The following is a 57,671-nucleotide window of genomic DNA, read 5'->3' as shown; positions in this document are numbered from 1 at the left end:
GGCCGACCGACGTGTTCGCCGCCAGCGCGCCGATCTCGATCTCCGGGTGGGCGAGCAGCAGGCGGAGAAGCTCCCCGCCGCCGTACCCGCTCGCCCCTGCCACTGCTGCGGTCACTCCCATGTGCAAGGTTATACACACGAGCTTATGGGCATGCAACGACATTCGGCGAACGCGGGCGGCGCGGCGGGCAGCGCGGCCGCGTCGGTCGCGGGCGCAGACGTCGGTCCGCGCCCCCTCCGCGCCGGGCGTCGACCGCCTGACCTGGCGGTTGACCTCACGTTGACGCTGAAGGTACCGCGCCCTCCCATCCTGGGCCGCACATATCACGCACTGTCCTCGGACGATGCACGGCAGTGAGGAGCGGCGGATGGTGATCGCGATCGGCTATGTCGCGTTGGTGATCGTCCTGTGGATCGGCACGTGGGCCGCGTGGCGGGCGGCCCAGCGCGGCGCACCCGCGCCCGCCCCCGACCGGGTCGGCATGGGAGCGGGCGACGCCGGGCGAGACGGCACCGACGGGGACGGCACGAGAAGGGGGCGCGCCGCGACTCGCCTGACCGCACCCAGATCGGTCGTCGACCGCTTCGGACTCGACGCCGACGGCCTGGGACCGCGGCCGGAGCAGGCCGAGGAGCTGGCCCTGCTCGACGGCGGCCCGGATCTGGCGGCGCTGGTCGCGGTGGTCGCGCTCAACGAATCGGAAGCCGTGGGGCCGGGCGCCACCCCGGGGACCGTGATCTCCCGTCGCCCCGCGGTCTGCGCGGATCAGGATCTGCGCTGCGCCATCCACCAGGAGATCGACGCGCACGGCGGGCGCCGCATCGCCGAGCTCGGTCGGTGGCTCGCCGGCACCCCCGCGCTGGCCGCGACGCGCCAGCGGCTGTGCGAGGAGGGGCTCCTGCCCACCGTCCGGCAGAAGCGGGTGCTGCGCTGGTGCCGGGCCGCCGCGCTGGCCCTGTTCGTCGGCGGGATCATCCTGCTGGTGGCGGACGTCGGCTCGCCCGACGGCAGCGCCGTCTTCGTGCTGTCGCTCGGCGAGGTCGGCGCCCTCGTTCTCGGCGTCCGCCTCCAGACGCCGCAGACCACCGCGGCCGGGTGGGCGGTGGCGGTCGAGGCCCGGCGGCGCCTGCCCGGACTGGCCGGCGGCGGTCTGCCGGGGCAGCATGCGCTCGCGGTCGCGCTGTTCGGACCGGAGGCGCTCGGCGGCGCCGACCGGAAACTGGCCACCGAGCTCGGGCTGCTCGCGCCCGCCGTTCGGCCGCGACCCCGAGGCACCGCCCGATCGAGAAGAAGCCTCGACACCACCTCGAGTGGCGGCTGCGGCGGCGGGGGTAGTTGCGGCGGAGGGGGTAGCTGCGGCGGGGGATGCGGCGGCGGAGGGTGCGGCGGCGGGGGTTGTGGAGGCGGGGGGTGATGGCCCGGCTCCGACCGTCCCGACCGACTTCGCCGCTGCCACCCGGGTTGGGGGTGGGCTGGCGCCCGCCCCTCGCCGCCGCGATCGCCGAGCGTGGCGACCTGGCGTTCGTCGAACTGATCGCGGAGAGCGTCGACCCCGACCGGCCGTTGCCGGTCGCCCTGACCGAGCTGGACGTGCCGATGGTGCCGCACGGCGTCCGGCTGTCGCTGGGGGGCAGCGAGCCGCTGGACCGCGCCCGCGTCGACCGGTTCGTCCGTGTCGCGCAGCGTCTGGACGCCCCACTGGTCAGCGAGCACGCCGCGTTCGTCCGGGCCGGCGGGGTCGAGGCCGGGCACCTGCTGCCGGTGCCGCGTACCCGCGCGGCGCTGCGGGTGCTGGCGCGCAACATCCGGTCGCTGAGCGCGGAGCTGTCCGTTCCGCTCGCGGTGGAGAACCCGGCGGCGCTGCTGCGCTGGCCCGACGACGAGCTGGACTCCGCGGCGTTCCTCACCGAGCTGGCCGAGCAGACCGGGGTGATGCTGCTGCTCGACGTCGCCAACCTGTACGGCGACGTGGTCAACCACGGCACCGATCCCGACCGGTTCCTGGCCGCCATCCCCTGGGAACGGGTCGCCTACCTGCACGTCGCCGGCGGCGTCACCGCCGGCGGCCTGTACCACGACTCGCACGCCCACCCGGTTCGCCCACAGGTCCTCGAGCTGCTGCGCACCGCCGTCGACCACTGGCCGGGCCCGCTGCCCTGCCTGCTGGAACGGGACACCCACCTGCCGCCGGTGGCCGAGTTCCATGCCGAGCTCGACGCGGTCACCCGCGCCGCGGGCCTGACCCGCGCGACGATCAGCACAGCGATCAGCACAGCGATCAGCACGACGACCGGCGCGGCGGCGAGCGGGGCGGGATCGGTGCCGGGATCCGGGACGGGGGCCGGGAGGGGATCCGAGACGGGGGCCGCCCGCGCGGGTCTGGAGCCGGCCGACGCGCGGGCCGACGGGGAGCTACTTGCCGGGCAGATCGCACTGGTCCGGGCGCTCACGGCGGGAGACGGCCCACCGCCCGGTTTCGCCACGGACCGGATCGAGGCGACCCGCGCGGCATTGATCGACAAGCGCCGGTCGGTAGTGGTCGAGCACTGGCCCGCGTTGGCGCGGACCCCCGGCTTCCGCGCCGGGTTCGCGGCCGTCGCCGCGTGGCTCCCACCGACGACGACCTGGGCAGACGCCCACGCGTACGCCCGGGAGCACTACGACATGCTCGATGTCGACGCCCGCGCGGAGCTGCTCGTGGCGTGCACGGCCGGCCGGCGCTTCGCCCTGGCGTGCAGCCGACCGGGCCGCCTTCCGGCGTGCCTGCGCGGCCCCGGCACGGACCGATTCCTCGGTGGAGGTGGTTCCGGGGCCGATACCCCTCCCGCGGCGGACCGCGACGAACCGGTCCCGGCCGGGGCGGGAAAACGCGGCGGGCTGCTCGTCTTGATCCGGCTGCCCCTGGTGGGGCTGCTCGTCCTCGGCCGGCGCGGGCACGGCTAGACCCGGCGGCCGCCAGGACCAGGACCAGTGATCATGATGTTCCCTGCGGAACCGTCGCGTCCTTCTGCTACCAGTTGCGTGCGGAACCGTGATCGTGCCGAGGCTTGGTCGCGATTGCGGGCGCAGAACCGTGAGTATGCCTCGGCACGATCTGGCCGCCATCCGGCCGAAAACCTGCCTGCCTATGCGCGTAGGGCGGCGCCGGTGCGCTGCGCGGCGAGTTCGACGGCCGCGTCGCGCACCGCGTTCGCCTCGGCGGCGGTCAGCGTCCGGTCCCCCGCCCGCAGGCGCAGACCGAAGGCGAGTGAGCGCTGCCCGGCGCCGACCTGGGCGCCCTCGAACACGTCGAAGAGGGTCAGCGACTCCAGCAGGTCGCCGGCGCCCTCGCGCAGGGCCTCGGTCACCTCGGCGACCGGCACCCGGCTCGGGACGACGAGCGCCACGTCCCGGTCCGCCGGCGGGTAGGTGGAGATCACCGGCGCGACGACCGGCGGCGCCGCCGTCGCGGCCTCGACGAGGACGTCGAGGCTGAGCTCCATCGCGACGGTGCGCGGCGGCAGGCCGGCGTCGCCGAGCACCCGCGGGTGCAGTTCCCCGGCGAAGCCGACGAGGCGGCCGCCGACGGTCAGCTCCGCGCAGCGGCCGGGATGCCACGGCATGGTGTCACCGGCCGTGACGGTCAGCGTGAGCCCGACCGCCTCGGCGACGACATGCGCGGCGTCGACGGCGTCCGCCCAGTCCGCCTCGCGGCCCGGCGTCGACCAGCCGGTCGGCTCGCGGCGACCGGTGAGCAGCGCCGCGACGTGACGGTCCTGCCCGGGCAGGACCGAGTCCAGCGCGGCGATCTCCTCCGCGGACGGACGGCGGTCCACCGGCGGCGTCGGCACCCGCACCGGCGCGCCGGGCTGCTCCCGGAAGACCCGACCGACCTCGAACAGGGCCAGGTCCTGCTGGCCCCGGCCGATGTTGCGCACCGCGGCGGCGATCAGCCCGGACAGCAGGGTCGTGCGCAGGTAGGCGGCGTCCTCGGCGATCGGGTTGGCGACCCGGACCGCCAGGCGCCGCTTGTCGTCCGCGACCAGGCTGAGCGCGTCGGCGGCGTCCGCGGCCACGAACGGCAGGGTCAGCACCTCGGCCAGGCCGGCGTACGCCAGCGCCCGGCCCACCGCCCGGTGCATCCGCTGCGCCGGGGTCAGGCCGCGGCCGGCGGGCAGCAGCGGCAGGGTCACCGGGATCGTGTCGTACCCCTCCAACCGCATGATCTCCTCGACGAGATCCGCGGGCCGGGTCAGGTCGGGCCGCCACGACGGCGGCGTGACGACGAGGACATCACCACCGACGACGGTGGTGGTGACCCCACCGACGGTGGTGGCGCCGGTGACATCCGTGGTGAAGTCGGTGATGTCCGAGGTGGCACTGGCGGCGACCACGCAGCCGACGTCGGCGAGGCGGCGGCGGACGACCTCGGCGGAGTACGGCCGGCCGGCGAGCCGCTCGGGCTCGTGCAGGGACAGCAGCACGGGCGCCGCAGTCGGTCGGTGGTCGAGGTCGGTCACCCCCGGAGCGGGGCGGGCGCCGGCGAGCTCGACGAGCAGGTCGACGGCCGTCGCCGCCGCGACCGGGGCGAGCGCCGGGTCCACGCCGCGCTCGAAGCGCCGCGCGGCCTCCGAGGACAGCCGGTGGCGCCGCGCGGTGCGGGCGACGCTGATCGGGTCGAAGTGCGCGGCCTCCAGCACGATGTCGGTCGTCTGCGCGGAGATCTCCGTGTTCGCGCCGCCCATCACCCCGGCCAGCGCGATCGGGCCGGTGTCGTCCGCGATGACCAGGTCCTCGGGGTCGAGGATGCGCTCGACCCCGTCGAGGGTGCGCAGCGTCTCCCCCGCCTCGGCCCGGCGCACGATGATGGCGCCGGTGAGCTTCGCCCGGTCGAAGGCGTGCAGCGGCTGGCCGAGCCCGAGCAGCACGGCGTTGGTGACGTCGACGGGCACGGAGATCGGCCGCATCCCGGCCAACGACAGCCGCCGGGACCAGCCCAGCGGCGTGCGGGCCGCAGGGTCGACGCCGGTGACCACCCGGGCGACGTACCGGTCGCAGCCCGCGGTGTCCTCGACGACGACCGGATACGCCTCCCCGGCCGCACTCTCCCCGGCCGCGACCTGCCCGGCCTCGACCTGCCCGGCCTCGACCTGCCCGGACCGTGGGACGCCCGGGTCGGTGAAGGGCAGCGCGAAGGCGGTCGCCGCCTCCCGGGCGATGCCCCGCACCGACAGCGCGTAGCCGCGGTCGGGGGTGACGGCGATGTCGAGGATCTCGTCGACGAGATCGAGCAGCTCGGTGACGTCGGCGCCGATCGGGGCCGACGGCGGGAGCACGAGGATGCCGTCGTGATCCTCGCCGAGGCCCAGCTCCCGGGCGGAGCAGATCATCCCGTCGCTGACATGGCCGTAGGTCTTGCGGGCGGTGATGGCGAACCCGCCGGGCAGCACCGCGCCGGGCAGCGCGACGGCCACCCGGTCGCCGACGGCGAAGTTGTGCGCGCCGCAGATGACCCCCCGCACACCGAGACCCGACGACTCGCCGGCCGGCTGCGGGGCCACGCGGACCTGACACCAGCGGACGTCCTTCTTCTTCGTCTCCACGATCTCGAAGTCGACGATCTCCCCGACGACGACGCCGGAGACATCGCCCCCGACGCCGCGCAGCCCCTCGACCTCGAAACCGGCGCGGATCAGCGCGTCGGCGACCGCCCGGGTGGGCGGCAGCCCCTCGACGTACTCCCGCAGCCAGGACATCACGATCAGCATCTGCTCAGACCTCGATTCCGAACGGGAGGCTGAACCGGACGTCACCGTCGACGAAGTCGCGGATCTCCCGGACGTCATGCCTGATCATCGCGGCCCGTTCCAGGCCCATGCCGAAGGCGAAGCCGCTGTAGCGGGTCGGGTCGACCCCGGTGGCCCGCAGCACGTTCGGATCGACCATGCCGCAGCCGCCGATCTCGATCCAGCCCTCGTCCGAGCAGACCCGGCAGGGTTGGCGGGCCGCCTCGCCGCGGCAGGCGAAGCACTGCACGTCCAGCTCGGCGGACGGCTCGGTGAACGGGAAGAACGACGGGCGCAGCCGCGTCGACAACCCGGAGCCGAACAGCGCCTGCGCGAAGACCTCCAGCGTGCCGCGCAGGTCGGCCATGGTGATGCCCTCGTCGACGGCGAGCCCTTCGAGCTGGCCGAACACCGGCGAGTGGGTGGCGTCGATGGTGTCGTTGCGGTACGTCCGCCCCGGGCACACGACGTACACCGGCAGCGGCCGGTCGAGCAGGGCCCGGACCTGCACCGGCGAGGTGTGGGTACGCAGCACCCGGCCGGAGGCGGTGGGCTCGACGTAGAGGGTGTCGTGCTCGCTGCGGGCCGGATGGTCGGGGGCCATGTTCAGGGCCTCGAAGTTGAACCAGTCGTGTTCGATCTCGGGTCCCTCGGCGACCTCGTAGCCCATGGCGACGAACACGTCGACGAGCCGGTCGGACAGCGAGGACAGCGGGTGGCGGGCGCCGCGGCGACGGCGCGCCACGGGCAGGGTGACGTCGACGCGCTCCTCGCGCAGCACCCGGGCGTCGCGTTCGGCGGTCAGCTCGGCCAGGCGCGTGTCGTAGGCGGCCTGGACCTCGGCGCGGGCGGCGTTGTGCCGACGGCCGGCGTCGGCACGCTCCTCGCGCGGCAGCGCACCGAGCTCCCGGCGGGCCAGCACCAACGGGGCGGCGGCGCCGTGGACGTGGGCGGTGCGGGCGGCGGCCAGCGCGTCGAGGTCGGTGGCGGCGCGGATCGACTCCCGGGCCGCGGCGACGGCCGCGGCGAGCTGGTCGGGGTCGAGGGCGTGGACCCGGGACGGGTCGACAGTCTCTCCAGGGGCGGGCACGGTGCTCATCCTCGTATCGTTTCGCTGGGCATGAGGTCGCCCGGCCGGAGTGATCGCCCGGCCCGGAAGGGGCCCGGCGGGCGATGGAGGCCGGGAGGCAGCCGCGGCGGCGGCGCGGTCCGCGCTCGATGCCGCCCGTCGGCTGCCCGGGGCGCCCGCCGGTCGATCGTGACGCTCGGCCTCAGCCGAACACCGGACCGCCGGCGGGCACGAAAAATCGGAATTCGGCGCCGCCGCCCGCGGCCCGGCCGACCGAGATGGTGCCCCCATGCGCCTCGATCAGTGCCTTGGCGATGTAGAGCCCGAGACCGGTGCCGTTGCCGCGGCTGGCACCGCGCCAGAACTTCGTGAACACGCGCGCGGCGTTCGATTCGGACACGCCTTCGCCCTCGTCGGCCACGCTCACCTCCGTGCCGGTGTCGCTGCCGCGCAGCAGCACCGTCACAGTACCCGCGCCGTGGCGCAGCGCGTTGTCGACCAGGTTGTGGAGCACCTGCTCCATCTTGTCCGGATCGACCCACATCTCGGGCAGCTCGCCCTCCTCGCGGACGTTGAACCGCTCGGCGCCCGCCGCCCCGGCGGCGATCTTGCCGTCGACCACCGAGCGCACCCGGCTGGGCAGGTCGACGATCTGCTTGCGGACCTGGATGCGGCCCGAGTCGATGCGGGAGACGTCGAGCACCTCGGCGAGCAGGCGGGTGACCCGGTCGGCGTCGGTGTTGACCGTGTTCAGCATGAGCTTCTTCTGCTCGTCGGTGAACCGGTCCCACTTGGCCAGCAGCGTCGCCGTGAAGCCCTTCACGCTGGTCAGCGGCGAGCGCAGCTCGTGGGCGACGGTGGCGACCAGGTCCGCCCGGTTGCGCTCCAGCCGCTCCCGACTCAGCGTGTCGCGCAGCGACAGCGAGACCCGGGCCAGCCGACCCGCGACCCGAGTGAAGCGGACGGTGACGTGAAAGTCGCGATCGTGCACCGGACCGGCATAGGTCAGCCGTCGCTCGGGCTGCCCGATGACCCTCGGCAGCTCCCGGCTGAGCGCGGAGCACTCCCACCAGTCGTTGCCGCGCTCGTCCAGCAGCGGGAGCACCTCGGTGAGGTGCCGGCCGACCGCGGCCGGCACGGGCACGCCGATCAGGCGGACCGCGGCCCGGTTGAAGACCTCGACCGTGCCGGCGGCGTCGGTGACGACGACCGCATCGGGCAGCAGATCGAACGCGGCCGCGGGCAGTGGCCCGTCCAGCGCGGCCGAGCCGGCGCCGTCGCCGCCGTCGGCCTCGGCGGGGTCCGCCGGTACGCCGTGATCCTGCACGGGCTCGTCGTCAGCAGTCATGGCCTCGCCTGATGCCGGGGCGGCGGTGGTGGGCAAGCCGGCCGAGCCGCCCGCCGGGGGAACGGTTGCACCGGCGGGAGCCGGCGGCTGCTGCGTGGTCGGCGCCTGTTCGGATGTCGATGCGACGGTGTTCACCACCGCCGACCACCTCCTCCGGTGCCGTCAGTACCGGACCTACCCGTTCTCTGCGCCCGCGCCGATGCGTATAGGCACAGGGCGGACGCAACCGCAAGATTCAGGGACTCGGCCTGACCGTACACCGGTACCCGCAACGCCGCGTCCGCGGCGGCCAGACCGGCGGGATCGAGACCGTGCGCCTCGTTGCCGAACAACCAGGCAGTGGGCCCGTCGAGCTCGCCGGCGTCCACCGCGGTGTCGAGATCACGCCGCGCGGAACCCGAGGTCGCGACGATCCGGCACCCCCGTGCGCGCAACCCCGCCACCACGTCGGCGAGCGTCGGTTCGACGATCACCGGGAGGTGGAAGTGGCTACCGGCCGACGACCGCACGCACTTCCCGCCGAACGGGTCGACGCCGCCGCCGGTGAACACCACCGCGTCCGCCCCGGCCGCGTCCGCGCTGCGAATCACGGTGCCGGCGTTGCCCGGATCGTTCGCGCCCACGCACACCGCCACCAGTCGGGGTGCGGCCAGGTCGACGAGCCGGTGACCCGGCAGGGCGGCGACGGCGACGAGCCCCTGGGGGGTGACCGTCTCGGACAGCGCCGCCGCGGCCTCGTCCGTCACGAGCCGGACGGGCACCGCGGCGGCGCGCAGCAGATCGTCGTGACGGCCCGCCGCCGACACGCCCACGAACACCTCGAGCAGGCCGCCCGCGGCGACGGCCGCGCCGACGGCCTGCGCCCCCTCGACGAGGAAGCGGCCCTGCTCCCGGCGCTCCGCCGGGCGCCGCAGGCGCCGGGCGGCACCGACCCGAGCCGACCGCAGCCCGGCGACCGGCCCACGATCGGGCGGCGGGAGCACGCGGGCGGCGGGCACGGGTCGGCGTCGCGACGGGCTCAGGCGGCGGTCGGCTCCGGCGCCGCCGCCAGGGCCGCCCGGGCCACCTCGACCAGAGCGGTGAAGGCCGCGGCGTCGTTGACCGCCAGATCGGCGAGGATCTTGCGGTCCACCTCCACGCCGGACAGCTTCAGACCCTGCACGAAGCGGTTGTACGTCATGCCGTTGGCGCGCGCCGCAGCGTTGATCCGAGTGATCCACAACTGCCGGAAGTCGCCCTTGCGCGCGCGACGGTCCCGGTAGGAGTAGGTCATCGAGTGGAGCATCTGCTCCTTGGCCTTGCGGTAGAGCCGCGAGCGCTGGCCCCGGTAGCCGCTGGCCTGTTCGAGGACCGTACGGCGCTTCTTCTGGGCGTTGACCGCCCGCTTCACGCGTGCCATGAGGGCACCTGTCTCCTTCGTTCGGGTGCATCCGGCCGGCCGGACCGGGATCGATCACCGCGCAGGGCGCGCCGGTGTCACCGGGGCCGGATTCGTCAGCGGGGCGCGCTCAGCGGGCGAGAAGGCGCTTGATTCGGCCTGCGTCCGCCTTCGTCAGCGGCTCCACGCCGGCCAGCCGGCGGGTGCGGCGGCTGGACTTGTGCTCCAGCAGGTGGCGGCGGTTGGCCTTCTGGCGCACCACCTTGCCGGAGCCGGTGATCCGGAACCGCTTGCTCGCGCCGCTGTGGGACTTCTGTTTGGGCATGTCGACATCCTGACGGTTTACGGGGGGTGGTCGAGCGGTCGGCGCGGTGAGGTCCGGACGGTGGGGACACCACCGCGCGGACCCACCGACGTCGGGTCAGACGTGGCCAGCCGGTTCCGGCAGCCGCTGCGGCTTGGAACCCTTGTGCGGGGCCATCACCATCGTCATGTTCCGGCCGTCCTGCTTGGGCTGGGCCTCCACGTAGCCGAGGTCGGCCACGTCGGCGGACAGCCGCTGGAGCAGGCGGATGCCAAGCTCCGGCCGGGACTGCTCCCGACCGCGGAACATGATGGTGATCTTTACCTTGTCACCGGCTCGCAGGAACCGCACGACGTGACCCTTCTTGGTCTCGTAGTCGTGCGGATCGATCTTCGGCCGCAGCTTCATTTCCTTGATGACGGTCTGGACCTGGTTCTTCCGAGCTTCCCGACGCTTCTGGTCGGACTCGTACTTGAACTTTCCAAAGTCCATCAGCTTGCAGACCGGAGGGCGAGCGGTCGGCGCGACCTCCACGAGGTCGAGATCGGCCTCCTGCGCCATGCGCATAGCCTCGCCGATCGCAACGATGCCGATCTGCTCGCCTTCCGCGCCGACGAGGCGTACCTCGGGGACGCGGATCCGGTCATTGATACGGGACTCTGTGCTGATGTGTTCCTCCGTTGCTCGACGCGCGGGCGTGACCTCACCGCAGCGGAGCACCGAGCCTGGCCGCACCAGGCTCCCGGCCGACAACCGCGGGAACGGCTCGGCCGACCGGCGACCCGGCTGCCGTGGCCACGGCCCGGAACTCGGGCCGGTCGACACTCTGACACCCCGTGGAGGCGGCGCCAGTCGGCAACATCGGGTGGAGGGCGAACCCCCGCTTGGTCCTGCCGGACAGGCTCCGTGCCCTCGCCAGGGCCGTCACGAACGACGGCACCATCGGATGGGTGGAACCAACCGGCAATCGGTCTGAGGCCAAGAGTAGCACCACACCGCCGGGCAGGACGATCACGGCGGCGACCGGCCGCCCCGAACGGGCGCGGCGACCGCGATCCGCGAGCCGACAGACAGGGACGATCCGGGCGACGGCCGGCCCGCGGGGAGCGATCCGCCCCGCGACCCGGACCCGCGCGGCCGCGGGGTGGCTCAGCGGGGCGGCCGCCACCCCCAGCGCCGCTCGGAGCGCAGGCCACGGCCCAGGAGCCGACGCACCGCCCGAGCCTGTCCCGACCCGACCAGCAGCACCGCCACCGCGCGCGCGGCCGCGGGTTCGGGGGCGCCGAGCTGGCCAGCCCCACCCGCCGGGCTCGTCGAGGCCGTCGAGGCCGTCGGAGCCGTCGAGGCCGAGCCGCTGGTTGCGGAAGCCGTCGCCAGGAGCTGGGACAGTCGACGGGCGATCGACTCCCCCGTCGCGGGCGTGTCCCCCACCGAGCCGTGGACCGCGACGGCGAGCACGGGTCGCGGCGCCGTCGCGCCGGGCTCCACCAGTTCGGCCGGCCAGGCCTCGACCCGTTCCGTGATCGCCCGCAGGGCCACCCGCACTCGGGGACGGGCCAGCGGTCCGTCGGGGGCTGCCGGCCGCCGCAGCGCCGTCAGGGCGATGTCGACGGACGGATCCGTCCGCCCCACGCCCACCGGCGCATCCCCACCACCGGCGACATCCGCACGATCGGCCCCACCCGCACGATCGACCGCACCCGCACGATCGACGGCGACCGCGCGGTCGGCTCGATCGGCATCGGCGGCGGCATCCGGACCGACCGGGATGTCCGCGCCGCCGGGACCGACCTCCAGGCTGGTCGGGTACGGACCGGCGACGTCGATCACCACCGAGTCGAGGCCGAGGCGGACCGCCTCCGCCCAGGCGTCCGGGGCGGCCACCGGCACGGGGCGGGCGGCCCCACGCCAGGCGGCGAGCGTCGCCACGCTCGAGAAGATCGGCAGCGCGGTGGCACCGGACGGGGTGCGCAGAGTGGCCAGCGCCATCTCACTGGTCTTGTCGGCGCCGGTGGTGGCGTCGGCCGAGGTGAGCATGGCCTCGATCGCGACGAAGACCCGGGCGCGGCGCAGGGCGGCGGTCAGGGCGGCAGGATCGACGCGACCGGTCGAGCCGCCGGCGGCGAGCACCCGGACGAGGGCCTCGTCGGCCGCCCCGTCGTCTCCCTGCCCGGCCGGAGTCAGCAGATGGCGTGCCATTCCCCGCAGCCTAAACGCCGCAGCGCCGGGCGGCCCCGCGGCCGCCGGTGCCGGACCGGCCTGCAGCCGCCCCCCATCACCGCCCCGCCGCCGGGACCACCCGGGGCCGGCGGTGGGTGCGTCAGGCCCCCGAGGGCCAGGCAGCGATGCGAGCCTGTGGATCGGCGGCGGCGAGAGCGGGGCGGGCGAGGGCCGCCGCCGGCTGGGAACCGGGCAGCGGGGCGGTGGCGACCGCACCGGCGAGACGCTGGAAGGCGAACCGGGTCCGCCTGCGCAGGCGGAACCAGTTGATCGGCCGGCTGTCGGCCAGCGCCGCGTCGAACGGCACCGGCACCGTCATGTACGCCCGATCCTCGAGATGGTCCAGGCGCATCCGGGCGCCGCGGCTGAGCCGGGACGGGTAGGTCTCCACGATGGCGACGATGACGGTGGCGACGAGGTCACCGCGGCCGGCCGCGGTGAGCGCGGTCAGCGCGTCGTCCGCACCCGCGATCTCCGCCTCCCCGGCGCGGACGGTCAGCACGAGCAGGTCCGCGCGGGCGAGCAGGGTGGCGGGGACCGGCTGGTTCCAGCCCGGCGGCGCGTCCGCGACGACGGCCGGGTACCAGTGGCCGAGCAGGTCCAACGCCCAGGCCAGCTCCTCGGGCAGCAGGCCGGGGCCGGCAAGGTCGCGCATCCCGGCCAGCACCTCCAGCCCCCCCGACCCGTCGGAGGCCAGGAAACGGCGGACGTCCTCGAGGGAGGAGACCGGCGGGCGGGCGCCGGCCAGTTCCCGCAGGCCGACCCCCGGGGGCATGAGGCCGACCCGGTGCGCGAGCAGCCCGCACTGGTCCGGGGAGGCGTCGACGGCGACGACCCGGTGGCCATGGTGCGCAGCCATCGCCAGGCCCAGCCCGGCGGCCACGGTCGTCCGTCCGCCGCCGCCGCCGAACCCGCCGATCAGTACACGCCGGCCCCCGGCCCGCGGACGCTGGTAGACCAGGCCGTCGGCGCCCACCGGCGCCGCGCTCGCCGCCGTGGCGGGCGCGGGCTGCGGGACGGCTCCAGCTGCCCGAGGCGCGATGACCGCACCCGCCGGTCGGACCGGCGCCGCGGGAACCCGCCGGACCGGCATGTTCGGCGGGGGTGGGGGAAGCGCGGGCGCTGTGGAGATCGGCTCCGCCCACGGGCCGGCGGCGGCGGACGCCTCGGCGGCCCGCCAGGAGGCGCCGGCGGCCGGATCGGCCGCGGCGCCGTCACCGAACCCGGCGATGTCATCACTTCGAGTCGCATCGCGAGTCGGGGTGGCACCGCCGGTCGGGGGGAACAGACCGGTCCGGGTCGGGTCCGGGGTGTGGCCCTGGGACGTCTGGCCCTGGGACGTCTGGGCCTGAGGCGGCTGGACCTGAGGCGGCTGGACCTGAGGCGGCTGGGCTGGCATGAGGGCCGCGCCCGGGCGGGTGACGTCGAAACGGCTCATCTCGCCCCGGTGCAGGGGCGCGGACTCCGCGGTCGCGGTCGCGGGCGGGGGCGGGTCGGGCACGCCCGGCGCCGATGGGCTTTCCTCCGGCACCTGCCAGGGCGCGGCGGGGTTGGTGGACGAGGGCAGCGGCGGAAGCTCCGGCCCGACGGGGGCCGCAGCCGGGTAGAGGGGGGCCGCAGGGGGGACGGCGGCCGGGCCGTACTCGGCTCCGGAGGGGCCGAACAGCGGGTCGGCCGGCCGATACAAATAGGCAGGGGCCGGCAGGTCGGCCGGCGATGCCGGTGTGACGTCCGGATACGGCAGGGGCAGCGCGGCCCGGGACGGCTCGATGGGCACGGGCCCGGCCGAGGCCGGGTCGATCTGCGTGGGGCGGGGCGCTCCCGCCCACGGATGACCGGGTTGTTCGGCGGCGGAGCCGCCGTCGGCATCTTCGGGGCGATCCGGTCTTGAGGCGGCGGGTGCGGCACCCGGCGGGAGGAGCGAGCCCGCCGCGGGCACGAGAACCGTCATGCTGCCCCAGCTCTCACCGGGCGGCGGAACCGCGGGAGGCGGCGGAATCGTGAGAGACGGGGGAACCGTGGGAGGCGGCGGAGCTGTGGGAGGCGGCGGGGAGACGTTCGGCGGCAGCACCGTGGCACTGGGCGGCGGAGGTACCGGAAGGAACGGGACGACCCCGCCAGCAGCGCCGACGGGCGGCGCAGCGTCCGTCCCCGGCGGGAGGACCAGGCCACCGGGGGCCGGCGCGGCGGCGGGGCGGCCGGTGGCCCCGGCCGGTGTCGCGGCCTCGCCGGACGGCGACGGGTGGGCCGGGACGGCGAGGTCGGGCGTCCACCCGGACGGGCCTGGGGCCGGCGCGCCGAGACCCCAGCCCGGCCGGTCCGGGGACGTCGCCGGGGGTCCGTCGGTCGCGGTCGGCCAGCCGCCGCCGATCGTGGGTGCCCAGCCACCGGCCGGCGGGATCGGATCGCCGGTGCCGGTGCCGGTGCCGGTGCCGGTGGCCGGAAGCGGCGGAAGCGGCGGAAGCGGCGGACCATCCGTGGTGGACGCGGCCGCCTCCCCGCCGTCGGACGGCGCAGGGTATGGCGACCACGGGGGCAGCGGAGGCGGTGAGGTCCGATCCGCGAAGGGGCGGACCTCCGGCGAACGGGCGGGCGGGGAGGTCCGATCGACGGGCGGCCGGGTCTGCGGGGGCCGGGTCTGCCCGAGTCGGGCGGCCGTCGAGGCGGGAGGGGACGGCAGGGGACCAGGCGCGCGATCTCCGGGCAGCCCCCCGGGCGTCCCACCGGGAAGCCCACTGCCGGGCTCGCCCCGCGGCACGCCGGGACGCGTCCGGGTGGGGCGCCGGGTGACCAGGGCGTTGCGCGGCGACTGCGGCTCGGTCAGGCGCAGGCCGAGCAGGGAGATCGGGCGGGCATCCCCGCCGCCCGCGCCGGGGGCCTCCTGATCGGCGGACCGGGCCGAGACGTCGAGGCCGTCCCGGTCGGCCCCGGACGGATCGACCGGCGCCGCGGTGTCGTCATCGTCCCGGCTCCCACCATGACCCGCCATCCGTGCCACCCCGCCCCCATCTCCGGACCGACTCCGCTGGACGACACCGGAGCGCGAGGCAACCGCTACGGCGTGGCATCACGGTCTCGCGTCACCCACTGCCCCGACAAGAGCTCCGAGATGATCCAGATAGCCGGAAACAGACCCACGAGCAGCGAACACACCACCGGCACACTCGATCCACTCCGAATCGCCATGCGATGGCAACACCATACCGAGGCCATGTCACCGGGACGGATCGGGCTCGTACCGTCCGTGCGACATGAGGATGCGGACGGCCACCGCCCCCAGCGGGGACGGTGGCCGGATGGCACTCGGCGACGCCGGCGGGAGGTCAGCCGGCGGGGTCAGCCGCTGCGGTCAGCTCGCAAGGGCCAGCTCGCGCAGCACCGCTGCGGTGTCGAGGGCGGCCAGCGTCGCCTCCCGACCCTTGTCCTCGCTGGAGTCGGGCAGCCCGGCCCGGTCACGGGCCTGCTCGACCGTGTCGCAGGTGAGCACGCCGAAGCCGACGGGGACCCGGGCGTCAAGGGTGACCCGGGCCAGCCCCGCGGTGACGAACTGGCAGACGTAGTCGAAGTGCGGCGTGCCGCCGCGGATGACCACGCCGAGGGCGACGACCGCGTCGTGCCGCTGGGCCAGCGCCGCGGCGACGACGGGCAGCTCGACCGCACCGGAGACCCGCACGACGGTCGGCGCCGTCGCGAGCCCGGTGTCCTTGGCCGCGTGCAGCGCCCCGGCCAGCAGCGCATCGGTGATCTCGGCATGCCAGCGGGTGGCGACGATCGCCAGCCGCAGCCCGGCCACCGGCGGGAGCACCTCCTGCGGCGCGCCGAAGCCGCTCACAGACCCTCTCCGTCGGTGAGATCCACGCCGGCCGAAGAGCTGCCGCCGCCACCCGGGACGGCGGCGCAACCGGAGGTCGCGGGTACCCGCGCGGGGCTCGACGCCCAACGGCCACCGGCCGGCTCGTCCTCTCCGACGGCGCGGGGCAGCCCGGGCAGGACGTGGCCCATCCGGTCCCGCTTGGTCGTCAGGTAACGCAGGTTCTCCGGGGTCTGGGTGACCGGCATGCCGAGGAGCTCGACGATGCGCAGCCCGTAGCCCTCCAGGCCGGCCCGCTTCGTCGGGTTGTTCGACAGCAGCCGCAGGCCACGCACCCCGAGGTCGACGAGGATCTGCGCGCCGGTGCCGTAGTCGCGGGCGTCGGCGGGCAGGCCGAGCGCGAGGTTGGCGTCCACGGTGTCGTGACCGGCGTCCTGGAGCTGGTAGGCCCGCAGCTTGTGCATCAGGCCGATGCCGCGGCCCTCGTGGCCCCGCACGTAGAGGACCACCCCGCGACCCTCGGCCGCGATCATCCGCAGGGCGGCGTCGAGCTGGGTGCCGCAGTCGCAGCGCCGCGAGCCGAACACGTCGCCGGTGAGGCATTCGCTGTGCACCCGGACGAGGACGTCCTCGCCGTCGCCCAGCTCGCCGCGGATCAACGCGATGTGCTCCACCCCGTCGAGGGTGTTGCGGAAGCCGACGGCGCGGAAGGTGCCGTAACTGGTCGGGATCGTCGCCTCGGCGACCCGCACCACCTGCTTCTCCGTCCGCCGGCGGTAGGCGATGAGGTCGGCGATGGAGATCAGCAGCAGGCCGTGTTCGCGGGCGAACGCGGCGAGTTCGGGAAGGCGCGCCATCGTCCCGTCGTCGTTGACGATCTCGCAGATGGTGCCGGCCGGGCGCAGTCCGGCGAGCCGGGCCAGGTCGACGGCCGCTTCGGTGTGGCCCGGCCGCCGCAGCACGCCGCCGTCCTTGGCCCGCAGCGGGAAGATGTGCCCCGGCCGGCTCAGGTCGCCCGGAACCGTGTCGGGGTCGGCGAGCAGCCGGATCGTGCGGGCCCGGTCGGCGGCGGAGATGCCGGTGGAGACGCCCTCGCGGGCGTCGACGGTGATGGTGAACGCCGTGCCCATCCGCTCGGTGTTGTGCGGGACCATCTGGTCGAGCTCGAGCCGGTCGGTGTCGACGGCGTCCATCGGCACGCAGATCACCCCGGAGGTGTAGCGCGTCATGAACGCGACGAGCTCGGGGGTGGCCGCCTCGGCGGCGAAGATCAGATCGCCCTCGTTCTCCCGGTCGGCGTCGTCGACGACGACGAGCGGCCGGCCGGCGGCGATCTCTGCGATGGCGTCCTCGATGGAGGCGAACGTCACGTCAACGTCGCCGTCGCCGGTCGCCGGGCCGGCGTCGGACGTCCCGGTGACGGCCGTGGGCAGGACGGGGACGGGCGGGGCGGGGATGGCCGTCGAGGGGGCGCCGGCCGCGGATGTGGTCATCGGGACAGTCCGTTCGGGTCGATGGTGCCGGCATGCAGCTTCTCGACGTACTTGGCCAGCACGTCGACCTCGATGTTGACCCGGGCACCCGGTGCGCGGCGGCCGAGCGTGGTCAGGTCGAGGGTGGTGGGGATCAGGCTGACCGTGAACGTCGCCGGGGAGTCACCCCCGGCCGGGGTGACCTCGACGACGGTCAGGCTGACGCCGTCGACCGTCACCGAGCCCTTCTCCACGAGATAGCGGTCGAGGCCGGCGGGAAGGGCGATGCGGACGACCTCCCAGTGCTCGTCGGCCTGCCGGTCGACGACGACGCCGACGCCGTCGACGTGCCCCTGGACCAGATGGCCGCCGAGGCGGTCGGCCAGCCGGACGGGCCGTTCGAGGTTCACCGGATCACCGACGGCGAGCTCGCCGAGGGAGGACCGCACGAGGGTTTCGCGCATCACGTCAGCCGTAAACGTCGCGGACGCCGCGATTGTGCCGGCAGGCCCCGCACGACCGGCGCCCCCGGCCGGCACGCCGCCGCCCGGATCGGCGGTAGCCAGATCAGCGGTAGCCAGATCAGTGCCAGCCGGATCGGAGCCGGCCCGCTGGAAGGAGGTCACCGTGAGACACACGCCGTTGACGGCGATGGAAGCGCCGTGGGTCGCGTCCGCCAATACGGTCTGACAGGCAATGGTGAGCGCCGCCGACTCCGGCCGCGCATCCACCGCAGCCACCACGCCGAGCTCTTCAACGATGCCGGTGAACATCCGACTCGCGCCCTTCGGTCCCGGGCACCGCTCCCCGGTTTCGGGGAGTTGCCACGCGGGACCTGTCGGCATGCGCACGCCGACGCGCGCCCGCGGACGGCGACGGCCACCCACGGACACTGGGCCCGCGCGCGTCCTCCCATCCGGACTTTGACCGTCGGTCCCGGAATTCCACCGGATCAGCCGTCCCAGTACCTGCGGACGGGTCGCGGACTATCACCGCCGGCTCGGAGTTTCACCGACCCCGGAGCGCGCGTGCTGCTGGTTGTACTGCCCCCAAGTCTGACATACGAAGCGGCCACACGCCGCACCCGGCGATGTGACCGAGGTCATGCCTGCCGGTCAAACACCAGGTCGGATGCGCCCCCGCGGCCCTCAGCCGAGCGGGAGGTGGCTGTTGACCGCGCGGACGTCCGCGGCGAGCGCCGGGATCTCGACCACCTCGACGCCGGCCGCGGCCAGCCGTTCGGCGCCGTCGCAGTCGACGAACAGCGACGGCTCGCGCCAGGCGAACACCACCCGGCCGATGCCGGCGGCGAGGATGAGCTCCGTGCAGGTCCGCGGCCGCGACGCCCGGGCGCTGCACGGCTCCAACGAGCTGTACACCGTCGCCCCCGCCGGATCGACGCCGGCACCGGCGTCGGCACCGGCGGCACCGGGGTCGGCACCGGCGGCCCGACCGGCACCGGCGGCCCGACCGCTGCGGGCGGCCGGCGAGTCGGTGCGCGCGGCGAGGCGGCGCAGCGCGACCTCCTCGGCGTGGTCGTGCGGTTCCTCCGCCCGGGAGTAGCCGTCGGCCAGCAGGGTTCCGTCGGCCGCCACGATCAGCGCGCCGACCGAGAACGCCGTGGACGACGGCGGGCAGCGACGCCCGAGCTCGACCGCGCGGGCCAGCCAGTACCGGTCCCCGACGTGCCCTGGGGGCGGACCACCGGGAGGCGGCGAGCCGGGCGTCGTCACGCCGGGTCGCCGACCGATCGGGAGGCCGGCGGGGTCAGCCGGGGGGCGACCCGCAGTGCCTGGGCGCGCAGCTTCTCGACGGCCTCGCCGGGATCGTCGGCGCCGAAGACCGCCGTGCCGGCGACGAAGACGTCGACCCCGGCGGCCGCGGCCTGCTCGACGGTGTCCTCGTTGACCCCGCCGTCGATCTGCAGCCACAGGTCCAGGCCGCGGTCGTCGATCAGGCGGCGAGCCGCCTCGATCTTCGGCAGCACCTCGGTCATGAACTTCTGACCCCCGAAACCGGGCTCGATCGTCATCAGCAGCAGCAGGTCGAAGCGGTGCAGGTCGTCGAGGTAGCGCTCAACCGGGGTGTTCGGCTTCACGGCGAGGCCGGTGCGGGCGCCGGCGGCCCGGATCGCCGCGGTCGTCCGCGGCAGGTCGGACACGGCCTCGGCGTGAATGGTCACGTTCGCCGCGCCGCGCTCGGCGTAGTCGGCGGCCCAGCGGTCCGGGTTGTCGATCATGAGATGGCAGTCGAGCGGAGTCTGCGTCGTCGACCGCAACGCCGTCACCACGTCCGGGGAGAACGCCAGGTTCGGGACGAAGTGGTAGTCCATGACGTCGACGTGCAGCCAGTCGGCTCGACCCTCGACCGCGAGGGCGGCGTCGGCCAGTCGGCCGAAGTCCGCGGCGAGCAGGCTGGGATAGATCTGTGCGGTTGCCACCCCGCGAGACTATCGACCGAACGACCCACGCCCCGACCCGTTTCGACACCTTCGCGGTCGACACCTCCTCCGCTGGGAGCCTTCCCGCTCGGGACCGCCGCGCCCGGTACCTCCGCCGCGCGCCGGCCCCCGGGCAGGCGGCCGGCGGTCGCGGGGCCGGCGCCTGCCCCCGCCCGGGCTCAGTCCGGGTTGCGGCGCAGCAGCGCCACGAACATCGCGTCCGTGCCGTGCCGGTGCGGCCAGAGCTGGACGAACGGACCGGATCCGAGTCCGTCGACCTCCGGCAGGCCGAGCCGCGCGTCGAGCACGGAGACATCGACCCGCTGGCCGCTCACCTGGCGAACCACCTCGACGGTCTCCGCCGGATGCGGGGAGCAGGTCGCGTAGGCAACCACCCCGCCGGGTCGGACCAGGTCCAGCGCGGCGACGAGCAGGGCGCTCTGCAACGGCACGAGAGCGGCCAGATCGCCAGGGATACGCCGCCAGCGGGCCTCCGGGCGGCGCCGCAGCGCCCCGAGCCCGGTGCAGGGGACGTCGACGAGCACCCGGTCGACGCTGCCCGCCGGCAGCGGAGCCGCCCGCCCGTCCGCGCGCACCACCCAGGCCCGCGGCTCTCCCGCCAGCGACCGGGCCACCAGCCCGGCTCGGGTCGCCCGCGGTTCCAGCGCGAGCAGGCTCGCGCCGGAACCCGACGCCGCCTCGAGACCCGACGCCGCCTCGAGACCCGATGCCGCCTCGAGACCCGATGCCGCCTCGAGACCCGACGAGAACCCGGGCCCGCCGCCCGAGCGATCGGTGAGCAGGCCGGCGAGCAGCGCCGCCTTGCCGCCGGGGCCCGCGCACAGGTCGACGGTCAGCCCACGGTCCCGGCCGACCGTAGCCGTCCGGGCCAGCGCGAGCGCGACGAGCTGACTGCCCTCGTCCTGCACTGCCGCGGCCCCGGACGCCACCGCCGGCAGCCGCGCGGGATCGCCGCCGTCGAGGCGCACCGCATACGGCGAGTAGGGGCCGGGTGCCGCCACGAGCCCCTCCCCGGCGGCCTCGGCGAGCAGGCGGTCCCGATCGGTGCGGCCCGGACGGGCGACCAGGTGCACCGCGGGCCGGGCGTCGTCGGCGACGAGCGCGGCGCGGGTCTCGTCGAGGTCGTCCCCGAGCGCCTCCGCCACCACCTCGACGATCCAGCGCGGATGGGTCGTCACCACCGCGAGGTGGCCGATCGGGTCCGTCTCGAAGCGGGGAGCGCCGAGCAGGGCGGCGAGATCCCCGCCCGTCTCCGCGATCCGGGCGGCCACCCGACGCAGCACCGCGTTCGCGAACCGGACCGGACGCTCGCCGCTGGTCGCCCGGACGAGATCCACGGTGCTGGCCACCGCGGCGCGGGCGGGCACCCGGGTGCGCAGCAGTTGGTAGGCGCCGAGCCGTAGCGCGTCGCGCAGCGGCGGGTCGATGTCGTGCACGGGTCGGCTCGTGGCCGTATCGAGCAGCCCGTCGAGGGTGCCCTGGGCGCGCAGCGCACCGTAGGCGAGCTCGGTGACGAAGCCGCGATCGCGGGCCGGCAGCCCGCTGCCGGCGAGCAGCGAGGGCAGGAGCAGGTTGGCGTACGAACCACGCTCGTCGACCGCGCGCAGCACCTCCCAGGCCAGCAGTCGGGGCCGGTCGACGGCGGCGGGCGGGCGGGCGCCGCGGGTGCCCGGTGATCCGGCCGGGCTCATGCGGCTCCCCCGCCGCCGGACAGCCTCCCCGCCGACGACACCTGCTCCGCCGGCGACACCTGCTCTGCCGACGACGCCTGCTCTGCCGGCGACACCTGCTCTGCCGGCGACACCTGCTCTGCCGGCGCACGCAGGACGTCCTCGGCGGTCAGCCGCGCCCCTCGGGCCCAGTCGGCGGCCTCCATCGGCCCGCGGCCCTCGGGCCGCACCTCGCCGAGCAGCACCGGCGCCGTCCCGGTGCCCACGGCGACGGCGCCGTCGGCGAGCGCCGCCAGCCGGCCCGGCGCCAGCTCGGCCGGCACGTTCTGCGCCCCGACACGCACCGGACCGATCTTGATCCGTCGGTCCCGGAACACCGTCCAGGCTCCGGGCGCGGGTGCCGCCGCCCGGGTCAGCCGGTCCACCGCGACCGCCGGCAGGGTCCAGTCGATCAACGCGTCCTGGGCGGTCAGCTTCGGTGCGAACGACACCCCCTCGGCGGGCTGGGGCACTGCCTGCAGGGTCCCGTCGTGGATGCCGTCCATGACCGCGGCGAGCAGGTGCGCCCCGGACTCCGCGAGCCGGTCGAGCAGGTCACCGGAGGTGTCGGTGGGGCGGACCCGCTCGGTGACGACGCCGAACACCGGGCCGGAGTCCATCGCCGGTTCGATCTGGAACACGCTGGCGCCGGTGAGGTCGTCGCCGGCGAGCACCGTGCGCTGCACCGGCGCCGCGCCGCGGTAGGCCGGTAGCAGCGAGAAGTGCAGGTTCACCCAGCCGTGGCGGGGGATCGCCAACGCCTCCCGGGGCAGCAGGGCGCCGTAGGCGACGACCGGGCAGCAGTCCGGCGCCAGTCCGGCGAGCGCCGCGAGAAAATCCGGGTCGCGCGGCCGCTCCGGGCTGAGCACCGGGATGCCGGCCTCATCGGCAAGCAGGTGCACGGGAGGTGGTTTGATCTTCCGGCCTCGGCCGGCGGGCCGGTCGGGGCGAGTGACGACCGCGACCACGTCGTGGCGCGGGCTGTCGATCAACGCCCGCAGGCTGGGCAGGGCGACCGCCGGTGTGCCGGCGAAAACAAGACGCATACGCGAGCACCGATCCGCCGCGACGCCATGCGGACGCCGCGGCCGTCTACGGGGGCAAGATCCGAGCTGTCTGGCCAGGCCGGGGACCGTCCGCCAGCACCCGGAACGGGGACACGGGCGGCGTCCTCGAGCCTGCCGCTGCCCGACCGTACCGCGGGCGGGCACCGCTGTGGCGGACGGCCGGCCCCGGCGACAGACGCCGGCCCCGGCGGGGGCCGGCCGCCGGCGGTGGGCGCGCGGTCAGCCGATGACGAGCGGGTCGAGTTGGACGCGCAGGCCGGCGGTGCTCCGGCGGGCGCCGAGGACGCCGCGAGCCTCGTGCAGGGCGGCGGCGAGGGCCGCGCCGCGCTCGCGGGGCACCCGGATGAGCAACCGTTCGATCTCGCCCCCCTCGCCAGCGCCCGGGCCGCCGACCGACGCCGGCCCGCCGCCCGGGGTCGCTGCCGCCCGTGCGCGGGGTGCGGGTGGCAGCGGCACGGGGCCCAGCAGGTCGGCCCCCTCGGGTAGGCGGGTCACCGCGAGCAGCTCGGCGACAGCCGCGGCGCTGCCCTCCACGGTGGCCATCCGGGTCGCCGGCGGGAAACCGAGTTCGGCGCGCTCGTCGGCCTCTCGGGCGGCGAAGGTCGCGGGATCCCAGCGGACCAGGGCCTGCACGACCGGGAGCCCGGCGTCGGCGGACACGATGACCCGCCCGCCGCGTGGCGCCGGGCGGGCCAGCGCCGCCGCCGCCGCCCAGCGCCGCAGGGTCGTCTCGGCGGCCCGCAGGTCGGGGCGGCCGAGCAGGGCCCAGCCGTCGAGCAGGAGCACGGCGCCGTACCCACCGACCGCGACCGGCTCGGCGCCAGGGGTGGAGATGACGAGCGCCGGCTCGGCGGGAACGGCGGCGAGCACGCCGTCGCGCCCCGAGGTCCGCACCGGGACGTCGGGGAAGGCCCGGCCCAGCTCCTCGGCGGTGCGCCGGTCCCCCGTCACCGAGGCCCGCAGCCGCGGGCTCGAACACGACGGGCATCGCCAGACCGCCACGCCGGCCGCGCCACCCGCGGCGGCAACGGCCCGGGGCTCGGGGGCTCGGGGCTCGGGCGCGGGGGCGGCTCCCAGCGCGCCCGGGGCGGCGGGCACCGGGCGACCGCACCACTGGCAGGACAGCACGCCGGCGCCGGAGGAGCGGCCCAGCGGACCCTGGCAGTGCCGGCAGCGGGCGGGACGCCGGCAGTCCGCGCACGCCAGCGAGGGTTGGTAGCCGCGCCGGGGCACCTGGACCAGCACCGGGGCACCGGCGGCCAGGGCCTGGCGGGCCGTGCGGACCGCGAGCGACGGCAGCCGAGCGGCGCGGGCGGCCGGATCTCGGGCGTACTCGTGGTCCGAGCCGGTCGCCTCGACCCGGGGGGCGAGCGCCCGGACCTCGGGCAGGGGCAGCACCAGCGGATGGGCCCAGCCGCTGCGGACGAGCGCCTCGGCCTCCGTCGTTGGGCAGAAACCGCCGATCAGCAGGGCGCAGCCGTCCTGGCGCGCGCGCAGCATGGCGACGTCTCGGGTGTGCGGGTAGGGAGCCAGCGGCTCGGCGTGCAGCTCGTCCCCGTCGTCCCACACGACCAGCAGGCCGAGGTCGGCGACGGGGGCGAAGACCGCGGAACGGGTGCCCACGACGACCCGCGCCTGCCCGCGGCTGGCCGCGAGGAAGGCGCGGTACCGGCGCGACGGGCCGAGGTCGGCCCGCAGGGCGACGGTGGTCTCGCGTCCGATGACCTCGACCAGCGCGGCCTCGACCCGGTCGACGTCGCGATGGTCGGGAACGACGACGACCGCGCCACGGCCCGACCGCACCGTGGCGCCGACCGCGGTGGCGATCATCGCCGGCCACGCGGGGCCGGGCGGCGCCCACCACACCGCGCGCGGCGATCGGCCCGCGGCCAGCGCCGCGAGCATCGACGGCCCGGCGGGATAGCGCGCCCACTCCGCCGGCCGCCCGTCGTGGGCAGCACCATCCGCCGGCGCCGACGGCGCAGCCCCGGGGGTCATCCGAACCGGGGTCGGGACCGACGGCTGGGTGCTCTCCGGCGCAGCGGCGACCTCTGGCCGGGGGGCGACGGGTTCGGAGGTCGTGGCAGCGGCCTCGGGCGGAGGGGAGGCCTCCTCGGAGACACCGGCGGCGGTCGCCGGTCGGGAGGGACTTTCCTCCGGCGGGGAAGGGGCGCTCTCGGTACGGCCGTGGCGTGGTGGCACGGCGAGGCGAAGAACGTCGGCCAGCGTGCCGGCGTAGCGGTCCGCCACGGCGCGGGCGAGCCGGGCGATCGAATCGGACAGCACGGGCTCCGGCGAGACCGACCGCTCCAGCGGGGCCAGTCGGCCCGGGTGCTCCGAGACGGCCCGCCGTTCCAGGACGAAACCGTCCACCTGCCGGCCGGCGAAGCGGACCCGGACCCGGGAGCCGGGCACGGCCGCCGCGGCGAGATCGGCCGGGACGAGGTAGTCGAAGGGACGGTCGAGGTGGGTCAGCGGGGTGTCGACCGCGACCCTGGCCACGGGCAGCTCCGCGGCCAGCGGGGACGGCGCGCCGGGACCGCGGGCCCGCCCCGAGCCCCCGCGCGTACCCGAACCTGCGCGCGCCGCCGAACCCCGACCCGGCCGCGGCGCCGACGCGGCGGATTCGCCCGGCGGGGAGGCCGGTCTCGGACCGCCCGCCGCCGCGGGCCGATCCGCGCCCTCCCCGCTCGCGGGCGTGGCGCGGCCGCGAGCCTCGCCCGGCCGCCCGGCCGGCCCCGGGCCGACACCGGCGATCGTGGCGGGCTGTTCGGTCATGAGGGCATTAGTACCAGGCACCTCCGACAGGACCGGCCGGCCGCGGTCAGCCCGGGTCAGCCCCCCGCAGCGATCAACCCACCGCGATCGGCCCACGGCCACGGCGAACGGCAGGACGGCGGGGAAAGGCGAAGCCGGGTCGGTTCGGCGATGCGGACCGACCCGGCTTCCCAGGAGCGTGCGGTCGGGGCGTCAGCCCTTGACGGCGCGCTGGAGCGCCTCGGCGCGCGAGGTGGACTCCCAGGTGAAGTCGAGCTCGGGGCGGCCGAAGTGCCCGTAGGCGGCGGTCTGGGCGTAGACCGGGCGCAGCAGGTCCAGGTCGCGGATGATCGCGGCCGGGCGCAGATCGAAGACCTGGGTCACGGCGTCCTGGATCTGCTCCTCGGGGACCGTGCCGGTGCCGAAGGTCTCGACGAACAGGCCGACCGGGTGCGCCTTGCCGATGGCGTAGGCGACCTGCACCTCGCAGGCGCTGGCGAGGCCGGCGGCGACGACGTTCTTGGCGACCCAGCGCATGGCGTAGGCGGCCGAGCGGTCGACCTTGGACGGGTCCTTGCCGGAGAAGGCGCCGCCACCGTGACGGGCGTAGCCGCCGTAGGTGTCGACGATGATCTTGCGACCGGTCAGGCCGGCGTCGCCCATCGGGCCGCCGATCTCGAAGCGGCCGGTCGGGTTGACCAGCAGGCGGCGGCCCTCGGTGGAGATCTCGAGCAGCGCCAGCTCCGGCTCGACGACGTACTCGGCGATGTCGGGTGCGAGCAGCGTGTCGAGGTCGATGTCGGCGGCGTGCTGGGTGGACACGACGACCGTGTCGAGGCGGACGGGCTTGCCGTCGGCGTACTCGATGGTGACCTGGGTCTTGCCGTCCGGGCGCAGGTAGCCGACCTGGCCGTCCTTGCGGACCGCGGACAGCCGCCGGGCGAGGCGGTGCGCCAGTGCGATCGGCAGCGGCATGAGCTCGGGGGTCTGGTCGCAGGCGAACCCGAACATCAGACCCTGGTCGCCGGCGCCCTGACGGTCGAGCTCGTCCTCGCTGGAACCCTCGACGCGGGTCTCGTGAGCGGTGTCGACGCCCTGGGCGATGTCCGCGGACTGCGCGCCGATGGAAACGCTGACCCCGCAGGAGGCGCCGTCGAATCCCTTCTTGGACGAGTCGTAGCCGATCTCCAGGATGCGCTCCCGGACGACCGCGGCGATGTCGACGTAGGTCTTGGTGGTGACCTCACCCGCGACGTGGACCTGGCCCGTCGTGATGAGCGTCTCCACCGCGACCCGGCTCTTCGGGTCGTCCTTGATCATGGCATCGAGGATCGAGTCGCTGATCTGGTCAGCGATCTTGTCCGGATGTCCCTCGGTGACGGACTCGGACGTGAACAGGCGCGTCGCCACTGGTCTAACCCCCTGGGAGATCCGGTTGATTCCGACGAAGCTTACCGAGGCGTCCGCACGGGTACCCGCACTGCCTCGCTGGACGTTCCGTCCCCGTGACCGATCGGGAACTCCACCACGAGATCGAGGATCCGGTGCGCGACCAGATCCTTGCTTGCGCGTTCGATGGTCGTCTCGCGGCCGTCGGCGGCCAGGACCACGGCGGCGTTGTCCGCCACCTCGAACCCGAGCCCGGCGCCGACCTGGTTGACGACGAGGAGGTCGACGGGCTTGCGGGCGAGTTTCGCCCGGGCGTGGTCGAGAACTCCCCCGTCGGGACCGCCCGTCTCGGCGGCGAAACCGACCAGGACCTGCCCGGGGCGGCGGTTCGCCACCAACTCGGACAACACGTCAGGGTTTCGCACCAGGGCAATGGAGTCGGGCGCCGCGGATTCTTTCTTAATCTTGTACGCCTGTGTCGCCTGTGGCCGGAAATCGGCGACCGCGGCCGCCATCACGACGACATCCACGGACGGCGCCACCTCGTGCACCCGCTCCCGCAACTCGGCCGCGGAGGTGACCGCGATCGTGCGCGCCCCGGCCACCGCGGGCAGGGCGACGTTGGCCGCGACCACCGTCACCGCGGCCCCGCGGGCGAGTGCCGCCCGCGCCACCGCGTAGCCCTGGCGCCCGCTGGAGGCGTTGCCGAGGAAGCGGACCGGATCGAGGTACTCCCGGGTACCTCCGGCGGTGACCAGCACGTGCCGGCCGGCGAGGTCCGGACGGACGCCGTCGGCCCCGCGGGCGAGCACCGCCATGCCGAGCGCGGCGATCTCCGCCGGCTCCGGTAGCCGGCCCGGCCCCGAATCCGCCCCGGTCAGCCGGCCGACGGCCGGATCCAGCACCACCGCGCCCCGGGCCCGCAGAGTGGCCACGTTCGCCCGGGTGGCCGGATGCTGCCACATCTCGGTGTGCATCGCCGGCGCGAAGACCACGGGGCAGGTGGCCGTGAGCAGGGTGCCGGTGAGCAGGTCGTCCGCCCGCCCGGCGGCCGCGCGGGCCATCAGGTCCGCGGTCGCGGGGACGACGAGGACGAGGTCGGCCTCCCGCCCGATGCGGACATGGGCGACCTCGTCGGCGTCGCTCCAGACATCGGTCGTGACCGGGTTGCCGGACAGCGCCGCCCAGGTCGTCTCCCCGACGAACCGCAGCGCGGACGGCGTGGGCACGACCCGCACCTCGTGCCCGGACTCGGTGAACCGGCGCAGCACCTCGACCGCCTTGTAGGCGGCGATGCCCCCGGCCACGCCGAGCACGACCCGGGGCCGCCGGGCCGAGGCGCCCGCGGCGCCGATGGGCTCGTCGGTCACGGCCGGGTCAGGCGACCGGCGGGAGGCTGTCGGAGACGGTCTCGTGGGTGAGCAGGCCGGCGTTGATCTCGCGCAGCGCGATCGACAGCGGCTTCTCCTGGGCGTTGGTCGTCTCGACCAGCGGCCCGACGTACTCCAGCAGGCCCTCGCCGAGCTGCGAGTAGTAGGCGTTGATCTGGCGAGCCCGCTTGGCCGCGTAGATGACCAGGCTGTACTTCGAGTCGGTGGCCTCGAGCAGCTCGTCGATCGGCGGGTTGGTGATGCCTTCGGGGTGGGCTACGGTTCCGGCCACGATGTCCTTCCGGGGTGAACGTCCGGGGCGGCGGCCGCCGTCCGGACCGTGCTCCCGCGCACAGGGCCGCGTGCACAGGCCGCCAAGCCGCCTGCGCCCGGACTCAGGCGCGTGAAGTGCGGCTTCGCGGCGCGGTACGAGCGGACCCGCACCTAGGAGCCGATCATCAATGCTACCAATCGGGCGGCCGCAGCCCGCACATCGTCGTTGACGACCACGTGGTCGAACTCCGTCTCGGCCGCGAGCTCGATGCGAGCCCGGTCCAACCGGCGGGCGATGACCTCGGGTGACTCGGTCCCCCGGCCGGTCAGCCGCCGGACCAGCTCCTCGAACGTGGGTGGCGCGAGGAAGACGAACCGGGCGTCGGGCATCGCCGAACGCACCTGGCGGGCCCCGAGCAGTTCGATCTCCAACAGGCACGGGACGCCGGCGGCGAGCCGTTCCTGCAGGGGACCCCGCGGAGTGCCGTAGGCGTGCCCGGCGAACATCGCATGCTCGACGAACTCGCCGGCCTTGACCATCTGGGCGAACTCCTCGGCGTCGACGAAGTGGTACTCGACACCGTCGGTCTCCCCGGGCCGGGGAGCCCGGGTGGTGGCACTGACCGAGACCCAGACCTCGGGATGACGCTCGCGGACGGCCGCAACGACCGTTCCCTTCCCGACGCCGGACGGCCCGGACAGCACTGTGAGACCCACGGCCCCAACCCTAGGGCCTCCGGGACGGCTGCCGCACAGCGGTCATCCGGCCGTGGATGCCCAGGATGGGACTTGTTTCCCATGGACTTTCGGATCGAGGGCCGGTAAAGAATTCCGACCCCCGATCCGCTCGGAAGGTACCGCGGCTTCGCCGGAAGAACGTGAGTGAGACCACTCACCCGGCGACGCCGCGTCCCGCCAAGGCCCTACTCCGGTTGCCGGAGTGGATTTCCCACTCCGCCGGATCAGGCCGTTCCGAACTCCTCGAGGAGCGCGGCGCGCTGCTTCGCGCCGAGCCCTCTCAGCCGGCGGGTCGGACTGATCCCGAGCCGTTCTCGGATCTTCTGGGCGCGCACGCGCCCAACTCCGGGAAGCGACTCCAGAACAGCCGAAACCTTCATCTTGCCGACGACCTCATCGGCCTCGGCCTGTTCCAAGACGGCGGCCAGAGTGGTCTCCGCCTTCTTCAACCGCTCCTTGAGTTCCGCGCGCTGCTTACGAGCCAGCGCGGCTTTCTCGAGGGCGGCGGCCCTCTGCTCGGGCGTTAGGGGCGGCAGGGGCACGGGTACGCCTCCTCAATTCGGTGATCGCGCCGCGCAAACTAGCGAGGAAGTGGCTCCTCGGTCCAGCCTTGGCCACAACACTCTGATGCGGACATATTGTCCGCACAAGAGAAGGCTTTGACGGGACGAAAGGGGTGGCCCGCTCGTGCCGCACCCTTTCGGTCTACGACGGCCCCACCGTACCGCTTCGTACCGCACCAGGACGAACACACCCCGCCCTGACCACGGCCGTCAGCGAGACGCAGGCGTCTGACCTGCGAAAATACTATCTGCGACCACCTTCGCCGCTATGCCCAGATCGGTGGCTCGGGTGATGGGACGGCCCACTACGACCAGGTCCGCACCCGCCTCCAGTGCCTCCCGCGGAGTCGCGATTCGCGCCTGGTCGGCCACCTCGGACCCCTCCGGACGCACGCCGGGCGTGATGAGAGTCACGTTGTCACCGAGCTCCGAACGGACCATTCGGACCTCCCGTGGGCTGCACACAAGGGTGCGCGCCCCCGCCTCGACGGCGAGCACGGCGAGGCGGCGGACGGCATCATCCGGCGGTCCGGCGAGCCCGACGGAGGTCAGCGCGGCCGCATCGAGCGAGGTGAGGACGGTCACAACGGCCACCTCGACCGTGGGGGCCGCGGCGATGGCCGCACGTATCATCGCCGCTCCCCCGGCCGCATGCACGGTGACGAATCGAGGCTGCAACGTGGCGACCGACCGCATTCCACCGGCGACCGTTGCCGGAATATCGTGCAGCTTGAGATCAAGGAACAGCTCGGGCGGACCACCGGTCGCCCTTTCGGGCGCCGTGCCGGCCTCAACGAGCCCAGCGGGCTCGGCTCCCCCAGCGGGCTCGGCGAGCAGGCCGGCCGTGCGCAGGGCCGTCACGATCGCCGGCCCCTCCCGGTAGAACAGCTCCATCCCGATCTTGAGCACGGCGGCGTGCGGCGCGACCGCCGCGGCCCACCGCAGCGCGGTCGCGCCGTCCGGGGCGTCGAGCGCGACGGCCAGCGGCGCCCGACCGGAGCGCGGGGTGAAGCGGGACACGGCACTCACCGACCGGTCCGTGCGGGGTCGAGGCCGGCGTCGGCGTCGGACACCGCGCCCGGCCCGGCCGAGGTGTCCGGTCCGGGGTCGCCCGTCACCGGCCCGGTCGCACCGTTCTGCTCGGCGTCGCCCGCCGCGAAACCGGTCACACCGTTGCGCACGTCGCCGCCGGTGACCGGGTCTGTGGCCGTGGCCGCGTCGCCGGGCGACTGCCAGTCGACGCGCTGGGTCGGTTGCTCCTCGAAGCGCTCGCCCGGCGGGCTGTCGATGCGCTCGGTCGGTTGCTCCTCGAAGGCTTCGATCGGCTGCTCGTCGAACGGCACGCCCGGATCTGCGGCGCCCCTGGACTCCGTGGACGCGGCGACCACAGACACGGCGCCCGTAGGCGCAGAGGCTGTGGGGGCAGAGGCTGTGGGGGCAGAGGCTGTGGACGCGGCGGGACCGGCGGCCGGGCCGTCCGCGCCGCCCCACGCCTCGCGCAGGGCGGCGTGGTACTCCTGCAACGGCCGGACGCCCAGCTCCCCGCGGACCAGGGCCTCGACGCCCTGCACGCAGGCGGCGGCGCCCTGGATGGTGGTGATGCAGGGAACCCCGGCGCTGACGCAGGCGGTGCGGATCTCGTAGCCGTCGAGCCGCGGGCCGACCCCCCACGGGGTGTTGATGACCAGATCGATCTGACCCGAGGTGATCATCTCGACGCAGTCGAGCAGGCCCTCGGTCGGCGCCCGGTGCTTGCCGAGCACGACCGCCTTGACCCCGTTGCGCCGCAGTACCTGGGCGGTCCCCTCGGTGGCGTAGACGACGAAGCCGAGGTCCGCGAGCCGCTTGATCGGGAAGATCATCGCCCGCTTGTCCCGGTTGGCGACCGAGACGAACACCCGCCCGTAGGTGGGCAGCCCGTTGTAGGCGGCGGCCTGCGACTTGGCGTACGCGGTGCCGAAGCCGTCGTCGATGCCCATCACCTCGCCGGTGGACTTCATCTCCGGGCCGAGGATGGTGTCGACGCCGCGGCCGACGGCGTCGCGGAAGCGGCCGAAGGGCAGCACCGCCTCCTTGACCGCGATGTGCGAGTCCAGCGGCAGGGTGGCGCCGTCGCCGGTGCGCGGCAGCAGGCCCTCGGTGCGCAGCTCGCCGATGGAGGCGCCGAGCATCACCCGGGCGGCCGCCTTGGCCAGCGGCACCGCCGTCGCCTTGGAGACGAACGGAACGGTGCGCGAGGCCCGCGGGTTGGCCTCCAGCACGTAGAGGACGTCGGACTGCAGGGCGTACTGGACGTTGAGCAGCCCTCGCACGCCGACGCCGCGGGCGATCGCCTCGGTGGAGGTGCGGATGCGCTCCAGGTCGGCGCGGCCGAGCGTGATCGGCGGCAGGGCGCAGGCCGAGTCGCCGGAGTGCACGCCGGCCTCCTCGATGTGCTCCATCACGCCGGCGAGGTAGAGCGTCTCGCCGTCGAACAGGGCGTCGACGTCGATCTCGACGGCGTCGTCGAGGAACCGGTCGACGAGCACGGGGTGCTCGGGGGAGATCGCCGTGGCCCGCTCGATGTAGTCGCGCAGCATGGAGTCGTCGTAGACGATCTCCATCCCGCGGCCGCCGAGCACGTAGGAGGGACGGACGAGCACCGGGTAGCCGATCCGCTCGGCGACGGTGCGGGCCTCGGCGAACGAGGTCGCCACGCCGTGCGGCGGCGAGGGCAGGGCGGCGGCGGCCAGCACCCGGCCGAACAGGCCGCGGTCCTCGGCCAGGTGGATCGCCTCCGGCGGGGTCCCGACGATCGGCACGCCCGCCTCCGCCAGCGCCGCGGCGATGCCCAGCGGGGTCTGGCCGCCGAGCTGCACGATCACCCCGGCCAGCGGGCCGGCCTGCTGCTCGGCGTGGACGACCTCGAGGACGTCCTCGACCGTCAGCGGTTCGACGTAGAGCCGGTCGGCGGTGTCGTAGTCGGTCGACACCGTCTCCGGATTGCAGTTGACCATGACGGTCTCGAACCCGGCGTCGGACAGCGCCATCACGGCGTGACAACAGGCGTAGTCGAACTCGATTCCCTGGCCGATGCGGTTCGGCCCGCTGCCGAGCACGATCACCCGCGGCCGGCCGCTCGGCGCCACCTCGGTCTCGCTGTCGTAGGCCGAGTAGTGGTACGGGGTCTCGGAGGCGAACTCGGCCGCGCAGGTGTCCACGGTCTTGAACACCGGCCGGATGCCGGACCGGTGCCGGAACGCCCGGACCACGTCCTCGGACGTGCCGAGCAGCTCGGCGAGCTGGGCGTCGGCGAAGCCGGCCCGCTTGGCCCGGCGGATGCCCGCCGGCGTGCGGGTGACGGCGGCGGCGATCTCGTTCAGGAAGACGATCTGGTCGACGAACCAGGGGTCGATGCCGGTCACCCGGGTGACGTCCGCCGGGTCGGCGCCGGCGAGCAGCGCCTGCTGGACGGCCCGCAGGCGCCCGTCGTGCGGCACCCGGGTCGATTCCAGCAGGCTGGCCGCGTCGCCGGTCGGCGGGACGAAGGAGAACATCGAGCCCGCCGACTCCATCGACCGCAGCGCCTTCTGCAGCGCCTCGGCGAAGCTGCGGCCCACGCCCATCGCCTCGCCGACCGACTTCATCGTCGTCGTCAGCGTCGGATCGGCGCCGGGGAACTTCTCGAACGCGAACCGCGGCACCTTCACCACGACGTAGTCCAGCGTCGGCTCGAACGCGGCCGGCGTGGTGCGGGTGATGTCGTTGGGGATCTCGTCGAGGGTGTAGCCGAGGGCGAGCTTCGCCGAGATCTTGGCGATCGGGAAGCCGGTGGCCTTGGAGGCCAGCGCCGACGAGCGCGACACCCGCGGGTTCATCTCGATGACGACCTGCCGGCCCGTCGCCGGGTCGACGGCGAACTGGATGTTGCACCCGCCGGCGTCGACCCCGACGGCGCGCATGACCGCGATCGACATGTCGCGCATCGTCTGGTACTCGCGGTCGGTCAGGGTCATCGCCGGGGCGACGGTGATCGAATCGCCGGTGTGCACGCCCATCGGGTCGACGTTCTCGATGGAGCAGACGACGACCACGTTGTCGGCGCGGTCGCGCATGAGCTCCAGCTCGAACTCCTTCCAGCCGAGGATCGACTCCTCGACCAGGACCTCCGTCGACGGGCTCGCCGCGAGGCCGTCGGCGGCCATCCGGGCGAGCTCGCCCGCGTCGTGGGCGAAGCCGCTGCCGGCGCCGCCGAGGGTGAAGCTCGGCCGGACGACCACGGGGTAGGCGAACTCCTCGCCCGCGGCCAGGCACTCCTCGACGGTGTGGCAGATGGCGCTGCGCGCCGTCTCGCCGCCGACGGTGGCGACGATGTCCTTGAACGCCTGCCGGTCCTCGCCGGCGCGGATCGCGTCGATGTTCGCGCCGATCAGCTGGACGCCGAAGCGGTCCAGGACGCCTGCGTCGTGCAGGGCGACGGCGGTGTTCAGTGCCGTCTGGCCGCCCATGGTCGCGAGGACGGCGTCGGGCCGCTCCCGTTCGATGATCTTGGTGACGATGTCCGGGGTGATCGGCTCCACGTAGGTCGCATCGGCGATCTCCGGGTCTGTCATGATCGTTGCCGGGTTGCTGTTGACCAGGATGACCCGCAGGCCCTCCGCCCGCAACACCCGGCACGCCTGGGTGCCGGAGTAGTCGAACTCGCAGGCCTGGCCGATGACGATCGGCCCGGAGCCGATCACCAGGACGCTGCTGAGATCCTCGCGCCGGGGCATCAGGACTCCCCTCCGGCGACCGCGGCGCGGGCCTGGCGGGCGGCGGCCATCAGGTCGCGGAACCGCTCGAACAGGTTGGCCGCGTCATGGGGTCCCGGCGCGGCCTCCGGATGGAACTGCACGCTGAAGGCCGGCACGTCCAGGCACTCCAATCCCTCGACGACCTCATCGTTGAGGCCGATGTGGCTGGCCACGACCCGCCCGAACGGCGTGTCCGTCACGCCGGTCAGCGGGGCACGAACGGCGAAGCCGTGGTTCTGGCTGGTGACCGCGATGCGGCCGGTGGCCACGTCGCCGACGGGCTGGTTCACCCCGCGGTGGCCGTAGGTCAGCTTGTACGTCTCGAAGCCCAGGGCGCGGGCGAGCAACTGGTGGCCGAAGCAGATCCCGAACACCGGCACGTCGGCGCGCAGCACGGTGCGCAGGGCCTCGACGGCGTAGTCGGCGGTCGCCGGGTCGCCGGGGCCGTTGGACAGGAACACCCCGTCGGGTTCGAGGGCGAGCAGTTCCTCGCCGGTGGTCCGGGCGGGCAGCACGTGCACCTCGCACCCCAGCGCCGCCATGGCGGCGGGGGTGGCCCGCTTGATGCCGAGGTCCAACGCGGCGACCTTGAACTGCGCCGTGCCGCTCGCGGCCGGGACCACGTAGGGCTCGGGGGTGGAGACGACCGGGGCCAGATCGGCGCCGACCATCTCCGGCGAGCTGCGGACCCGGTCGAGCAGCGCGGCCAGCGCGGCGCTCTGCCCGCCCTCGTCGACGCCGGCGGCCGAGTCGCCGGCGGCCGGGTCATTGACGGCCGAGTCATCGGCGAGCGTGCTGCTGATCGCGCAGCGCATCGCCCCGCGTTCGCGCAGGTGACGGGTCAGCGCACGGGTGTCGATGCCGCTGATGCCGACGACCCCGGCGGCGGCCAGCTCGTCGTCGAGGCTGCCGCGCGACCGCCAGCTCGACGGGCGCCGCGCCGGATCGCGCACGACGAAGCCGGCGACCTGGATGCGGTCGGACTCGTAGTCGGCGTCGTTGACGCCGGTGTTGCCGATGTGCGGCGCCGTCATGATGACGATCTGGCCGTGGAACGACGGGTCGCTCAGCGTCTCCTGGTATCCGGTCATCCCGGTGCAGAACACCGCCTCGCCGAAGGTCTCGCCGATCGCGCCGTATGCCTCGCCGACGAAGCTGCGCCCGTCCTCCAGCATCAGCACGGCGCGGGTCGGGTTCGCCCGGTCGGCCGGCCGGTTCGCCGGCGCCGCCGCGGGGGCCGCGAGCTGGTCGCCGGCCGCGGAGCCGGGGGTCGTGGTGAGGGTGCTCACCGATCCTCCTTCAGCCTGCGCACCTCACCCAGTGGTGAGGTCAACGGGTCGACCGGTGACCGGCCGGGGTCGGACTGCTCGGGGCGGCCCCGGTCGCCGTAGCGCGGGTCCGCCGGGTGGGGGTCAGAAGGGCGAGGGTCGGGCTGGCGGGAGGCTGGCCAGCCGGGGTCTGGGTGGCGGGCCTCCGGGTGGCGGGCGTCGGCGGGACCGGGCGCCCGGCGCGGGTCACCGCGGCCGGGATCGGCCGGGCGTGGCCCGCCGCGGCGGGGATCCGGCTGGTCGGCGTCCTGGTAGCGGGGGTCAGGGTGGCGAGGGTCAGAATGGCGAGGGTCCCGGCGCCGCTGCGGGTAGTCGGACCGGTCGGCGGCGCCCGGCCGCTCCCCGCGGGCCGCACCGCGCTCGCCGCGGCGCAGCCGCGGACCGGTGCGGATCGCCGGCATCTCCTCGGTGGGCTGGCCCGAGCCCGGCCGGGGCGGCGGGCCGCCCGGTCCCGGTCCCGGGGCCGCGGCCCGCGGGCGCAACCGGGGTCGCATCCGCGGCACGGCATGCGGCGAGGTGACGTCACCGGAGGCCAGGTGGGCCGGCGGTGGGCCGATGAGGTCGTGCACGGCGCGGACCACCTTGGGCTGGCGCGCCCGGTCCTCCCCGCGGAAGCCGGTCTCCAGCTCGTGCCCGCCGTACGACCAGGCGATCACGATCAGGCGTCCCGGCGCGGAGACCTTGCCGGCGTGGGCCCGCTCCAGCCGGGCGCCGCGCACGGCGTCCCGGGGGATCCAGAACGCGTCGCTGCCGCGGTCCACCCGCACGCCGGTCTCATAGACGCTGACGTACCCGCCGGTGCGCCCGCCCAGGCCGTGCGCGGCGATCCGCTCCAGCCAGTGGCCGGCGTCGACGGTGCCGAGGTACATCCCGCGCAGCGGGGCGGCAAAGACCGTGCCGGGCTCGGCCGGCGGGTCGGGCAGCTCGGGCAGGTCCTCCTCCTGCTGGTCGGCCTTGGTGCGCCAGGCCCGCAGCATCGCCCCCACCACCGCGACGAACAGCAGCAGCAGGCCCACCACGAGCAGCAGGTGCAGGCCCAGGCGGTCCGGTCCCCGGCCGGCGGCGAGGACCACCGGTCCGGTGGCGGAGGAGGAGTCGGCGAACGGCGAGGCGGCGAACGGCGAGGCGGCGAACGGCGAGGCGGCTGCCAGCGAGACAGTCATACGACCTTCCCGTCGAGCACGGTGGGTCGGCCTCGCAGGAACGTGGCGCGGATCGCTCCCGGCAGAGACCGCCCCGCATAGGGGGTGTTGCGGCTGCGGCTGGCGAGCGTGTCCGCCTCGACGACCCGCCACGGTGACGGGTCGAGCAGCGTCACGGTCGCGGGCGCACCCACCGCTATGGAACTCCNCCCCTCAACCGCCGGTCGCGGCAGGCCACCGATGCGGGCCGGGGCCAGGGCCATCCGGTCGGCGACGCCGGCCCAGTCGAGGTGCCCGGGGATGACCATCGTCTCCATCACCACCGACAGCGCGGTCTCGAGGCCCAGCATGCCGGGCCGGGCCGCGGCCCACTCGGTCTCCTTGTCCTCCAGCGCGTGCGGGGCGTGGTCGGTCGCCACGCAGTCGATCGTCCCGTCGGCGAGGCCGGCGCGCAGCGCGGCGACGTCCGCGGCGGTCCGCAGCGGCGGGTTGACCTTGTAGACCGGGTCGTACGAGCTGACCAGGTCGTCGGTGAGCAGCAGGTGGTGCGGGGTGACCTCGGCGGTGACCTGCCAGCCCTTCGCCTTCGCCCAGCGGATGAGCTCCACGGAGCCCGCGGTGGAGACGTGGCAGACGTGCAGCCGGGAACCGACGTGCCCGGCCAGCAGCGCGTCCCGGGCGATGATCGCCTCCTCGGCGACCGCGGGCCAGCCGGGCAGGCCCAGCCGGGCGGCCACGACCCCCTCGTTCATCTGGGCGCCGGCGGTCAGCTTCGGCTCCTCGGCGTGCTGGGCTATCACCCCGTCGAACGCCTTGACATACTCCAGCGCCCGGCGCATGAGCAGGGCGTCGGACACGCAGTGCCCGTCGTCGGAGAACACCCGCACCTCGGCCGCGGATGTCGCCATCGCACCGAGTTCGGCCAGTCGCTCCCCCGCCAGCCCGACCGTGACCGCGCCGACCGGCCGCACGTCGCAGTGGCCGGCGTCGAGCCCGAGCCGCCAGACCTGCTCGACGACGCCCGCGGTGTCGGCGACCGGGTTGGTGTTCGCCATGGCGAACACGGTGGTGTAGCCGCCGAGCGCCGCGGCCCGGGTGCCCGACTCGACCGTCTCGGCGTCCTCCCGGCCCGGTTCGCGCAGGTGGGTGTGCAGGTCGACCAGGCCCGGCAGCATGATCAGGCCGTCGGTGTCCAGGATGGTCGTCCCGGCGGGCAGGCCCTCGGAGTCCGGGCCGGTCGAGCCCGCGGGCCGCCAGGCCGCCACGACCCCGTCGGCAAGCAGCACGTCGACGGGATCCCCGCCGAGCGGGCGGACCCGGCGCAGCACCCAGGACTGTCCCGAGCCCCCCGCCGCCCCACCGACCGGACCCCCCGCGCCGCCCGCACCCGCCGTCATGAGACCTCCCCGGAACCGCCCAGCAGCAGATACAACACGGCCATCCGCACGCTCACCCCGTTCGCAACCTGCTCCACCACCGTCGACCGGTCGGAGTCGGCGACCCGGGAGGCGATCTCCATCCCGCGCACCATCGGCCCCGGATGCATGACCAGGGCGTGCTCGGGCAGGGTCGCGGCCCGGTCGACGTCCAGCCCGTAGCGGCGGCTGTACTCCCGCTCGGTGGGGAAGAACGCCGCCGACATCCGCTCCCGCTGGACCCGCAGCATCATCACCACATCGGTCTTGGGTAGCACCGCGTCGAGGTCGTACGACACCTCGACCGGCCACGAAGAGACACCGATAGGCAACAGTGTCGGCGGGGCGACCACCGTCACACTGGCGCCGAGGGTGGCGAGCAGCCAGACGTTGGACCGCGCCACCCGGGAATGCAGCACGTCGCCGACGATGGTGACGGCGAGCCCGTCGACCCGACCGAGCCGCCGGCGCATGGTGAACGCGTCGAGCAGCGCCTGGGTCGGATGCTCGTGGGTGCCGTCGCCGGCGTTCACGACGCTGCCGCGCACCCAGGTCGCCAGCCGGTGCGGCGCGCCGCTGGCGGAATGCCGGCAGACCACCGCGTCGGCGCCCATCGCCTCGAGGGTCTGCGCGGTGTCCTTCAGGCTCTCGCCCTTCGACACGCTTGACCCGCGCGCCGAAAAATTGATCACATCGGCCGACAGTCTCTTGGCGGCTACCTCGAAGGACGTGCGGGTACGGGTGGAATCCTCGAAGAAAAGGTTGACCACGGTGCGGCCCCGCAGGGTCGGCAGCTTGCGGACCGACGCCTCGGCGACCCGCGCCATCCGTTCCGCGGTGTCCAGCACCAGCAGCGCGTCGTCCCGGCTGAGGTCCTCCGTCGACAGCAGGTGCCCCTTCATACCCGACCTCCGTTCGCCGCCCACGCCGCCCCCGCGCGCTCGCGCTCGGCGAGCGAGCGCCGGGTCACGGTCGGTCTCCCGGGTCCGCCGCGCCCGCCGCGGCACCGGTCGGGCTGGGCTCGGGCGAGACGATGAGCACGCCGTCGGCGCCGTCGATCTCTCGCAGCCGAACGGCCACCGACTCGCGACGCGAGGTCGGCATGTTCTTCCCGACATAGTCCGCGCGGATCGGCAGTTCGCGATGGCCCCGGTCGACCAGGACGGCAAGCTGGACCGTGCGGGGGCGGCCATAGGCGGCCAGCGCGTCGAGCGCGGCGCGCACCGTGCGCCCCGAGTAGAGGACGTCGTCGACGAGGATGACCACCCGGCCGTCGACCCCGCCGTCGGGAATTTCGGTCACCTCCAGTGGCCGAACCCCGCGCAGTCGCAGATCGTCGCGGTACATCGTGGGGTCGAGCGAGCCGACAGGAAGATCCACTCCCTCGACGGCCTGTACTCGCTGTGCCAGACGATGCGCGAGGGGTACCCCTCGGGTGGGTACCCCGAGCAGCACGACACCGGCACCACCGGAGGTCTTTTCGAGGATCTGGTGCGCCATCCGGCTGACGATCCGGGTCATGTCATCGGCGGACAGTACTGTCCGGGCAATGCCGGGACGGCGCGATGCGGGGTCGCTCGCGGCAGCAGAGGCCACGCGGCATCCCTCCTTCCCCGCCTCACGGGACGGTCCTTAAAGGAGCGGTCTCAGCGACGTTACCAGGGCACTCCGGACGAGTGAGGGTCTCGCGGCGCGGGCCCGCCGACCCCCGTCCGGCCGTCTGACTCCGTCCGCGCCCCCCGGTTCGGCGGCCCGTGCGGATTGTTGCCGCGCCAACTATCATCGCCAAGCCGTGACTGCACGTCACCGGGTTCACTTCCGCATGCGCCGGTACGGCGAACGGCGGAAGTTCCCGCCGGGCAGGCGTAGGGCGCAACCGGAGGGCTACAGAAAGTGGTACAAAGAAAGAAGCGACACGACCCCCCGGGTGTCGAGCCTCAACCCGGCGGGCACTACTATCGGTAACCGCCGGCGGCACGAGCCCCGGTTCCAACTGATCGACCACGACAGGAGTGGGCACTCCGATGTCCGACTATGCGAAGGCGCTCGGTGCTCGGCTGCGCGCGATACGCACCCAGCAGGGGCTCTCGCTTCATGGCGTCGAAGAGAAGTCGCACGGTCGGTGGAAAGCCGTCGTCGTCGGTTCCTACGAACGTGGGGACCGCGCCGTCACCGTACAGCGTCTCTCGGAGCTCGCGGAGTTCTACGGCGTTCCGGTCGGGGAGCTTCTTCCCGAGGGTTCCACCGTCGCCCCGCTGGAGCAGTCCCCGCGGATCGTCCTCGACCTCGAGCGCCTTTCCCAGGTGCCCAAGGAGCAGGGCGGACCGCTCGCGCGGTACGCGGCGACCATTCAGAGCCAGCGCGGCGACTACAACGGCCGGGTTCTCTCCATCCGCTACGAGGACCTGCGTTCCCTCGCAGTGATCTACGACACCTCCCCCAGCAAGCTCACCGAACAGCTCGTCTCGTGGGGCGTGCTGTCCCCGGAGCAGGGCGCGGACGCCACCGCTTCCGACGTCTGACAACCACGCCGGTGCTCCACCGGCAGCGCACCAACCAACGTTCCAGCATCACCAACGTTCCAGCACTACCAGCGGTTCCAGCACAGCACCACCGTTCCAGCACTACCAGCGTTCCAGCACCACCAGCGTTCCAGCGCCGCCTGGCGTCGCAGCACCACCAGCAGTCTCGTTCGTGGCACAGCAGCTTCAGCTCGATGTGATCGCGGGTCGGCTTTCGGGGTCTCCGGCCGGCCAAACGCGAGTGGCACACAGGTAGCCGGGGGTACCCCGGTACGTCGCTTGGGGCGACGTACCGGGCACGCCGATCGGCGGCACCGGCCAACCCGGTAGGTCAGGCCTCCCGGCCCGGCCCGGCATCCGGTCCCGGCGGGGCCGGCCGGCCCGCCACCGAGACCTCGCCCGCGGCCGGGACCTGCCCCGCCGCCGTCTGTTCGGCCGTCACCGGCACCGTCCCGGCGTCGACCAGACTGCCGAGCAGGCCGTTGACGAACATCGGCGATCGGTCGGTGGACAGGTTCTTCGCCAGCTCCACCGCCTCGTCGATGACGACCCGGGGCGGAACGTCGGGCCGCCACAACAGCTCCAGCACGGCAATCCGCAGGATGTTGCGGTCGACCGGGGGCATGCGCTCCAGCGACCAGCCCTCGGCGTGCCGGCCGATCCGCTCGTTGATCTCCCGCCAGTGCTCGACGACGCCCCTGACCAGCCCCTCGGCGTACTCCGAGACGGGCGGGTCGGCCTGGGCGCGCCGGGCGGTGAGGATCTCCGGGACGGCGGCCCCGCGCACGTCCGCCTCGAACAGGATGTCCAGCGCGCGCTTGCGGGCCTTGGACCTGGCGCTCAGCTCGTCACCCGGCCCAGATAACGGCCGTCGCGGGTGTCGACCTTGACCTTCTCGCCGGTCGTGATGAACAACGGCACGTTGATCGTCGCGCCCGTCTCCAGGGTCGCGGGCTTGGTGCCACCGGTCGAGCGGTCGCCCTGCACGCCCGGGTCGGTCTGGGCGATGGTGAGCTCGACGCTGGCGGGCAGCTCCACGTAGAGCGGGGCGCCGTCGTGCAGCGCGACGGTGCCGACAGTGTTCTCCAGCATGTAGTCGGCGGCCGTGCCGACGACGCCCGGCGGGATCGGGATCTGGTCGTAGGACTCGCTGTCCATGAAGACGAAGTCGGCGCCGTCCCGGTAGAGGTAGGTCATCTCGCGCCGGTCCACGGTCGCGACCTCGACCTTGACGCCGGCGTTGAAGGTGCGGTCGACGACCTTCCCGGTGAGCACGTTCTTCAGGGTCGTGCGGACGAACGCCCCGCCCTTACCCGGCTTGACGTGCTGGAAGCCGACGACGTTCCACAACACCCCGTCGATGTCGAGCGTCATGCCGTTCTTCAGGTCGTTGCTGGTCGCCACTGCGCGCGTTCTCCCGTTCGGTTGCCGTGCATCGGCACGGCGGATCGTCGTCGTGCTGAAGCCTAGAGTCATCGGGTCGCACGCACCGCGGCGACCCTGCCGGCCGCGACCGCCCGCCCGGGACCGCTGCCGGTCCCTGCGCGGCGGCGATCAGCCAGGCCGCGGACAAGTCTACCGAGCCCGGCGCCCACGCCCCGGGGCAGCGGTGCGATCAGGGTGCGTCGGGCGGCGCCAGGCCGTCGGGAGCGACCGCCGTGAACGCGGCGACCAGCAGGCCGATGTCCGGATTGTCGAGGATGACGGTCTCGCCCTGGGCGGCCAGGCCGATAAAGCGCAGCCGGCGGCCGCGGGACTTCTTGTCCACGCGCATGGCGTCAAGCAGCGCCGGCCACCGGTCGCCGCGGTAGGTCACCGGCAGGCCGATGCGGGTCAGCAGCTCGCGATGCCGGTCGGCGGTGGCGTCGTCGAGGCCGGCGACGAGCCGCGACAGCTCCGCCGCGAACACCATGCCCACCGAGATCGCCGCGCCGTGCCGCCAGGTGAAGTGCTCGACCTTCTCGATCGCGTGGCCGAGGGTGTGGCCGTAGTTGAGGATCTCCCGGCGGCCGGCCTCCCGGGGGTCGCCGGAGACGACGTCTGCCTTGACCCGGATGGACCGTTCGACCAGTTCGGGCAGGTGCGCGGCGCCCGTGGGGTCGTCGTCGAGCAGGTCGAGGATGGCGGCGTCGGCGATGAACCCGGTCTTGACCACCTCGGCGAGCCCGGCGCGCACCTCGACGGCCGGCAGCGTGGCCAGCGCGGCGAGGTCGCACAGCACGGTCAGCGGCTGGTGGAACGCCCCGACCAGGTTCTTGCCCGCGTCGATGTCGATGCCGGTCTTGCCGCCGACGGCCGCGTCGACCATGCCGAGCACGGTGGTCGGCACCTGGACGACGTCCACCCCGCGCAGCCAGCTCGCGGCGACGAACCCGGCCAGGTCGGTCACGGTGCCACCACCGAGACCGATGATCATGTCGTCGCGGGTGAAGCCGATCCGGCCGAGGACGTCCCAGCAGAAACCGGCGATGCGTAGCTGCTTGGCCTCCTCGCCGTCGGGCACCTCGACCGCGTGTGCCTCGACCCCCGCGTTCGCCCGCAGGTCCGCGACGACGGCGTCCGCCGTGGCCCGCAGCGCGGCCGGATGGATCACCGCGGCGCGGGTCCGCCCGGCGACCGTCTCCGCGAGATCGCCGAGCAACCCCTCACCGAGCACGACGTCGTAGGCTCGCTCGCCGCCGGGACGGACCGGGATCCGCACGACGTCGGACACCCTCGCCCGCGCGCTCACCGCGGAATCCGCACTGACGCCGCCGGAGCTGGCGGCGTGGGCAGTTCCGCCAGGGCGGCGGCGACCAGATCGGCGACCTCGTTCGGCTCGCGGCCGGCGGTGTCGATGACAACCGCCGCCACCTCGGCGTACAGCGGCTGGCGGGCCTTGAGCAGGGCGGCGAGCCGGGCGCGCGGGCCCTCGACGAGCAGCGGCCGGTCGCGCGCGAGGCCAACTCGGCGCACCGCGTCGGACACGCCGACCTCCAGGTAGACGACCCGGTGACCCGCGAGCAGCGCCCTGGTGTCGGCGTCGAGGACCGCCCCGCCGCCCAGGGCGACGATCCCGCGGTGCTCGGCGAGGGCGGCGGCCACCGCCCGCGCCTCCGCGGCCCGGAAGTACTCCTCGCCGAACTCGATGAAGATGTCGGCGACGCTGCGACCGAGCTCCGCCTCGACGTCCGCGTCGGTGTCACGGAACCCGACGCCCCACCGCTGCGCGAGCCGGGTTCCCACCGTCGTCTTGCCTGCGCCGGGCGCTCCGACCAGGACCGCGCGCGGCCCGGCCGGCGCCGCCGGCGCCGCCTCCCCAACCATGATTCTTTTACCCCGTCTGCAGTTCTGCCCGACGACCGGTGGATGATCCGATCAGCGGATGTCCCGAACCGGTGGATGACCCCGACCGGCGGATAACCGCCGCGTCAATGGATAACCAGGGACTTCAGGTACCCCTCGCAGTTGCGCCGGGTCTCCTCCACCGAGTCGCCGCCGAACTTCTCCAGGGCCGCGTCGGCGAGCACGAGCGCGACCATCGCCTCGGTGACGACGCCCGCGGCGGGCACCGCGCACACGTCCGACCGCTGGTTGATCGCGACCGCGGCCTCGCCGGTGGTCACGTCCACGGTGGACAGCGGGCGGGTGAGCGAGGAAATCGGCTTCATCGCCACCCGGACCCGCAGGGGCTCGCCGGTGGTCATGCCGCCCTCGACGCCGCCGGCCCGGTCGGTGGCGCGCCGCACGCGCCGGCCCACGCCGCCGACCGGCTCGATCTCGTCGTGCGCCACCGAGCCGCGGCGCCGCGCCGTGGTGAACCCGTCGCCGAACTCGACGCCCTTGATCGCCTGGATGCCCATGAGCTCGCCGGCGAGGCGCGCGTCGAGGCGGCGGTCGCCGTGCACGTAGCTGCCGAGCCCCGGCGGGCAGCCGTAGGCCAGCACCTCGACGATGCCGCCGAGGGTGTCGGAGTCGGCATGGGCGGCGTCGATCTCGGCGACCATCCGCTCGCTGGTCGCCTGGTCGGCGCAGCGGACGGGGTCGGCGTCGATCGCCGCGAGCGAGGTGGGCACGGGCAGGCCCGGCGGGACCTCGGCCGCGCCGATCGCGACGACGTGGGAGAGGATCTCGATGCCGTACGCCTGGCGGAGCAGCGCCTTGGCCGCGGTGCCGAGCGCGACGCGGGCGGCCGTCTCGCGGGCGCTGGCGCGCTCCAGCACCGGGCGGGCGTCGTCGAAACCGTACTTCTGCATGCCGGCAAGGTCGGCGTGGCCGGGCCGAGGCCGGGTGAGCGGGGCGTTGCGGCCCAGCCCCGCGAGCGCGGCCGGGTCGACCGGGTCGGGCGACATGACCCGCTCCCACTTCGGCCACTCGCTGTTGCGGATGACGACGCTGATCGGACCGCCGAGCGAGACGCCGTGGCGCAGGCCGCCCAGCAGCTCGACCACGTCCCGCTCGAAGCTCATCCGCGCCCCACGGCCGTGCCCGAGACGCCGGCGGGCAAGCTCCGCGGCGATGTCGTCACTGGTCACCCGGATACCCGCGGGCAGCCCCTCGACCGTGGCCACCAGGGCGGGACCGTGCGACTCCCCGGCAGTCAACCAACGCACCATGCCTCCAGTGTTTCACGACCACCCGATGGCGCACGTCGCGCCGGGAACGAGGTCACGTCCGTCGCCGCCGAGACCCACCTGTCGGGACAGCTCCGGCTTCCCCGGTCAGCCGCCGCCGGCCAGGACCGCCAGCAGGGTTCCGGCCAGCAGGAACGGCCCGTAGGCGAGGCGGTCGTGCCAGCGGGCCCGGCGGGCGGCGAGCAGCACGAGCGCCGCCACCCCGCCGAGGACCACCCCGGCGAACATCCCGAACACCACGCTCGGCCAGCCCAGCCAGCCCAGCGCCCCGCCGAGCAGACCCACGAGCTTGACGTCGCCCCGGCCGAGGCCGGCGCCCGGCAGCCGGTACAGCGCCAGGAAGGCCAGCCAGCAGGCGGCGCCGGCGATCGCGACCCGCAGCAGGCGACCCGGCGCGCCGTCGACCAGCGCGGCGAGCCCCAGCAGCGCGGCGAGCACCGGGTAGGACGGCAGCACCAGCAGGTCGGGCAGCCGGTGCACCCGCAGGTCGGCCACAGCCAGCCATACCCCGACCACACTGAGATACAGATAGGCGGGTAACCAGCCCGGGTGACGATGCAGCGCGGCGGTCACCGCGGCCACGACCACCGCCGCGGCGATCCCCAGGGCCGCCGTCCCGGGCGCGGCGTGGCGCGGCTCGTCGCCGTCCGGCGGGAGCACGCCGGCCACGACCCGGTGCCCGACCGGCACCGCGACCGCGAGCGCCACCAGCGCGATCAGCACGCTGAGCCCGATCTCGCCCACCGCTAGGGGCCCGGCACCGACATCACCCGACGGTCGGGCCGGCGCGGTGCAGGTCGGAGCCGATGGCGGTATCCGCACCCCTGCGTTCGTCGAGGGCGGCCTGGCCGGCGGCCAACAGCACCCCGGCGGGAACGCGGCGGCCCGTGAAGTGCTCGACCTGCCCGACGGCCTGGGCGGCGAGGATCTCCAGGCCGCTGGCGACCCGGGCGCCGGCCCGGTACGCGGCGGCGGCCAGCGCGGTCGGCCACGGATGGTAGAGCAGCTCGACGAGCTGGCTAGACGCCGGCCAGCGGCGGGTCGCGAGGGGGNCGGTCGCGCCGGCGGGGGTGGTGGNGATGACGAGGTCCGGGCCGGCGGGCAGGCCGGTGGCGAGCAGCTCCCAGGGCAGCGCCGTCACCTCGACGCCGAGGCGGGCGCCGATCCGGACCACCTCCGCGACCGCCTCGGGGCGCCGCGCCACCACGGCGACGTGCGGGCAGCCGGCAGCGGCGACGGCGGCGACGGCGGCGCGGGCGGTGCCGCCGGCGCCGAGGATCAGCGGCTGGCCGGGCACCGCGCCGCGCATGACCCGACTCAGGGCGACGCCGATGCCCACGACGTCGGTGTTGTAGCCGTGCAACCGCCCGGCCTCGCCGACGACGACGGTGTTGACCGCGCCGATCGCCGCGGCCGTCGGGTCGACCTCGTCGAGCAGGTCCACGGCGACGGTCTTGAGCGGCATCGTCAGGGACAGGCCGACCCAGTCCGGGTCGGACCGGACCCGCTGCACCATCGCCGGCAGGTCGGGCGCATCGCAGTGGATGGCCGTGTAGGTGACGGCGAGTCCGAGCTCCGCGTAGGCGGCCGCGTGCAGCACCGGGGAGAGAGAGTGGTCCACCGGGGCGCCGAGCACCGCGGCGCGGGCCGGATGCGCGGGCGTCGCCGCGGCGGCGAGGCTCTGCGGCCGTTGCGCCGCCGGCTGCGCGCCCACGCCACCGTTTCCTCCGCCACCGTTTTCCCCGCCACCGCCGCCCAGGCCGCCCGCCGCGCCTACGCCGCCCAGTTGGATCTCCCGCACCACGTGGCCTCCCGCCTGGTTCAGGGGCGTCCGGGCGCGACCGGACGCGCCGAATCGCCCGCCGCCGCCTGTGTTCACACCCGTCGGTCGCCCGTCCGGGACCCCGTTACTCCCTGCCGCCCTCGGCGCGGTACTGCGCCCGCGCCTCGGCCCACTCCGCATCGGTCGTGGCGAAACGCGTCACCTTGCTCTGCGGCATGGACACGAAATACAACCATGACCCGGCGGCCGGTTCCAGGGCGGACTTCAGCGCCCAGATCCCCGGGTTGGAGATCGCGCCCGGGGGCAGGCCGGCCACCGAGCGGGTGTTGTACGGATTGGCCTTGTTGAGCTGGTCCTTCGTCAGCGGACCCTCGTACTCGTCCTCGGCGTAGCGGGTGGTGGAGTCCATGTCGAGGCGACGGAAACGCCCGGAGGTGTCACCGAGCCGGTTGTAGATCACCCGGGCGACCTTCGGCCCTTCGCTGGCGTTCGCGACCTCCTTCTCGACGATCGAGGCGATGGTCACGATGTCGGCCGGCCTCGTCCCCAGCGCGGCGGCCTNGGCCTCCAGGTCGATCGACGCCGCCTCCTTCTTGAAGCGGGTGACGAAGGAGGTCAGCAACTGGATGGGGGTGGACCCGGGCACCAGGTCGTAGGTGGAGGGGAAGAGGTAGCCCTCCAGGGTCGGCGCGTAGGACGGCAGGCCGAGCTGGGCGGGGTTGCGGGCGATCGCCTCCAGGTCGCTCAACGGCAGGCCGAGCCGCTGGTGCAGGCCGTCGAGCACCTGGTGGACGGTCATGCCCTCCTTGATGACGAACTTGAACGGCGCGGAGGACGCCGGATCGAGCAACGCGGCGAGCGCCGCCTCGGCGCTCATCCGGCTGCGCAGCCGATAGGTTCCCGGCTGGATGCCCAGCGCCTTGGGGTTGGCGGAGGCGGCCTTGACGAACGCCGAGACGGACGCGGTCACCTCCGCGTCGTGCAGCTCCACGGCGATCTGGCGGGCGGTGGCGCCGTCGGGGACCTGGACCACCGCGATGCCGTCGCCCGAGCCGGCGTAATCGGCGCTGGTGGAGCCGCCGGAGACCCGGCCGATGACCTTGCCGATGCCGAAGATGGCGACGCCCAGCAGCGCGGCGACGACGAGGAGGACGGCGATCAGCTTCGGCAGCGCCCGGCTGCGGCGCTCGTCGGCACCCTCGTCGTCCCAGCCGCCGCCCCAGTCCTCGGCGTCGTCCGGCGGCGGGTAACCCCCGGCGGAGCGGCGATCACGGCGGCGACCGCCGTCGCGGCGGTCACGGTGCGAGCCGGCGTCGCGCGGGTGCGGATCGTCCTCGTAGTCGTCGGCGTAGCCCTCGCCGGCATAGCCCTCGTCGACGTAGCCCCCTTCGGCATAGCCCTCGCCGACGTACCCGTCCTCGGCGTACCCCTCGTCGGCATACCCGTCCTCGGGATGCCGGCCGGCGAGGCCTCGCTCGCCCGGGCCACGGTCGCCCGGGACTCGATCGACCGCGGCCCGGTCAGCCGCTCGGCGGTCGGCGTGTCCGGAGGAGCGGCGGCCACGGCGATAGGGATCCTCGTCGAGCATCTCGTCGAGGTTGCCGCCCGTCACCTCGCATCCTGGGAAGGGGCCTCCGCGGAAGGGGCCTCCGCGGAAGGGACCTCCGCAGACCCGGCCACGCCGGGCGCGCCGCCCCGGGGGCGGCTGTCCAGGTCGTGCTGCAGGATCTGCACGGCTGCCTCCTGATCCACGAGACTGCGGCGGGCGCGGGAACGAACGCCACGCTCGGCCATTCTGCGATGAGCCGCAACCGTGGTGAGCCGCTCGTCCACGAACCGCACGGGGACGGGGGCGATCCGCTCGGCGAGTACCTCGACGTACCGCCGGACCAGCTGGACTGCCCGCCCCTCCTGCCCCGACATCTGCCGGGGCAGGCCCACCACGACCTCTACAGCCTGCCTGTCCCGCACGATCTGGACAAGCTGCTCGATGTCCGCATTATGGCGCTTATCCCGTGCCAGGGTCGTGACGGGCACCGCGAGGACACCGCCGGGGTCGCTGGCGGCGACCCCGACCCGCACGGAGCCGACATCGACGCCGACGCGAACCCCGACGCCGACACGCACCTCGGACCGCGGAGCTGAGCCGGCGTTCCCCGGGCCAGTCCCCGACCCGCTCACCGGGGCCGCCGGACGGTCACCGGGACGCGAGCTCGGCCACCAGCCCACGCAGCTTCGCGAAGACGGCCGGGACCATCTCGGGGTTCCCGCCGCCGCCCTGGGCGATGTCGGGCTTGCCGCCGCCCTTGCCGCCCAGGCTCGCCCAGGAGTTGCGGACCAGGTCGCCGGCGCGCAGCCCCGCCGACCGAGCGCCGGAGTCGGTGACCACGACGATCGAGGAGCCGTCGGCCTTGACGACGGCGACGATCGCGGGCCGCCCCGCCAGCCGGCCGCGCACGTCCATCGCCAGCAGGCGCACGTCGTCGGGCGCGGTGCCGGCGGGCACCTCGGCGGTGACCACGGCGATGCCGCCGACGTCCTCGGCGCCCTCGGCCAGCGCCCCGGCCCCGGCGAGTACCGCGGCGGCCCGCAGCCGGTCCAGCTCCCGCTCGGCGTCGCGCAGCCGGCCCACGATGTCGGTGACGCGGTCGGCCAGCTCGTCGGGGCGGGCCTTGAGCGCCGTGGACAACTGGGAGACGAGCAGGTGCTCGCGGGCCAGGTAGCGGAACGCGTCGATGCCGACCAGCCCCTCCACCCGGCGGGTTCCGGCAGAGATCGACGACTCCGAGAGCAGCTTGACCGCGCCGAGCTGGGCCGAGCTGGCGACGTGGGTGCCGCCGCACAGCTCGCGGGCGTAGTCGCCCACGTCGACGACGCGCACGGCGTCACCGTACTTCTCGCCGAACAGCGCCATCGCGCCGAGCCGGCGGGCCTCCTCCTGGGTCGTGACGAACGCACGGACCGGCAGGTCGCGCAGCGCCACCTCGTTGATCTCGTCCTCGACGTCGGTGAGGACCGACGGCGGGACCGCGCCGAGGGCGTGGAAGTCGAAGCGCAGTCGGCCCGGGGAATTCAGCGAGCCGGCCTGGGTCGCCCCCTCCCCCAGCGCCCGGCGGAACGCGGCGTGCACGAGGTGGGTGGCGGTGTGCGAGCGGGACACCGCGCGGCGGCGGTTCTCGTCGACCTCGGCCTGCACCCGGTCGCCGAGGCGCAGCTCCCCGGAACGCACCTTCACCCGGTGCAGGACCAGCTCCGGCACCGGGCGCTGGACGTCGAGGACCTCGACCTCACCGCCGTCGAAGCGCAGCAGCCCGAAGTCGGGCTCCTGGCCGCCGCTCTCGGCGTAGAAGGGGGTCACGTCGAGGACGACCCCGACCTCCTCACCCTCGCCGACCACCTCGAGGCCCGCGCCGTCGGCGATGCCGACAAGACCGACGACGCCGGACTCGCGCGACAGCTCCTCGTAGCCGGTGAAGGTCGTCGCGCCGGAGCGGGCCAGGATCGGCCGAAACGCCGACAGGTCGACGTTGCCGATACGCCGCGCGGCCCGGTCGGCCTTGGCGGTCTGGCGCTGGCGCTCCATCAGCCGGCGGAACCCGGCCTCGTCGACGGACAGCCCCGCCTCGGCGGCCATCTCCAGCGTCAGGTCGATCGGGAAGCCGTAGGTGTCGTGGAGCTTGAACGCCTCGTCGCCGCCAAGGGTCGCCGCACCCGTGGAGCGGACCTGCCGCACCGCCGCGTCGAAGATCGTCGTACCGGTGCGCAGCGTCTCGGCGAACGACGCCTCCTCCGCGACGGCGACGCCGGTGATCGTCTCGGCGTTGTCGACGAGCTCCGGGTAGATCGGACCCATCGCGGTGCCGACGACGCCGAACAGCTCGCCCATGACCGGCTCGCGCGCGCCGAGCAGCCGGGCGTCGCGCACCGCCCGGCGCAGCAGGCGGCGCAGCACGTAGCCGCGGCCCTCGTTGGAGGGGACGACGCCGTCGGCGATGAGCATCGCCGCGGTGCGGGTGTGGTCGGCGACGACGCGCAGCCGCACGTCGTCGGCCGGGTCGGCGCCGTAGCGGCGGCCGGTGAGCCGGCCGGCGGCGTCGAGCACCGGGCGGGAGATGTCGATCTCGTAGAGGTTGTCGACGCCCTGCAGGATCGTCGCCATCCGCTCCAGGCCCATGCCCGTGTCGATGTTGCGGGCCGGCAGCTCGCGCAGGATCGGATAGTCGTACCCGGCACCCTCGCCCCGCTCGTACTGCATGAACACGAGGTTCCAGACCTCGAGGTAGCGCTCCTCGTCGGCGATCGGCCCGCCCTCGCGGCCGTACGCCGCGCCCCGGTCGAAGTAGATCTCGCTGCACGGCCCGCACGGACCGGGCACGCCCATCGACCAGAAGTTATCCTCCTTGTCGCGGCGCTGGATGCGCTCGGCGGGCAGCAGCTCCCGCCAGATCCCCTCGGCCTCGTCGTCATCGAGGTAGACCGTGGCCCACAGGTCGTCCGGCTTGAAGCCGAACCCGTCGACGAGCAGCTCGAAGGCGAACGGAATCGCCTCGGCCTTGAAGTAGTCGCCGAAGGAGAAGTTGCCGCACATCTGGAAGAACGACGCGTGCCGGGCGGTGCGGCCGACGTTTTCGATGTCGACGGTGCGCACGCACTTCTGCACGCTGGTGGCCCGCGGCCACGGCGTCGCCAGGTCCCCGAGGAAGTAGGGCTTGAACGGCACCATTCCGGCGTTGACCAGCAGCAACGTCGGGTCCTGAGCGACCAGCGAGGCACTCGGGACGATCGTGTGCCCGCGCCGGGCGAAGTGGTTGAGAAAGCGGCTGCGGATCTCGGCCGTGTCCATCGGGTTCACATCGTCCAGACTGGTGGGAGGAGGGGCGTCATCCTGGGATGGGCGGCGCTGCTGCCGCCGCCCGTGCGGCCGCCGCGCCGTCAAAGCCGTCAGGGCCGGCGGGCACCCGGGACCAGCCGCATGGTGCGCTCGGCGTCGTCGAGGCCGTCCGGATAGCCGGCCGGTGCGGCGCCACCGGCACCAGCACCGACGTCGGCGGGCCGCCCGGAGGGAGCGGAGGCATCGTCGTCCGGGTCGCGGTCGAGGCCGAGAGCAACACGGATCTCCTCCTCCCGCTCCGCCGCCGCCTCACGCACGTCCGCGAGGAACTCCTGCACCGACTGTACGAGAGATCCGGCCAGGCTCGTCGGGGTGAGGGCCGCAGCGGCCTTCGCCGCCTGGCGCACCACCACGACGCCGGCCGCGGCACCGAACGCCAGATAGAAGATCCTGGACATCTAACGGCCCCCCCGGCGTCCGTCGGTCGCCCCGGCGACCGGGGTCAGGCCAGCGTCCTCGGCGACCGTGCGCCGGGCCGCCTTGTCCGCCTTCATCTGCGACTTCACCCTCGACTCGACCTCGGACCGGGTGCGCTTGGCCGCAGCCTGGCGCACGCCGTAGCTGAACGCGGCCACCCGAACCATCGGGCCGCCGAGCGTCGCCGCGAACAGCGACGTCAGCGAGGAGACGTTCGTCGTGATCGACTGCACGTTGGCCGTGATCGCGTCGACCCGGTCCAGCTCCTTGTTCACATGCGCGAGTGCCACGTTGACCTCGTCGACCGTCGCACCGGCCTGCCGAACCCGGGCGGTTCCCTCGTCGATGGCGACACCGGTCTGACGCACCCGCGCCGCCGCCTCGTCGAAGATCTTGCCGAGTTTGAGCAGGACGAAACAGCCGAAGAGGGCGAGCACCGCGAACGCGCCCGACGCGATCAGGCCCGCGACCGCTCCACCGGACATATGTGCTCCTGCCTCCATCGTCGATTGGGCCGGTCCCACCCCACCCGATCCGGCACGCCGTGCCACGCCGCGGTCCGCCACCAGGGCCCTCGGTCGCGAGGGCTCGCGGCCTGCGTGGGACGCGGCCGTCGGTGGCCGCGAATCCCGCGGACCGCAACCGCGGTGACCGTGGACGCCGTGGGCGCCACCCCGGTGGCGCCCACGTGTGACCTTACCGAGGCAGCCGCGGGGNCCACGGGTAACCCCCGCCGCCCGCCCTGGGGCACGGGCCCGTGGCCAGGGCGTCTCTCAGGTGGCACAACGGTGGTTGCGAGAGACGGCGCTCAGCCGGACGGTCCCGGTGGCGTCGTGTCCGGCGTTGTGTCCGGCGTCGCGTCCGGCCCGCGCTGCCGCCCGCCGTCCGAGCCGCCCGCGGGCGTGCCCCGCACGGTGGATCGCAGTTCGCGCAGGCGTTCGGTGGCCCGGCGCTCGAAGCCGTTGCCGCCGGGCTGGTAGTAGTCCGTGCCGGTCAGCCCGTCGGGCGGGTACTGCTGGCGCACGACGCCGCCGGGGGCATCGTGCGGGTAGCGGTACCCGGCCCCGCTGCCGGCCCGGGCGGCCCCCCGATAGTGGGCGTCGCGCAGATGCGCCGGCACCGGGCCGGCCCGGCCGGCACGCACGTCGGCGCTGGCGGCGTCGATCGCCCGGATCACCGCGTTCGACTTCGGCGCCAGGGCGAGGTGGATGACCGCCTGAGCGAGCGCGAGCCGCGCCTCGGGCAGGCCGACCAGATCGAGTGCCTGCCCGGCGGCGACCGCGACGCCGAGCGCTCCCGGATCGGCCATCCCGATGTCCTCACTGGCCAGGATGATCATTCGGCGGGCGATGAACCGGGGGTCCTCGCCCGCCTCCAGCATCCGGGCGAGGTAGTGCAGCGCGGCGTCGGCATCGCCGCCGCGCATCGACTTGATGAACGCGCTGATCACGTCGTAGTGCTGGTCACCGGACCGGTCGTAGCGCACGGCCGCCCGGTTGACGGCCTGTTCGAGCACGTCCACCTCGAGCCGCGCCACCAGCCGACCAGGCCCGGCACCGCCGGCGGCTCCGCCGGGATCGCCGGGATCAGCGGGATCGGCGGCCGCACCGGGAGCTGTGGGAGCGCCGGGGCCGAGGGGAACGGCCGCGGCGAGGTCGGCCAGGAGTGCCTCGGCACCCGCCTCGAGGACGGTCAGCGCGCGGCGGGCGTCCCCACCGGCAAGGCGGACCACGTGCTCACGGGCCTCGTCGGTCAGCGTCACCCGGTCGGCGTACCCGCGGGGGTCGCGCAGTGCCCGGTCGAGCACGCCGCGGATGTCGTCGTCGGTGAGCGGCTCGAGGGTGAGCAGGAGCGACCGGGACAGCAGCGGGCTGACCACCGAGAAGAAGGGGTTCTCGGTGGTGGCCGCGACCAGGGTGACCCAGCCGAGCTCCACCGAGGGGAGCAGGGCGTCCTGCTGGGTGCGGGTGAAGCGGTGGACCTCGTCGATGAACAGCACGGTGCGCGCGCCGGAGGCCGAGCGAGCGGCGCGCGCCTCGTCGATCACGGCGCGGACGTCCTTCACCCCCGCCGTCACGGCGGACAGCTCCCGGAACCGCCGGCCGGTGGCTCGGGAGACGATGTGGGCCAGGGTGGTCTTCCCCGTACCGGGCGGCCCCCAGAGGATCACCGACGTCGTCCCGCCGCCCTCGACCAGCCGGCGCAGCGGGCTGCCCGCGCCGAGAAGGTGGCGCTGGCCGACGACCTCGTCCAGGTTCCGCGGCCGCAGCCGCGCCGCGAGCGGGGTCGGGCCGGCCCCGCCGGTCGCAGCCCCGCCGGTCGCAGCCCCGCCGGTCGCAGCCCCGCCATCGATGCTCCCGGCGTCCGATCCGCCCGCGCCGCCCGCGCCGCCCGCAGGGCCGACCGCGCCGCCGGCGCTGCGCGCAGCACCCGGCGGCGGTGTGGCGTCCCCGCCGAACAGGTCCGCGGTCTCGAACAGGCTCACCGGTTCACCGTACGACCGGGACCGACCCCGTCACGCGGCCGGATCGGACGCGGCAGCCGCGGATCGACACGCCTCAGCCGGAGCGGGTCGTCGACTCCCCCGTGGGCGGCCCGCTCCAGACGGGGACCGACGGGGCGGGCCGGTACTGGTCGCCGCGGGGGTTCACGAAGGCTGCCGGCAGGGATGGCTGACCGGCGGCCCCGCCCCTGCCCCCGCCCCTGCCCCCGCCCGAGGTTCGGCCCGCGGTTCGGCCCGCAGGCTCACCCCCGACCCCGTCCACCGCCGCCCTCCCCACGCCCGGGCGGCGATGGCGGCTGCTCTCGCGGGCCATCGAGAAGGAGCCGGACTCGGTCACGCCACCCAGGGCAGCGAAGATGACCACCGCGAGCACCGAGAAGGCGATCACACAGACGATCGGGGCGAGGGAGATCGGATCGGTGCCCGTCGTCCCCTCGTTCCCCGGCCCGGCCTGGACCTGGGTGGCGGCCATCGCGGTGTAGTGCATGCCGCAGACCGCCGCCGCCATGATCAGGGAGGCTGCGACCACGTGCCGGCCGGTGCGCACCCGGAAGGCGATCCACAGGGCCGCGAGGGCCGCGGCCACCGCGATGAGGATGGACAGCACGACGATGCCGCGCCGGTAGGTCACGGTCCCGCCGACGTGCATCGCGGCCATGCCGGTGTAGTGCATCGCGGCGATCCCCAGGCCGGAGACCACCCCGCTGAGCGCCAGCCATCCGGTATTCCGTGGACGGCGCGCCACGAGGGTGAGCCCCAGCGCCGAGACCGCCACGGCGAGGAGCAGCGATACCGCGGTGAGCGGTAGGGAGTACCGCAGGTCGAGCCCGTCGACGCGATAACCGATCATCCCGATGAAATGCATGGACCAGATCGCGCCGCCGCCGAGGGAGAGCGCCGCGGCGAGAGTCCAGCGAACCCTGGCCGCACCCTGGGACAGGGGGATCCGGATCGCGCTCACCAGCGCGGCGAATGATCCCACCGCGGCAAGCCCGACGGACACCACCACGAACAGAAGGTCCTGGCTCGCATGCTGATGAACGGCCTGCGCGACGATCACATGTTCCCCCTTGAAGCGGCCGGAGACCATCACATTTAGCACGTGTCGCATCGAAAGCCAAAATTGTCTCGAAAGCAACCGACACCTCACACGGTCCGTTTGACGCCGAAAACGGACTATGTGGATTTATCGGGCGCCTAATGTAACGCATCGGAGCGTTCGAGGCCGTCGCCCGACGACGTCCACGGCGGTGTCGGGCCGACTCGACCGAGCCGTCCGAGGCCACGGAGCTGCACGGACAGACCCGCCGCCCACGTGCCCACTCGGGCCCAAGGTCCCTTTCCGCAGTGACCTCCGGCCCAGATCACCCTGCCAACCCAGATCACCCTGCCAGCCCAGGCCGCCCCGCCAGCCCAGGCCGCCCCGCATCGAGCCGGACAAGGCCCGGACACGCAGCCGGTACCGAGGTTCGCCGTCGGCACAGACCCGCACGCCGACTCGAGGCCCGCGTTCCACTCGCCACGAGAGGAACGGGACCCACATTTCCACGGACCGGCGGGCTTCCAGCGACCGGAAACGACGCCTTACGCTGAGCCGATCCCTTTCCCTCGACCACACTCGGATCACAAAGAACCGTGCCCGCCACTTGACAGGAACCCGATAGCGCCGGATCGCCGCGCACCATCCGGAACTCTCCACCGAGAGACCACATTTCATTCTTGCGAGACAACATCTTCCCAATGGTGCGCGTGTATGGTTCAGGTAGTCGGTTTATCTTCTCCTGCGGCTCCCACCACCTCCGTGGGGTGTGTGGCGGCGAGCGACGCCGATGCCTATCCCGCCGTTCACGGCGTCGGTAATGCACCTGGCGGTGGTGCTCACCACCGCGCGACGACGATCGGCGGGAATGGGCCCGGCGGCGCCCCGGCGCACCGGCCCGCGACCATCTCCGCCCCGGCGGTCGTGGTCACGGGTACCGGACGGCGACGCACCGCGCATCCGGCCGACGACCCCGACAGACGACGACACCCATAGACGACGCCCGATCGGTACCGCAGCTCATCCCGCAATCCGCCCCGCCAGATCCATCGCCCGCCCGATCCACCCCCGGTGACCGAAACCCCGCCCCGGAAAGGTGCACCATGACCGTGATCCCACCGCCCCGCGCCCGGACCGACCGACCCGTCCCCGTGGGGGCATCGGCCGCGGCCCCGCCCCGGGCAGAACCGTCGGACCGGTCCGCCCCGCCAAGTGGCTCCGCCGCGTCGGACGGTTCCCCGGCGCCGACGGGACCCGCGCGGCCGGGATGGCCCGCGACCTCCGCCCGGTCCGCGACACCGGGCCGCGGCGGCCCGCCGCGTAAGGGCACCGCCGCGGGCCGCCGCGGGCGGCGGGGATCCGCCCCGCCCGCGGACACCACCACGCCCCCGCACACCGACACACCCCCGCGCACCGACACACCCGCGCACACCGCCGCCATACGCATCGGGCGGCATGTCCGCGTTCCGAAGACCGCCGAACTCGTCGCCGCCCACCTACGCCGCCAGATCGTCCGCGGCGAACTCCACGAAGACGACGCCCTCCCCC

At 74.3% G+C, this 57,671-nt stretch carries 47 protein-coding genes, 4 pseudogenes and 1 riboswitch (1 of these 52 running past the window's edge); of the genes and pseudogenes, 4 read left to right on the top strand and 47 right to left on the bottom strand.

Features of this window, described 5'->3' with window-relative positions; all coding sequences use genetic code 11:
* Nucleotides 1–121: the 5' end (the start) of an N-acetyl-gamma-glutamyl-phosphate reductase gene (argC, locus tag FF36_RS21400; protein ID WP_044886915.1), read on the bottom strand. It extends 908 nt beyond the left edge of the window; the window shows 121 of its 1,029 coding nt (coding positions 1–121); it begins with the start codon at nt 119–121; its stop codon lies beyond the left edge, outside the window.
* Between the two features lie 247 nt (nt 122–368).
* Between argC and FF36_RS35005 the strand changes: the two genes are divergently transcribed.
* Both FF36_RS35005 and FF36_RS38635 read left to right on the top strand, forming a co-directional pair.
* On the top strand, nt 369–1,415 hold the full coding sequence (locus FF36_RS35005) for a TIGR04222 domain-containing membrane protein (RefSeq protein WP_052681272.1): 1,047 nt from the start codon (nt 369–371) through the stop codon (nt 1,413–1,415).
* 53 nt (nt 1,416–1,468) lie between these two features.
* Nucleotides 1,469–2,944: an MbnB/TglH/ChrH family RiPP precursor modification enzyme gene (locus FF36_RS38635; protein WP_242422695.1), complete on the top strand. Its 1,476-nt coding sequence runs from the start codon at nt 1,469–1,471 to the stop codon at nt 2,942–2,944.
* Between the two features lie 182 nt (nt 2,945–3,126).
* Here FF36_RS38635 and FF36_RS21385 read toward each other — a convergent pair whose 3' ends face one another.
* From FF36_RS21385 to pyrR, 30 genes and pseudogenes are all read right to left on the bottom strand, one after another.
* Nucleotides 3,127–5,748: a phenylalanine--tRNA ligase subunit beta gene (locus FF36_RS21385; protein WP_044886913.1), complete on the bottom strand. Its 2,622-nt coding sequence runs from the start codon at nt 5,746–5,748 to the stop codon at nt 3,127–3,129.
* A gap of 4 nt (nt 5,749–5,752) precedes the next feature.
* The gene (gene pheS, locus FF36_RS21380) at nt 5,753–6,856 is read right to left on the bottom strand and encodes a phenylalanine--tRNA ligase subunit alpha (protein WP_044886932.1); all 1,104 of its coding nucleotides are present in this window, start codon (nt 6,854–6,856) and stop codon (nt 5,753–5,755) included.
* Nucleotides 6,857–7,037: 181 nt separating this feature from the next.
* Nucleotides 7,038–8,183 (bottom strand): sensor histidine kinase, encoded by a 1,146-nt coding sequence (locus FF36_RS21375; protein ID WP_044886931.1) that lies wholly within the window; start codon nt 8,181–8,183, stop codon nt 7,038–7,040.
* 131 nt (nt 8,184–8,314) lie between these two features.
* Nucleotides 8,315–9,181 carry a TrmH family RNA methyltransferase gene (locus FF36_RS21370; RefSeq protein ID WP_044886912.1) on the bottom strand — a complete coding sequence of 289 codons (867 nt, stop codon included), beginning with the start codon at nt 9,179–9,181 and terminating at the stop codon, nt 8,315–8,317.
* 20 nt (nt 9,182–9,201) lie between these two features.
* Nucleotides 9,202–9,582, bottom strand: coding sequence for a 50S ribosomal protein L20 (gene rplT / locus FF36_RS21365; RefSeq protein WP_009742815.1), 381 nt, complete (start codon nt 9,580–9,582; stop codon nt 9,202–9,204).
* Between the two features lie 109 nt (nt 9,583–9,691).
* Nucleotides 9,692–9,886: a 50S ribosomal protein L35 gene (gene rpmI / locus FF36_RS21360; protein ID WP_011606309.1), complete on the bottom strand. Its 195-nt coding sequence runs from the start codon at nt 9,884–9,886 to the stop codon at nt 9,692–9,694.
* Nucleotides 9,887–9,982: 96 nt separating this feature from the next.
* On the bottom strand, nt 9,983–10,690 hold the full coding sequence (gene infC, locus FF36_RS21355; protein WP_236706430.1) for a translation initiation factor IF-3: 708 nt from the start codon (nt 10,688–10,690) through the stop codon (nt 9,983–9,985).
* 324 nt (nt 10,691–11,014) lie between these two features.
* Nucleotides 11,015–12,064 carry an SseB family protein gene (locus FF36_RS21345; protein WP_044886910.1) on the bottom strand — a complete coding sequence of 350 codons (1,050 nt, stop codon included), beginning with the start codon at nt 12,062–12,064 and terminating at the stop codon, nt 11,015–11,017.
* A 121-nt stretch (nt 12,065–12,185) separates the two neighbouring features.
* Nucleotides 12,186–15,074, bottom strand: coding sequence for a hypothetical protein (locus tag FF36_RS36020; protein WP_063870481.1), 2,889 nt, complete (start codon nt 15,072–15,074; stop codon nt 12,186–12,188).
* Between the two features lie 360 nt (nt 15,075–15,434).
* Nucleotides 15,435–15,917, bottom strand: a complete 483-nt coding sequence (gene ribH / locus FF36_RS21335) for a 6,7-dimethyl-8-ribityllumazine synthase (RefSeq protein WP_044886909.1) — start codon at nt 15,915–15,917, stop codon at nt 15,435–15,437.
* Nucleotides 15,914–17,389 carry a bifunctional 3,4-dihydroxy-2-butanone-4-phosphate synthase/GTP cyclohydrolase II gene (locus FF36_RS21330; RefSeq protein WP_044886908.1) on the bottom strand — a complete coding sequence of 492 codons (1,476 nt, stop codon included), beginning with the start codon at nt 17,387–17,389 and terminating at the stop codon, nt 15,914–15,916. The genes ribH and FF36_RS21330 overlap by 4 nt, the downstream gene beginning before the upstream one ends.
* Nucleotides 17,386–18,141 carry a riboflavin synthase gene (locus tag FF36_RS21325; RefSeq protein ID WP_044886907.1) on the bottom strand — a complete coding sequence of 252 codons (756 nt, stop codon included), beginning with the start codon at nt 18,139–18,141 and terminating at the stop codon, nt 17,386–17,388. Before FF36_RS21325 ends, FF36_RS21330 begins: the two co-directional genes overlap by 4 nt.
* 127 nt (nt 18,142–18,268) lie before the next feature.
* Nucleotides 18,269–18,398: riboswitch (FMN riboswitch) on the bottom strand.
* 118 nt (nt 18,399–18,516) lie between these two features.
* Nucleotides 18,517–19,101 carry a cytidine/deoxycytidylate deaminase family protein gene (locus FF36_RS21320; RefSeq protein WP_044886906.1) on the bottom strand — a complete coding sequence of 195 codons (585 nt, stop codon included), beginning with the start codon at nt 19,099–19,101 and terminating at the stop codon, nt 18,517–18,519.
* On the bottom strand, nt 19,098–19,808 hold the full coding sequence (rpe, locus tag FF36_RS21315; RefSeq protein WP_044886905.1) for a ribulose-phosphate 3-epimerase: 711 nt from the start codon (nt 19,806–19,808) through the stop codon (nt 19,098–19,100). The genes FF36_RS21320 and rpe overlap by 4 nt, the downstream gene beginning before the upstream one ends.
* A gap of 179 nt (nt 19,809–19,987) precedes the next feature.
* Nucleotides 19,988–21,520, bottom strand: a complete 1,533-nt coding sequence (locus FF36_RS21310) for an RsmB/NOP family class I SAM-dependent RNA methyltransferase (RefSeq protein ID WP_044886904.1) — start codon at nt 21,518–21,520, stop codon at nt 19,988–19,990.
* Nucleotides 21,517–22,584: a methionyl-tRNA formyltransferase gene (gene fmt, locus FF36_RS21305; protein ID WP_370657119.1), complete on the bottom strand. Its 1,068-nt coding sequence runs from the start codon at nt 22,582–22,584 to the stop codon at nt 21,517–21,519. The genes FF36_RS21310 and fmt overlap by 4 nt, the downstream gene beginning before the upstream one ends.
* A 240-nt stretch (nt 22,585–22,824) precedes the next feature.
* The gene (locus FF36_RS21300; RefSeq protein ID WP_095212306.1) at nt 22,825–25,383 is read right to left on the bottom strand and encodes a primosomal protein N'; all 2,559 of its coding nucleotides are present in this window, start codon (nt 25,381–25,383) and stop codon (nt 22,825–22,827) included.
* 192 nt (nt 25,384–25,575) lie between these two features.
* The gene (metK, locus tag FF36_RS21295; RefSeq protein WP_011606322.1) at nt 25,576–26,772 is read right to left on the bottom strand and encodes a methionine adenosyltransferase; all 1,197 of its coding nucleotides are present in this window, start codon (nt 26,770–26,772) and stop codon (nt 25,576–25,578) included.
* A 41-nt stretch (nt 26,773–26,813) separates the two neighbouring features.
* Nucleotides 26,814–28,121 (bottom strand): bifunctional phosphopantothenoylcysteine decarboxylase/phosphopantothenate--cysteine ligase CoaBC, encoded by a 1,308-nt coding sequence (gene coaBC / locus FF36_RS21290; RefSeq protein WP_044886903.1) that lies wholly within the window; start codon nt 28,119–28,121, stop codon nt 26,814–26,816.
* A gap of 7 nt (nt 28,122–28,128) precedes the next feature.
* Nucleotides 28,129–28,413, bottom strand: coding sequence for a DNA-directed RNA polymerase subunit omega (rpoZ, locus tag FF36_RS21285; protein WP_009742799.1), 285 nt, complete (start codon nt 28,411–28,413; stop codon nt 28,129–28,131).
* Nucleotides 28,414–28,565: 152 nt separating this feature from the next.
* Nucleotides 28,566–29,111, bottom strand: a complete 546-nt coding sequence (gene gmk / locus FF36_RS21280; RefSeq protein ID WP_044886902.1) for a guanylate kinase — start codon at nt 29,109–29,111, stop codon at nt 28,566–28,568.
* A gap of 245 nt (nt 29,112–29,356) precedes the next feature.
* On the bottom strand, nt 29,357–29,674 hold the full coding sequence (gene mihF / locus FF36_RS21275) for an integration host factor, actinobacterial type (protein WP_009742797.1): 318 nt from the start codon (nt 29,672–29,674) through the stop codon (nt 29,357–29,359).
* A 231-nt stretch (nt 29,675–29,905) separates the two neighbouring features.
* Nucleotides 29,906–30,724: an orotidine-5'-phosphate decarboxylase gene (gene pyrF, locus FF36_RS21270; protein WP_044886901.1), complete on the bottom strand. Its 819-nt coding sequence runs from the start codon at nt 30,722–30,724 to the stop codon at nt 29,906–29,908.
* Nucleotides 30,721–34,449, bottom strand: coding sequence for a carbamoyl-phosphate synthase large subunit (gene carB / locus FF36_RS21265; protein ID WP_044886900.1), 3,729 nt, complete (start codon nt 34,447–34,449; stop codon nt 30,721–30,723). The genes pyrF and carB overlap by 4 nt, the downstream gene beginning before the upstream one ends.
* Complete coding sequence (carA, locus tag FF36_RS21260) at nt 34,449–35,759, bottom strand: glutamine-hydrolyzing carbamoyl-phosphate synthase small subunit (RefSeq protein ID WP_044886899.1); 1,311 nt, start codon at nt 35,757–35,759, stop codon at nt 34,449–34,451. Before carA ends, carB begins: the two co-directional genes overlap by 1 nt.
* The gene (locus FF36_RS21255; RefSeq protein WP_052681271.1) at nt 35,756–36,961 is read right to left on the bottom strand and encodes a PH-like domain-containing protein; all 1,206 of its coding nucleotides are present in this window, start codon (nt 36,959–36,961) and stop codon (nt 35,756–35,758) included. The genes carA and FF36_RS21255 overlap by 4 nt, the downstream gene beginning before the upstream one ends.
* Nucleotides 36,958–37,148 (bottom strand): annotated as a pseudogene (locus tag FF36_RS38630) (dihydroorotase); the annotation flags it as partial. The gene FF36_RS21255 and the pseudogene FF36_RS38630, both read right to left, overlap by 4 nt.
* 1 nt (nt 37,149) lies before the next feature.
* Nucleotides 37,150–38,337: dihydroorotase (locus tag FF36_RS21250; protein WP_242422693.1), on the bottom strand; the 1,188-nt coding region annotated here is incomplete at its 3' end.
* Nucleotides 38,334–39,257: an aspartate carbamoyltransferase catalytic subunit gene (locus tag FF36_RS21245; RefSeq protein WP_044886898.1), complete on the bottom strand. Its 924-nt coding sequence runs from the start codon at nt 39,255–39,257 to the stop codon at nt 38,334–38,336. The genes FF36_RS21245 and FF36_RS21250, both read right to left, overlap by 4 nt.
* 64 nt (nt 39,258–39,321) lie before the next feature.
* A complete protein-coding gene (pyrR, locus tag FF36_RS21240) occupies nt 39,322–39,951 on the bottom strand; it encodes a bifunctional pyr operon transcriptional regulator/uracil phosphoribosyltransferase PyrR (RefSeq protein WP_044886897.1) in 630 nt (209 codons plus the stop codon).
* A 428-nt stretch (nt 39,952–40,379) separates the two neighbouring features.
* On the opposite strand from pyrR, the gene bldD reads away from it, so the two are divergent.
* Nucleotides 40,380–40,877: a transcriptional regulator BldD gene (bldD, locus tag FF36_RS21235; protein ID WP_009742788.1), complete on the top strand. Its 498-nt coding sequence runs from the start codon at nt 40,380–40,382 to the stop codon at nt 40,875–40,877.
* A 331-nt stretch (nt 40,878–41,208) separates the two neighbouring features.
* On the opposite strand, the gene nusB is transcribed toward bldD, so the two are convergent.
* The 16 genes and pseudogenes from nusB to FF36_RS21165 all read right to left on the bottom strand — a co-directional run bounded on the left by nusB (nt 41,209) and on the right by FF36_RS21165 (nt 56,174).
* On the bottom strand, nt 41,209–41,664 hold the full coding sequence (gene nusB, locus FF36_RS21230) for a transcription antitermination factor NusB (protein ID WP_044886896.1): 456 nt from the start codon (nt 41,662–41,664) through the stop codon (nt 41,209–41,211).
* Between the two features lie 53 nt (nt 41,665–41,717).
* On the bottom strand, nt 41,718–42,281 hold the full coding sequence (gene efp, locus FF36_RS21225; protein WP_044886895.1) for an elongation factor P: 564 nt from the start codon (nt 42,279–42,281) through the stop codon (nt 41,718–41,720).
* 211 nt (nt 42,282–42,492) lie between these two features.
* Nucleotides 42,493–43,608 carry a 3-dehydroquinate synthase gene (gene aroB / locus FF36_RS21220; protein ID WP_082122111.1) on the bottom strand — a complete coding sequence of 372 codons (1,116 nt, stop codon included), beginning with the start codon at nt 43,606–43,608 and terminating at the stop codon, nt 42,493–42,495.
* Entirely contained in the window at nt 43,605–44,183 is a 579-nt protein-coding gene (locus FF36_RS21215; RefSeq protein ID WP_044886893.1) for a shikimate kinase, read from the bottom strand. The genes aroB and FF36_RS21215 overlap by 4 nt, the downstream gene beginning before the upstream one ends.
* Nucleotides 44,184–44,287: 104 nt before the next feature.
* Complete coding sequence (gene aroC, locus FF36_RS21210) at nt 44,288–45,472, bottom strand: chorismate synthase (RefSeq protein WP_044886892.1); 1,185 nt, start codon at nt 45,470–45,472, stop codon at nt 44,288–44,290.
* A 105-nt stretch (nt 45,473–45,577) separates the two neighbouring features.
* Nucleotides 45,578–46,234, bottom strand: coding sequence for a prepilin peptidase (locus FF36_RS21205; RefSeq protein WP_044886891.1), 657 nt, complete (start codon nt 46,232–46,234; stop codon nt 45,578–45,580).
* Between the two features lie 22 nt (nt 46,235–46,256).
* Nucleotides 46,257–46,542: pseudogene (locus FF36_RS38625) on the bottom strand (shikimate dehydrogenase); the annotation flags it as partial.
* 26 nt (nt 46,543–46,568) lie between these two features.
* A partial coding sequence (locus FF36_RS38615) for a shikimate dehydrogenase family protein (protein WP_422615103.1) occupies nt 46,569–47,126 on the bottom strand: 558 nt, incomplete at its 3' end.
* Between the two features lie 271 nt (nt 47,127–47,397).
* Nucleotides 47,398–47,834, bottom strand: a pseudogene (locus tag FF36_RS38610) (endolytic transglycosylase MltG); the annotation flags it as partial.
* 1 nt (nt 47,835) lies between these two features.
* A partial coding sequence (locus FF36_RS21195) for an endolytic transglycosylase MltG (protein ID WP_242422691.1) occupies nt 47,836–48,885 on the bottom strand: 1,050 nt, incomplete at its 3' end.
* Entirely contained in the window at nt 48,882–49,454 is a 573-nt protein-coding gene (gene ruvX / locus FF36_RS21190; protein WP_044886889.1) for a Holliday junction resolvase RuvX, read from the bottom strand. The genes ruvX and FF36_RS21195, both read right to left, overlap by 4 nt.
* A 16-nt stretch (nt 49,455–49,470) precedes the next feature.
* Entirely contained in the window at nt 49,471–52,116 is a 2,646-nt protein-coding gene (gene alaS / locus FF36_RS21185) for an alanine--tRNA ligase (RefSeq protein WP_044886888.1), read from the bottom strand.
* Between the two features lie 98 nt (nt 52,117–52,214).
* A complete protein-coding gene (locus tag FF36_RS21180) occupies nt 52,215–52,562 on the bottom strand; it encodes a hypothetical protein (protein WP_044886887.1) in 348 nt (115 codons plus the stop codon).
* Complete coding sequence (locus FF36_RS21175; protein WP_044886886.1) at nt 52,563–53,066, bottom strand: DUF948 domain-containing protein; 504 nt, start codon at nt 53,064–53,066, stop codon at nt 52,563–52,565. It lies immediately after the preceding gene.
* 323 nt (nt 53,067–53,389) lie between these two features.
* Nucleotides 53,390–55,066, bottom strand: a complete 1,677-nt coding sequence (locus FF36_RS21170; RefSeq protein ID WP_236706438.1) for a replication-associated recombination protein A — start codon at nt 55,064–55,066, stop codon at nt 53,390–53,392.
* Between the two features lie 73 nt (nt 55,067–55,139).
* Nucleotides 55,140–56,174: an MHYT domain-containing protein gene (locus tag FF36_RS21165; RefSeq protein ID WP_242422696.1), complete on the bottom strand. Its 1,035-nt coding sequence runs from the start codon at nt 56,172–56,174 to the stop codon at nt 55,140–55,142.
* 1,052 nt (nt 56,175–57,226) lie between these two features.
* Between FF36_RS21165 and FF36_RS36430 the strand changes: the two are divergent.
* A pseudogene (locus FF36_RS36430) lies at nt 57,227–57,671 on the top strand (hypothetical protein); the annotation flags it as partial.

The organism is Frankia torreyi, assembly GCF_000948395.1.
Taxonomy (GTDB): Bacteria; Actinomycetota; Actinomycetes; order Frankiales; family Frankiaceae; genus Frankia; species Frankia torreyi.
This window is presented reverse-complemented; position numbering and strand designations above follow the sequence as displayed.

Excerpts from the sequence above, each read along its gene's own strand:
- FF36_RS35005 (WP_052681272.1), top strand. The coding sequence starts at position 369 with ATGGTGATCGCGATCGGCTATGTCGCGTTGGTGATCGTCCTGTGGATC.
- FF36_RS21385 (WP_044886913.1), bottom strand. The coding sequence starts at position 5,748 with ATGCTGATCGTGATGTCCTGGCTGCGGGAGTACGTCGAGGGGCTGCCG.
- FF36_RS21375 (WP_044886931.1), bottom strand. The coding sequence starts at position 8,183 with ATGACTGCTGACGACGAGCCCGTGCAGGATCACGGCGTACCGGCGGAC.
- rplT (WP_009742815.1), bottom strand. The coding sequence starts at position 9,582 with ATGGCACGCGTGAAGCGGGCGGTCAACGCCCAGAAGAAGCGCCGTACG.
- rpmI (WP_011606309.1), bottom strand. The coding sequence starts at position 9,886 with ATGCCCAAACAGAAGTCCCACAGCGGCGCGAGCAAGCGGTTCCGGATC.
- FF36_RS21345 (WP_044886910.1), bottom strand. The coding sequence starts at position 12,064 with ATGGCACGCCATCTGCTGACTCCGGCCGGGCAGGGAGACGACGGGGCG.
- FF36_RS36020 (WP_063870481.1), bottom strand. The coding sequence starts at position 15,074 with ATGGCGGGTCATGGTGGGAGCCGGGACGATGACGACACCGCGGCGCCG.
- FF36_RS21330 (WP_044886908.1), bottom strand. The coding sequence starts at position 17,389 with ATGACCACATCCGCGGCCGGCGCCCCCTCGACGGCCATCCCCGCCCCG.
- FF36_RS21325 (WP_044886907.1), bottom strand. The coding sequence starts at position 18,141 with ATGTTCACCGGCATCGTTGAAGAGCTCGGCGTGGTGGCTGCGGTGGAT.
- FF36_RS21310 (WP_044886904.1), bottom strand. The coding sequence starts at position 21,520 with ATGAGCCCGGCCGGATCACCGGGCACCCGCGGCGCCCGCCCGCCCGCC.
- fmt (WP_370657119.1), bottom strand. The coding sequence starts at position 22,584 with ATGCGTCTTGTTTTCGCCGGCACACCGGCGGTCGCCCTGCCCAGCCTG.
- FF36_RS21300 (WP_095212306.1), bottom strand. The coding sequence starts at position 25,383 with ATGACCGAACAGCCCGCCACGATCGCCGGTGTCGGCCCGGGGCCGGCC.
- carB (WP_044886900.1), bottom strand. The coding sequence starts at position 34,449 with ATGCCCCGGCGCGAGGATCTCAGCAGCGTCCTGGTGATCGGCTCCGGG.
- FF36_RS21255 (WP_052681271.1), bottom strand. The coding sequence starts at position 36,961 with ATGACTGTCTCGCTGGCAGCCGCCTCGCCGTTCGCCGCCTCGCCGTTC.
- FF36_RS21245 (WP_044886898.1), bottom strand. The coding sequence starts at position 39,257 with ATGAAGGGGCACCTGCTGTCGACGGAGGACCTCAGCCGGGACGACGCG.
- bldD (WP_009742788.1), top strand. The coding sequence starts at position 40,380 with ATGTCCGACTATGCGAAGGCGCTCGGTGCTCGGCTGCGCGCGATACGC.
- FF36_RS21215 (WP_044886893.1), bottom strand. The coding sequence starts at position 44,183 with ATGGTTGGGGAGGCGGCGCCGGCGGCGCCGGCCGGGCCGCGCGCGGTC.
- aroC (WP_044886892.1), bottom strand. The coding sequence starts at position 45,472 with ATGGTGCGTTGGTTGACTGCCGGGGAGTCGCACGGTCCCGCCCTGGTG.
- alaS (WP_044886888.1), bottom strand. The coding sequence starts at position 52,116 with ATGGACACGGCCGAGATCCGCAGCCGCTTTCTCAACCACTTCGCCCGG.
- FF36_RS21180 (WP_044886887.1), bottom strand. The coding sequence starts at position 52,562 with ATGTCCAGGATCTTCTATCTGGCGTTCGGTGCCGCGGCCGGCGTCGTG.
- FF36_RS21175 (WP_044886886.1), bottom strand. The coding sequence starts at position 53,066 with ATGTCCGGTGGAGCGGTCGCGGGCCTGATCGCGTCGGGCGCGTTCGCG.
- FF36_RS21165 (WP_242422696.1), bottom strand. The coding sequence starts at position 56,174 with ATGGTCTCCGGCCGCTTCAAGGGGGAACATGTGATCGTCGCGCAGGCC.